Source organism: Sphingomonas benefaciens (assembly GCF_052907485.1).
Genome location: NZ_JBREIC010000010.1, coordinates 1 through 47,458, shown reverse-complemented (window position 1 = coordinate 47,458; position 47,458 = coordinate 1). Strand labels below are relative to the sequence as shown.

Below are 47,458 nucleotides of genomic sequence, written 5' to 3'. Positions count from 1 at the left end.
CGCATTTGCTGCCGGTCTCAAGCAGCAACAGGCGGGATTAACCCCGCCCGTTGCTTCACCTGCGCTCATGCGCGACAACACCAGTCGGTCTCCGGTTGCAGCTGGATGAAAGGCGGGGGTCACGTCAAACAAGATCACAAAGCACACCACCAAGGGCGAGCCGGCGCGAGAGCGCTGGTTTGGCCAAGCTACTACGAATGCAGGCACATGATCGTGTCGTCAGCGCACAGGTCCCGGTGTCATAACCGGTCGGTTCTGACGCAGGGAATCTGCCCCCAGCATCAGGAACGATCGAGGGGAGCGTGATCGTCGAAAATGCTAGCTTCCTGATCAAGGTCCGCCATCCCCTGAAGGGCATCGTGGCGAGCCATATCGGCAGACGCAGCTTGGAGCAGCGCTGCCCAATCATCAGGAGGATTGCCCCTGTCGAGCATCCCCTTGAACACGGCATAAGCGTCGGTTTTAGAGCCGTAGGTTCGCAGCGTGGTGTCGTCGTTCACCCAGGCAAAGATGATGACCTTGGAGCGGCTGTCGAAGCGAAAGAACAGGCGGAAGCGCCCGTTACCGAACTTCGCCCTAAACCAGTGCTTCCGGCTGGAGCCGAGCGTGCTGCCCTGCCGATATTCGGATCGGGTGGGATCGCTGGGAACCGTCTCGAACATCAGGGAGCGCACCGCGGCCAGCACCTTGGCGTTAGCAGTCCGGGACCAGCCTTGCGGGTCTTTTGCCTTCGCCTTTTCGACGGCCGTGGTCAGCTTCTCAAGCTGATCGAGCAGCAACGGGTGTGCATAGATGGTCCAACCACTGACGACAATCATGGGTCAGAGCGCAACCGACCCGTCGATTTCCTCATTCAGATCGACCCGGGCATGCTCGGCTAGTGCAGCCATCCGCTCTGCCAAGCTAGGAGGGAAAGCGACTACATTGTGCGGATTGCGCAGCATATCCTGTTCCAAGAAGCCCAGGAAACCCCCGATTACCGGATCGGCTTCCTCGGCCTCGACACGCCGGACGCTGACGCCGTGCTCATCGACCACAAAGGCGATCTCGCCGCCATAGCTGACCCCCAGCGCCTGGCGCACAGCCTTGGGCACCGTTGTCTGCCCCTTGGCAGTGATCCTGCTGCGCTCTTGAACGATGGTAGCCATCACATCCTCCGTGGAGCGGGAGGTAAGGAATACTCCTTACCTTTTCAACATGAAGTGCGTCTCGGTTTCCGCTTAGCAGGGCAAAAAAAGACCCGCCAAGTGTGCATACCCTTACGGGCAGAGGCCTGGCGGGTTCGATTGCCTCCGGGATAGTAGCCGAAACTCGCCGCAGCAAGGACGTCCTCGCGCCCTTGCCCCACGTTTGGCGAGGACCAGCTTACTACACAGGAGCGTACAGCGATCGACTATCGTCGAGCATGCTGAGCGGGGTGGGTGTGATCCAGTCGGCGCCCAACACGGGATAGGGACCATAGTATAGGTCGCCGAGCGCGCGCCGATAGTGCGCGTTCATCCAGCGTCGGCGCCGATGCTCCGGGCCATCGTGGATCATGTGGCACCGCTGGCACAGTGCCGCCAGCTGATGGAGCGCGCTGTCGCTGGGGTCATGGTTGAGGTGCGCACAGGCCAGCACTACGGGCGTCCAGGCGCCGAGTGCCAGGATGTCCTCTGTCGGCCGTCGCACGCGTCGACCTTGGCCGTTGCGCCAGCAATGCCGCTTGCGGTCCCACCATCGCCCGTCCCGCAGATGGAATACTCTCTGTCCATGAGGCCGCCCGCAATGCTCGCAAGCGCCCCCTGCCCGTACGAAGCGCACATGGTGCGAGAGCTGCGGCCAGTCGATCGGGTATAGGAATACATGCTCGGGGCGGATCGGCATCAGGCCTCCCCCTCCGGCGCGTCGGGCTGCGGAGTGGCCGGCATCACGGAGTCAATGCCGCGGCCGTCAACGCCCGGTAGAGCGTGGCATGGTGACACTTGAGCAGCTTGGCGGCTTCGCGCACCGACGTGCCTTCGCTCACCAACCGCTCGCCTAGCGCGATCTGATCGGGGGTGAGCTTGGGAGGGCGGCCGAACCGGACCCCCCTAGCCTTGGCCGCTACCCGCCCGCTGCTGGTACGCTGGTGGATCAGCTCACGCTCGAACTCGGCGATGCCGGCGAACACGGTAAGCACCATGCGACCGGCTGGCGAAGTCGTATCCGCCCATGGCTCGGCCAGCGAGCGCAGGCCCGCGCCAGCTTCCTTCAGCTTCTCGGCGATGTCGAGCAGGTCGCGGGTGGAGCGCGCCAGTCGGTCGAGCCGGGTCACCACCACCGTGTCATCGTCGCGCAGCTGCTCGATCATCTTGGCCAGCTCGGGCCGGTCACGCTTCGCGCCCGATACCTTCTCCTCGAACGTCCGCTTGCACCCAGCCTCCTTCAACGCGGCGCGTTGTAGCCGGAGATCCTGGTCGTCGGTGGACACACGGGCGTAGCCGATCAACATGTCGCAGAACTGTATCAGAACAGCAAAGTTATGCAATCGACTTTTGCGACACCGGTACACGAGAGAACACGAGCGTCGAGGGCGCTGTCGCGAAAATTAGGATATTTGCGGCACTGCTTAAGCTAACGACACTTAGATTCAGCTCTCTAAGTCGGTAATGACGCTAGGCATCGCAGTGCAAAGGCGGGCGATGCCTATCACCTGTCGGTTCATCGATAAATTCGCGTTCTACGCTTCCGACTCCGCGTCAGTTTTGGAGGGGCGAGTCGAGCGGAAGGTCGTGCCAGGCGTAAAAATGTAAGAGGTTTGACTAGACTTAAAGCCACGGCGCCGCACATCAGGAGCGGTACCTTCTTCCTCGCTTACACCTGAGACGATCTCGCTGATGTCACGCTCCCGGTATGCCTTTTCTGCTTGGCGATTTAGATCGGCGGACGATTGCCAAGCCATGAAGGCAATTACCAAGAAAATGCAGAGCGGTATAATAAAGACCGAAACCATCATCTTTGACCTTCAACGACGACAGGTGGAAGCCGGGGCAACGTGTTGCAGGCTTGCACCGTCTGCTCGATTGCAGTGGCTATACCACCTTTAGGATTTTGACCCAACGCGGGGTTAGGCTTTTCGTCCCCTAAAAGTGCGAATGCGTCTGAGCAGATCGTCTCTCGGTAGTGGAGTAGCGCCTTCTGCTGCTCGACCACGGCTTTCGCCTGCTCCACTTGGGCGCTCATATGGGATGTGGCGGCGCTGGTGATCGAGCCTTGGTAGGTCGTATATCCTACTCCTGCCAAGCTAAGCAGGCTTCCGATGATTGCCGCCCACATCGTTCGCCGGCTCGTCGCAGCAGCCGCAGCTAATTCGTCTGGATCGACTGCCATTGTACCCCCTTATCAGAGCCCCGCTGATCAAAGGCGGTCGTGTAGCACGATATCCGAAGCTGCAGGCCAATTAGTGACATTACCACCTACGGGCATGATAGCGTCGGAAAAGCGCGACACATGAGACACTCGAAACTTAGAATTTTCGTGACACAATTCCTTTCCGTAACGCCGTTACCAAGTGTCAGTCAAAAATTGCAATCTGGAACAGGTCGCGGAGAAATGGTGTCGAGCGCGGGAAAACATCCATCTTACCGTCTGCAATCGCGGCTGATATCTGTTTTGGGGGGGGGTGCTTATCTTAAAGAATTGGCAAGAGAGCGGCGACCGACATGCTTACAACCGATCGCAGCAACGGCGTTCCATCTGCATGTTCAATTCTGACCTCTATCGCAGCGTTCGTCTTGCCTGCGTAAATTTCATCGAGCGCCATAGCAGCAGCGCTTTGGACGGCTGTGGCGAGCGCGTCCTCAGGCTGGTCATATTCGATACCGTCATCGCGCGACCTAAACTCCGAGCTGATGGCGTGAATGTAGAGCTTTGACATAGCGGAGGCCTCATTGGAGGCGCAGACGCTCCGGCCCACAGCCGTCAGCGCCTCTGAAACATCGGCCGACGATGACCTGCTATGCGCAAAGCTTGATCGTAGGACAATGTCTACGGTTAAGGTTTGCCATGTTTATTTCAGGCGCTTGTGCAGGTAGTTGGCATCGAAGCCGGATATATGCGTCAGGGCGGCGGGGTCCTTTATGCGCAATACGCCTCGGCTCAACTCGATCGCACCCGAGCGTCGCAGCTCCTGGAGAATGCGGTTGATGTGGACCGGCGTCATACCAAGAGCATCGGCCAGCACCGCTTGCGGAAGCGGCAACTCCATGGTGGTGCCGTCGCTCAGCCCGATGCGAACCGCCCGCAGGAACAGTTCCAGTATTAAATGGGCGACCCGCTCGACACTGGAGCGACGACCCAGGCTGACGATCCAGGCGCGCAGCGTCCCCTCATCAATAAGCTGTGCGACATACATCGCACACGCAATGCGGGGGTGGGACGTCATCATCTCGTTCATGTCTGCGCGGTTGATCGTCGCGATCGAGGCCTCGGTGACGGTCTGGATGCTATGGTCCATCTCGGCGAGCATGCCGGCATGCAGGTCGCATGCGTCACCAGGCATAAGGAAGGCCATGATCTGGCGGGCGCCGCTCGGGAGAACCTTGTAGCGGAAGGCCCAGCCTTCCAGCACCACCAGTACCGGACCCGGCGGATCACCCTCGCGGATCAAGTCCTTTCGTGCTCTGATGGTTATCGGGTGCGCGGTGACGCGCTCCAACGCACGCACTTCAGGCTCGCCGAGCTCGGCAAGTTCGCACAGCTTTTCGATAAAACGGTTCCCCATCGGGGTAGCCTAGCTATGAGCAAGCACTCTTTATATTGCCATAGAACATTGCATATAATCAATAAGATAATGGTCGTCACATTGATGGCTTTGCCTCATCATGGCGCCTTTCCGGCAATCCGGGTGGCTCTCTCTTGGCACACAGCACATCGACGGGAACGCTCCGGGAAGAGGCGCAAACACTGAGAGACTGTCTGGTACGGCTCGATCAGGAGCAGATCGGCCAACCTGCTGTCTGCTACATCGAACACGCCGCACATCTTCTTGATGAAGAAGCAAGGATGATCGTTGCTCGCAATGCCAACATTTCCTCAAATTCAAATTAGTAAACTAGCTTTGTGGCAATAATATTAATTTGCGATAATACTGGGGGTTATAAAATATAAACGCAGCAAGTGCTATCGACGGTGGTCGCGGTAGAACTATCGGGCAGTGACTAATGTTCTGTTTCGGAGCAGTGTGCTTTCTTACAGGCTTATAGCGGAGATGCTGCCGTGACATTGGAAAGCGACTGGGCCTATTATCAGCGTCGGGCACACCAGCAGCTGTCCATTGCGAGCCGTGCCACCGAACCGGCGATCAAGGCCATTCACCTCAACCTGGCTGCGCGCTACGCGACCCTAAGCGAGCTTGCGGCCCGCGAGGCCTCCGACAAGGGGCCCAATACAACGTCGACTATAGAGATCGCAAATGGCAGCTAAAAGCGCTCACGTTCGCCCGGACGCTTCTACGCCTCGCTCGGCGAGTCAGGTGCCGAGTGACGGTTGTTGCCGGGCGGCGTGGCAGGCCGTGTGCCGTTCGCAAGCCGTGATCGGCATGGATGAGACAAATTTGATCTTCGATCGGTGAGGAATCTTTTGGAGCAACGGCCCTTTCCAATTCCCGGCAATGAGGCCGAACGTCTTGCCGAGTTGGCAGCTTATCAAATTCTCGACACCGCGTCGGAGCGGGTGTTCGATGATGTAGTCAGGCTGGTGCAGAGCCTGTTTGACGTAGCCACCAGCACGGTGTCGCTAATTGATGCCGAACGGCAGTGGTTCAAAGCTCGCGTCGGGCTCGATGCCTGTGAAACCGGCCGGGACGCTGCTTTTTGTGGGCACGCCATTTTAGAGGGCGAGGTCATGGTGGTGCCCGATGCCGCCGCAGACGCGCGCTTTGCCGACAATCCACTGGTCACGGGGCCACCACATATCCGGTTTTACGCCGGAGCACCGTTGACCACCCCGGCTGGTTTTAACATTGGCACCTTGTGCATCTTTGATCCCGCGCCAAGACCCGGTGGGTTTAGCGGGCAGGAGCGCGCCCACCTGTCCATACTTGCCGATATGGTGATGGAGCGCCTGATAGCTCGCCGGCTAAGGCTGGAACGTCAGCAGGAAGCAGAGCAGGTGCGATCGGTAGCCGAACGGCTAAGCGACGCCGCATTGCAGCTTGAACAACAGGCCAAGGAATTATCCGTGCTGGCCGCCGACGGCGAACTGCGCGCCGATGCGGCGGGTCAGGGCGTCGGGCAGCTTGTCCTCATGGGCGGCGAGGTTGAGACGATATTGAACGGAGTTGCCGGCGACATCGAGCATGTCGCCGATGACACTGAAACCATGCGGGTGACTGTCGCGGGTCTCGGATCTCATCTGGAAGGAATCGGTTCAGTTGCCGGTGAGATCTCTGCCATTGCGTCGCAAACCAAGATGCTCGCACTGAATGCGTCGATCGAAGCCGCGAGAGCCGGAGACAGCGGCAAAAGCTTTGCCGTGGTGGCCAACGAGGTTCGCCTGTTGGCAGGAGCGACTGCCGATGCGACGGATCATATTCTGAGTGAACTGCGGGCGATCGAGCAAACGGTCACGCGGGCCGTCGAGCGATGCGATAAACTCGCCGAACGTGTCGTGTCGATGCAAGCGAGCTCTGGCAGGATCAAGGCTACGGCAGGTCTACAAGGCGCGACCCGCGCGCATGTGGGCGAAGAGATCGGCGATGCAGTTTTCACCGTCCGTCAGATCGGTGCCCGTGCCAGGATTGTGGACGAGCACAGCGAGGCTGTACTCGGCGAGGTCGTCGTTTTGCGACGGCATGCCGATAGTCTGATGCAACGCTACCTACAGGCACCAACCCAATAATCTTTGCGTCTCTGGTTCAGCCAAATGTTGCAAAAGTGGTGATATATGTGGCGTCCGAAAGTCAGCACTTCCGCGATAAGGTGGGCAGTCAGCGAACTGACACGGTTGGCGAGCTCTTGGCGAGCTGCGCTGCCCAATACTGCGCGCGGCGCCGGTACCAGACGGTCCATAATCCGAGCGCACCCATGGAGCCGTAGCCAACGAACGGACTGACCATCATGTAGTCGTGGATGCTGAGTGCGAACACAAGCACGCAGGCGAGGGCAGACGAAGCGAGCAGGCCGATACCCCAGACCAGCGTCATGATCGTCATCACGCGCCGGAAATGCGGCTTGTCCCGCTTTGCCTCAAACACGGCGACCTCATCGGGCGACTTGCGGGCAAGCCCTGCACGAGCGAGCTGATAGATCAGCGGCCTGCGAACCGCAGCCGAACCGAGAAACACCAGCCCGATCAGCGCCGACACGAGGTTTTCGCGCAGCTGTAGGAAGCGGGCAGATCCGCCCCCCAGCATGGCGAGTAGCGATAGGGCGATGCCGGCCAGTACCAAGCAAGACAGGGCATCGACGCGGCGCCGGCGGACAAACTCAGCCAGCGACCACAGGAGAGGCGGTAGCGAGGACGCCATCAGCGCAACCACGTCACCCGAATGTGGTGCAACGCGGTCGTAGATCAGGATCGGCAGCCCGAAGTTGATTCCGGCCTCGATGGCGAGGAAGCCGACACGGCTGCCCAGCTGACGGTTCATTGCAGTGCTGTCCTTCATGTCCGTGACGATCGCGTTCACTGTGCCCCTCCCCCATTGATCCAGTTGCCGTGGAAGCCAGGTGGTATGCGGTGAGGCAAGAGCACCGTTGCGACCGGGCTTCCGTCAAAGGTGCCTGCGTCAAGGATCACCAGCTCGGTGGTGTCGCTCGCCTCATCGATGACGAAGCCGATCAGCCATCCCTCATCCTCACCCGCATTCGCGTGCGCCGGCACAAAGACGAACTCGCCCGGATGGCGGCCAGCACCGAAGTCGTGAACCTGCCGAACGCCCTCGACAAGATCATGCTTGTAGAGGCGCCCGGCGCTCTGGAAGCGCCGATCGGCCTGCACAGCCATGGCGTAGGCGTAGAGATAGGTTTGGCCGAACCGGCGCTCGTCGATGCGCGGAAACTCCTGTGGGGCAGCGTCAATGGTTCGGATCGTCGTTGTGCCGGTGGCTGGATCGAGCGTCCAGCGTTCCAGCCCGCGCGAGGTCGCGTCCGGCCCACCGGGCGTGCCGGCGAACATCGTCGGATAGGCACACACGTCGAGCACCACCCGGCCATCGGGCAGGTCATGGGCGTTGGCGACGTGGAAGACGTAAGCCGGATCGACGTCGCACCAGATGATCGCGTGCTGATCGCCGTCCCGCGGCATCAAACCCACGCGGGCACGGTGAGCGGGGTTCCAGGCATAGGGTAGCGGCTGCCCGGCGAGATGTGTCGCCAGCGAGAAGGTCACCGGCAGGTCAAGAATGACGACATAGCGCGCGGTGAGAGCGCAATCGTGGATCATCGGGCCATGCTCGACCGCTACCGCTTCCTCACGGATCACCTTGCCCAAAGAGCCGAGAACGACATGGCGGATCTCGTTGGGGCGCCGCCCTTCGTAGCAGATGCCGTGATACTCACCGGTCAGCGGGTCGCGGTGCGGGTGCGCGGTGAACGATCCGGCGAGCGAACCGCCGAAATCGTCATATCGTTGGACCTCTAGCGTGTCGGACACCTCGACCGGGTAGCTGCCACCCTCGACCAACGCGAAGGTACGGCCGGCGAGATCGACGACGTTGGTGTTCACCGTGTCGGTCAGTCCATGGCGCGGCCCCGGTGCCGGCGCCGTGCCGCGGGCAGCCGCGTTGGCCTGCGACGCAATCCAGCGATTGCGATACCACAGCGCCTTGCCATCGCTGAGCGCCAGGCCATGCACCATGCCGTCGCCGGTGAACCAGTGATAGCTGGCGGGATCGGCATCCACCGGGTTCGGGCCGATCCGCAGGTAGCGGCCACTGAGCGCCGATGGGATCGTACCGCGTACCTCCAGCTGCGTCAGCGTCAGCTCCGTTTCCATGGGACGATGAATACCGGACAGGAAACGAGTGGCCGGACCTGTCTGATTAAGCTCTTCACCATCGATCCGCGCCATAACGCTAGCCATACCCGTCTCCAATGTTTACACCGTGAGCATAGGCGAGAAGGTAACAGTGTCAACATGGAAAAGCGCTACCATCATGGTGACCTGCGCGCGGCCTTGCTGGAGGTCGGATTACGGCTTCTGGCCGAGCGCGACGTCGAGGGCGTGTCGCTACGCGAGATGGCGCGCGAGGTCGGAGTCAGCGCGACTTCGGTTTATCGCCACTTCCCCGACAAGGCGGCGCTGATGCGGGCACTCGCTCGTGAGGGGTTGGATCGGCTCGCCATCGCTCAGCGAGGTGCCGCCAGCGGTAAGGAAGGCGCCGCGTCCTTCGCAGCGACCGGCCGGGCTTATGTGCGGTTCGCGCTTGCCAACCCAGCCCTCTTCCGCCTGATCTTCACCTCGTCTGCGCAGCTACAGGCGACAGGCGAGGTAGAAGCGTTGCGGATGCTGCGGATCAACGCGGCAGAAGCGCTGCCGCGCGGCGTGGCGGTCGACGAAGCCGAGACAAGCGCGTTACGGGCCTGGTCACTCGTTCACGGCCTCGCCATGCTGATGCTCGATGGTCAGCTACCGGCTGACGACCATCTTATTGAGGCCCTCATCAAGGGGTAACGGCAATACCGTTCTGCTTCATTGGACAGCAGTTTGTCGAATAATCGACGACATGCGAGACATCCAAAACTCATTATATTCGCGACACACCAATCTCGACTTCGCCCGATAGCGAGCATTTAAAGGGCCAGCGTGACTGCGGGTCACATGCCGGGTAGATGAGATCGCTAATGGCGATCAGAAGTCGGTCAGCCTGCAGGAGAGTATACGTGCTTTTTCACACCATGGTCGGATCGAACGACATTGAGCGGTCCAAGCGTTTCTACGACACGGTGCTCGGCACCTTGGGTGCAGGAGAAGGGACGCGGAATGTCGCCGACAGCGGCCATACACGGCTGATCTACAACAACGGCAACGGAACCAACTTCATCGTCAGCCAGCCAATTAACGATGAACCGGCAAGTGTCGCCAACGGCAGCACCGTAGCCTTTTCCTGCGATTCGCCCGAGCAGGTGAAGCAGCTTCACGATACCGCCGTTGCCGCTGGCGGAACTTCGATCGAAGCTCCGCCCGGACCGCGCGAAACTGCCTCCATGGGCACCATCGAACTAGCCTACTTTCGTGACCCAGATGGCAACAAACTATGCGGAATTCATTTTCCTGCCTAATCCGTCCGGCACGGGTCCCAGCTATCCCGCTTCTCCGTCGCACCCAGTGAGTTTTGGGAAAGAGCAATCGGGAACACGTTTTGGGAAAGCAGGGGGGGGGCGGCAGTGCTCAATGGCTCACCGCTGCCCTGCCCTGCCCTTCTCGCCTCAGCTTCGTTTGCGGGAAGGCGGAACAGCACGCGCCCCTTCTTTTCCATGGCGTCACGACGGCTCCTTTGTTGAAGCCGCCGTTCGGCCACATGGCTTATTTAGCTTGGCGAACCAGTTCGCCGATCGCCGCGACAACGGCGTCAGGGTCGTCCTTGGGGATGAAGTGCGATGCTTCAGGGATGGTTCGGTGCTGGCCATTTCTCGACAGCTTCGCGACCTGCTCGTGGAGGCCGAACCAAGTGGCGTCGAGCTTGTCTTGATCCGCCTTTGCCAAATCCGGATTGAAGTTGGACTTGCCAGCGGTCATCACGATCAACGGCATTGTGCCGTAGGATCGCTGAGCCGCTTCCACTTCTCGACTTGAGACATCCAGGCTTTGCAGTTCGGAGGCGGCGGTCCGCTGGTAGCCAGCTGTCAGCTGCTGCGCTCGATGTGCTGCATTGATGGCTTCGGGAAGCGACTTGCTTGCGGGGTCGACACAGGGACGGCTTTCGCGAGTATCAGGTTTGATTGTGCCCGCAATGATGCCTTGTGAACATCGCGCGACCGCCCCTGTCAGACCGTCCATGTCGGCTTTGTACGATGTCGATACGGCACCCATCTTTTCGACCTGACCGGGAACGGTTGGGTCGATCAGCAGCATGCCCTTCATCTCGCGCCGGTGGTCGACGGCGAACAGGCGGGCATCGAGGCCGCCCAAAGAATGAGCCACTAGGATGTACGGCCCGTGCTCGCCAGCTGCCTTCAGCAGCAATCCCAAGTCTTTGGCGATCGGGGTGGCGCTACGCGGCAGGACCGCCGCATCGCTGAAACCGTAACCGGCGCGGTCATAGCTGCACACCCGGGTAGTAGCGGCAACTCGGGACTGAATCGTGCGCCACCACATCGTTGTAGTGGTCCATCCCCCTTCTAGGACAACGGTGGGCGTGCCCTTTCCCGTGCAATACAGGTTCATGCGTCGTCCGTCCGGGAGCGTCACGAGCCGTTGGGGCCGGGCATAGATGGCCAAGTCGGCATCAGCTGCCGCCGGGGTGAGTTGGGCCAGGACTGCACCAGCCAAGCCGAAGGCTGACACCGCAGCGAGCGCCGCGAGGTAAATTCTCCTCATTCATTCCCCCTTTTTTGGATGCGCCGACCACCTACCGCAGGAAGGCGGAATTGAAAGCCGAAGAAGGCGGCAGCATCCCGATCAAGGATCGCGTGAGCTGGCCCATCCGTGCCCCGCAAGGGCGGTTAATGGTCGATCGGCTCCCGTTCCTCTCCCTTATTGGCACCTGACAGGAATTCGAGAGCTGCACGGATTCTCAAAAGACCATCCCAAATGGGACGGCCGCGACCGTCCCGCTGACCGTTCGTTTTCGGGAAGGCCGTGAGGGCCGCTTCCACGTCCATAATATCCGCCTGCTTCGCCGAGGATTTCGATCTTGGGTTCTGACACCCGCAAATTCACCGAAACGGAAGCGAATGGACGCGGTGTCAGAACCGGACGGTTATGACACCACCACACTGCGCCTTTCAGCGGGACTGTATTTCAGTGAGACGCTGAGCAGTCATGTAATCAACAACCTCAAAGAAATTTGCGGTCTCGTGTGGCTTCATCGGCGTTCATGCGTTTGAGATCGTAACGACCCGACCTGCAATGCATTCCGGGCGCATCTCCAGCGAAAGAATTCTCATGGCCGACGCGATCTCCCATTCTGCGATCCGCTACACGCCGGCTATCGAAAAGCCGGAGGCCGATGAGGGGGAAACCATCAGGGGCCTGAATGAGCAGTTCCATCTCATTCAGGAGCAGACTGCCAAAGATTATGGTTCGGCCGTGCGCGGTGTCCATGCCAAGGCGCACGCGATCGTGAAGGGCCGGATCGAAGTCCTGCCCGGGTTGGCGGCACCGCTGGCACAAGGGCTTTTCGCCACGTCGGGCTCCTACGATGTGTTGATGCGGTTCTCGACGTTGCCGGGCGATATTCTCGACGACAGCATCAGCGTACCGCGCGGCGTAGCGATCAAACTGTTCGACGTTTCTGGCGACCGCCTGCCGGGTTCCGAGACGGACAGCACGCAGGATTTCGTTCTCGTCAACGGTCCTGCCTTTGCCGCCCCCACACCCAAGGCCTTCCTCGCCAATCTGAAGATGTTGGCCAAGACTACTGATACGGGCGAGGGTCTGAAGAAGGCCCTGTCGGCAACGTTGCAGGTGGTTGACGCCGCACTGGAGACGATCGGGGTCCAGAGCCCTACGGTCCAGACGCTGGGTGGTGCGCCGAACACTCACCCGTTGGGCGAGACCTATTACACGCAGGTGCCGTTTCGCTACGGCGACTATATCGCCAAGCTCTCGCTGGCACCGGTGTCGCCGAACATGACGGCGCTGACGGGTGACAAGGTCGAAACCTCGGGTCGCCCCGATGCACTGCGCGAGGATCTGGGAGAGGTGCTGATCGAGCAGGACAGCGTTTGGGAGCTGCGGGTCCAGCTTTGCACGGACCTGGAAGAGATGCCGATCGAGGATGCTTCGGTCGTCTGGGACGAGAAGAAAAGCCCGTTTGTTCCGATTGCCCGCCTTACCGTTCCTGCGCAGATCAGCTGGGAGCATGGGACCAGCGACGGTCAGGACAAGGCGATTGCGTTCAGCCCATGGCACGGCCTTGCTGCGCATCAGCCGATCGGGGGCATCAATCGGGCGCGCAAGCCGACCTATGAAGCGTCCGCCAAATTTCGCGGCGAATTTAATGGGTGCCCGATGCACGAGCCGCGTTCGCTCGGCGATGTCCCCGCAAAGGCCATGACGATCGATTGAAACGTGCGGGAGAACAGCGCTCCCCCGCCGCCCTCGGCACTTGCCGGCATCTTGTGCCGAGGGCTTCACTCTCCTGTGTTCGCGTGAGGGGGCAATGGCACAAACGTCAGAGCGTTCGTCAGATTGTTTTTCTACACCAAGCGCTACAACGGTCACATCGATGCGATCGATCTCAGCTTCTCCCTCCGACACATCGCTCTCAGCGAAGGCCGCTTTGGTTCTGACGCAATCGGCCGTCAGCGAAGCGCGGCTGCACCTGATCGAGCAGTTGGTCAAAACAGGTCAGGGGGAGCAGGATGCGTTCCGCACTCTGTACGTGCTGACATCGGCCAAGCTGTTTGGCATATGCCTGCGCATTTGCGAGGACTGCACCGCTGCCGAAGACGTGTTGCACGATGTCTACATGATCGTCTGGAAGCGCGCTGGAACGTATGAGCCGTGTCTCGGCAGTCCGATCAGCTGGCTGGCAACCATCGCTCGAAACCGTGCAATCGACTGGCGCCGCAGCCAGAAAAGACAAGCCGTCGTGCCACTCGACGACGCGCCCGACTTGCCTGACCTGACGGTTGACGCCGAAGCGGGAATGCTGCTCGATGAGGCATCGCGGGAGATATTTGCCTGCCTCGCCGCGCTGGAAAGCCGTCAGGGTAACGCGATCCGCAACGCATTCTTCCATGGTTTTACCTATGCGGAGCTTGCCGAACGCCATTGTGTGCCGATTGGCACGATGAAGAGCTGGATACGCCGCGGTCTACGACAGATGCGCCACAATCTCGAAGTAGCGGGTCATTAGGCGACCAGCTTTAATGCAGACGCATAACGCTCCGCTCGCGATGCACAAACCTTAGCGTCCAAACTTAACGGTTGTGACACTGGGCTCGTACAACGATCCTTCTCAGAATACGCAAAACCTCGGTTTCGAGAAACCGTTAGCTTCGCCTCTTCACCATCGCTTTTGAGAGCGTCGGCCGTCGCAATTTCTGTCGGAAAAGCGGGTTAGACATCAGGCCGGTCGATCAGAGCCTTTGTGATTTCGGGTGGCCGCCATACGGCGCATGGCAGCGACCACGTCACCATGATGGATGGGCTTGGAATAGAATTCCGCGCGGACCGGCAGGTCGAGGTCGGCCTTGGCAAAGGTGGCAGCGGTCAGGATGATCTCGATCGGCGGCCATCGATTGCGGATCGCAGCGGCGATCTCGATCCCCTTAACGCCCCGTGGCATGTCGAGATCCATATAGACGATCCGGATGTCCGTGCGGGTTTCGAGAATATCGATCGCCTCATCGACGCTGGTTGCCTCGACGGGAATGAAACCCGCCCGCTCGACCATATCGGCGACCTCGATGCGGAGCACCGGCTGATCCTCGATGATGAGAACAGGCAAAGGCCCGATCGGTTGTGACTGACCCATAACGTGGCTGATCGACTTAACCTTGGATGATCTGGTGAAGCGGCGCGCTCATATCTGCTGTCAGTCCTTCAGTATCATAGTGAAGCTTAACGCCTCCCGACCCGGTAAGACCCATGCGGATGATGCGCGATCCGAAACCACGGTGGGATGGTTCAATCGCCGGTGGACCGCCTCGTTCCGCCCAACGCATGTCGAGGATTTCGACGTCGTCGCTGCGAGATATCGTCCAGCTCAGCGTGACGCGGCCGTCGGGCACGCTTAGCGCACCGTGCTTGGCGGCGTTCGTCGACAGCTCATGCAGCAGCAGCGACAGCGACATGGCGGTCCGCGAGCCGATCCTGACTTCCGGTCCCGAGATGGTGATGCGAGCGGTGTCGAAGGACGCCAGTGCTGCCTCGGCGATCTGTCGGAACCCTGCCGCGGACCAGGATCGTGCCAGCAGTACGTCATGCGCCGATGCCAGCGCCTTCATCCGGTTGCCGAACTCGGTGGCCGCGGCATCGCTGGCGGTGCGCGCCAGCGTCGCATTGGCGATCGCCTGCACCACGCTGAGCGTATTCTTGACCCGGTGCGCCAGCTCGCCGTTGAGCAGCGCCTCCTGCGCCCGTGCCCGGCGCTGTTCGATCGCGACATGGACGCGGTAGGCGACGTCGCGGACGAACTGCACTTCGTCACTGGTCCAGTCACGGGGCGATGCGGTGCTGACATAGAGCATCGCCACGCAGACGCCCTGCTGCATCATGGGAATATTGACGAAGGCGCGCGCGCCGCGCGCCTCCATCGCAGCGGCTTGGTCGCGCGTACGGGCATCGGAGCGACAGTCGCGAACGACAACCGTCTCTCCGGCTTTCAGATCATCGATGAACAAGCCATAGTCGCGAAGGCGTAGCGTTCCGCTGAGGCTGAGGGCAGGTTCCGCTGTCCAATCGCGCTCGACCGTGATCGTTTCGGCAACGGGGTCGATGTCGCCATAACCGACGAGCTCGACACCCAGCGTCTCCCCAAGCACGGCACTCGCCAACGGTCCCAGATCTTCGGTTGGTTCCTCGTCCAGTAAACGGTCACTGAGGCGGATCAGGGCCGCCTGTCGCCGTTCGCGCAGCACACGGTCGGTGACCTCGGTGAAGATGATCGTGAAATGATCGTCGCCGGCGTGCTGCATCACCCCGTCATACCAGCGGCCGAGCGTTCCGACCTGGCGCGTGAAACGGACGGGTTCGCCCGTTTCGACCGCAGTCACAGGTTCGAAAATCCAGGCGTCCTCGATGCCAGGAAAGACCTCCCGGATCGTCCGCCCGACCGCGCAACCCCGCTCGATACCGACAAGGTCGTACCAGGCATTGTTGACCTTATCATATCGCCAGTCGACGACCCGGCCTGCCTCATCGCGGACAAGCTCACCGAGAATAAAGCCCTCGCGCAGCGTCTCGAAGATGGTGCGCCACTTCGCCTCGTTGCGGGCGACAGCGTCCTCGGTTCGGCGACGCTCTGTCGTGTCGGCGATGAGCATCGCGACACGGCCATCTGCGACCGGAAACAGGTGCGCGTCATACCAGCGCCCGAGCGGCTTCGCCTCGCCTTCGAACCGCACCGGCTTACCAGTCCTGGCGACATGTCCATAGGCGTCATGCCAATGCTGTTCGATGCCGGGTGCGATCTCATTGGCCCAGCGTCCAACGGCATCGGTCAGTCCCGTGTGACGCTCGAACGCAGGATTGGCTTCGACGACCCGGTGATCCACCGGTGCGCCGGTCTCATTGTACTTGACCTCGCTGATGCAGAAGCCGGCATCAATGTTCTCGAAGATGGCCCTGTATCGCGCTTCGCTGGCCCGCAGATCGGCTATGGCGGCGTCACGCTGTCGTTCGACCAGCACCCGGCCGGTTGTCTCAAGCGTAACGTTCAGCAGGCCCGCGACACGCCCCTGTTCATCGTGGATCGGCGAATAGGAGAACGACCACCACGTGTCCTCCGCATAGCCGTTGCGGGTCATCAGCAGCGGCAGGTCCTCGAATGTGCATGTCTCGCCCGCAAAGGTACGCTCGACCAGCGGTTCGATCTCGGGCCAGATCTCCGGCCAGACCTCTGCAAAAGGCTTGCCAAGCGCCTGCGGGTGGCGGCTCCCCAGGATCGGCGCATAGGCATCGTTGTAGAGCAGGGTGCGGTCCTTGCCCCATGCGATGCACATCGCGTGGCCGGACCCCAGCATCATGTCGACCGCCGTGCGCAGGCTCTGCGGCCAATGGTCGATGGGCCCAAGCGGTGTCGAGGCCCAGTCGGTGGCTCGGGTAAGGTCTGGCATCAGAGAAGGCGTATCGACGAAGTACGGGCTTTTCGCGTCTGATCCGTGGGTCGTCACGCTGGCCGTTATCCATGCTCGGCATGGCCCAGTGCCATCCTGTTACTTCAGATTAATGGCCATTCCGATCAAAACCAAGGTTTTGGCGTGGCAGATGCAACAGCGTCGTTTGACGACGCTGGCCGAAATGCACCTCGTTATCGCCGGGTCTGCCAGGTAATCGACTTCCGGAACACGCGGGACAGCTGCTCGATCGAATAGGGTTTGTGCAATAGTTCGAAGCCATGGCGGCCGTTCTGCGCCAGCACATGGCTGTAGCCGCTGGTCAAGATCACCGGCAGCCGCGGATAGCGACGGCGCACCTCCTGCGCCAGTTCGAGACCCGACATGCCGGGCATTACCACGTCCGAGAAGACGATGTGGAAACGGCTGCTATCCTTCTCCAGTTCGGCCAGTGCCTCATCGCCGTTGAGCGCCAGGATCGTGTCGTAACCCAGCTCGCGCAGCGCCTGCGTCGCGAACTCGCCGACGCTGCTGTTATCCTCGACGACCAGCACGCATACGCCGTCACCCGTGGCGGCGACGGGTTCGTTCTCCTCCTCCGCCGCTCGACTGCCATCGACCGCGACACGCGGCAGATAAAGGGTGAAGGTGGTGCCGCCGTGCTCGCCGCTTTCGACCCGGATGTCGCCGTCCGACTGCTTGGCAAAACCGATCACCTGGGAAAGACCCAGACCCGTGCCCTTGCCGACGCCCTTGGTGGTGAAAAACGGCTCGAAGATGCGCGCCACGTTCTCGGGCGAAATGCCGCTCCCGGTGTCACTGATCGTCACCGCGACATAGTCGCCGGCAATCGGTGAATGCAGCCGGATCTCCGGGATACCCGACACGGGACCGACGACGATAGTGAGATCTCCCTCGCCGTTCATCGCATCGCGCGCGTTGATGCTCATGTTGACGATGGCGGTGTCGAACTGTCCCTTGTCGGCCAGGACGTAGCAGGGTTCTTCGGGTACGACCGTGTTGATGACGATGCGCGAGCCGGTGAGCGTCCGGACCATCGATACCAGGTCAGCGATACTCTGACCGCAATCGAACGTCTCGGGCTTGAGCGCCTGCCTTCGCGCGAAGGCGAGCAGCTGTCCCGTCAGTTTGGCCGCGCGGTCCGCGGTGTCGCCGATCGCGTCGATGTATTTCGCACGGCGATCGTCGCTGAGGTCGGGGCGGCGAAGGAGATCGACCGAGCCACGGATGACGGTCAGCAGATTGTTGAAGTCGTGCGCGACCCCACCGGTGAGCTGACCAACCGCTTCCATTTTTTGAGCCTGGCGTAAGGAATCTTCCGCCAGCGCCAGTCTGTCCGTCTGGGCGCGCTCACCGGTGATATCGCGGGCGCTGGAGTAAAGCTTTCCCTCGAACGGCACGGCGACCCACGACAGCCAGCGAATTTCACCGTCTTTCGTCCGGTAGCGATTGTCGAACCGCATCACCGGATTGCCGTCGCGCACCTCTTCGAAGGCCGCGGCACTGGCACGCTCGTCGTCCGGCATCAGAAAGTCGGAGAACGGCGATCCTTCCAGCTCCTGTGCGGTCCAACCGAGAGCTATCGTCCAGGCCGGATTGACGCGGTCGAAGCAGCCCGTGCGCAGATCGATCACCGACAGCAGTTCCGACGTGACTGTCCACGTCGTCGCCCGCTCGCGTGCGCGCGCGACGATCTGCGCTTCAAGGTCGCTGTTGAGCGCCCGCAGCTCGGCCTCGCGCGCCGCCAGTTCGCGCTCGTGGACGATCTTCGCGGTGGTTTCGGTCGCGATGTTGAGGAAGCCGGCGATTGCGCCTTGGTCATCGCGCAGCGGACTGTAGGCAAACGTCCACCACGTTTCTTCCGGATGGCCGTGCCGTGTCATGGTGAGGGGCAGGTCTTCATGCCCGACCGGCGTGCCGGCCATCGCCGACGCGACGAGGGGCTCGATGTCAGGCCAGACTTCCGACCAAACCTCGCTCAAGGGCTTCCCCAGAGCAGCGGGGTGCCGCGAACCGAGGAACGGCACATAGGCGTCATTGTAGAAGAGCGTCAGCTCCGGCCCCCAGCCGACGCACATGGCGAACTGCGACGACAGCATCATGTCGAGGATGGTTTCGAGCGAACGCGGCCAATTCGCGCGGGCGCCGAGCGACGTCGCCGACCAGTCACAAGCGTCCGTCAGGCTGCGGAGGTCGCCACGCCTGCCATTATGACTTTGATCGTTCATGCCTACCTTCGGTCCCTACCTGGTCTCAGGACCAAGACGGCCAGTTGCCAAGCAGCCGACATATAAACCACTTTCACTCGCTGAAGGCAGCCCTTCTACAGCGGCTGCGTGGAACGAATGTCGAAGGGCAGGTCGTGCGCTTTCCCGTTTAACCATCCCAATCGGGATGACCGTATGGGACACCCCGTGGCTAGTCAGTCGTTGGCGTAATCCCCTGCCCTGCGCATCAGGCACCCCAATAGCGGTTGTGCCGCCCTGCCATTCTGCATATTATCAAATCAGAACTTTTGAAGGTGTGCACACTTGCATATTATCACGCTTGCAGCGCAAAAAGGGGGTGTCGGTAAAACGACGCTGGCGGTGAATCTGGCGGTTGCCGCGGAAGCGGCCGGGATAAAGACCGCTCTTTTCGACCTCGATCCGCAGGAGAGCGCGACTGCTTGGAGCGAGCGACGGACAGCCGAATTACCCCACGTCGAACCGATCAGCGCGCGCCGCCTCGATCAGGCGATCGACGCCGCAGAGGCCAGCGGCTTTGCGCTTACGATCATCGACACACCGCCCGCAGCGGGCGCGGAAGCCGCAGCAGCGGCGCAGCGTGCTGATCTGGTCGTCATCCCTTGTCGTCCGTCGTTGATTGACCTCGATGCGATCAAACGAACGGCGCAGCTTATCACCAGTACCGGGCGAATGGGCGTAGTCGTGCTAAATGCAGCACCCCCTACCGCAACCACATTGCTGGACGATGCCAGAACGCTTGCCGAGGCGACCGGCTTACGGGTGTCGCGTGCCGTATTGCGGGAGCGCAGCGCATACCGAGCGGCATGGCCTTACGGCTTGGGCGTCATCGAGCATGAGCCGAAAGGTAAAGCTGCCTTGGAGATTGCAGCCTTGCAGAAACACATATTTGCTGATGTGATGAATTGCACACCTGCAAATGTGAAGGCTTGATTATGGCGAAACGGACTTCCTTGTTGGGGCCGGCAGTAGCGTCCCCCTCCCCTCGCGACCCAGAGCCGGACCATCAGCCGGCTTCGCCGACCTCACCGTCGAGTGCAGCACGGTCTAGTGGCAAGCGACCGGGAAAGTATCACCTTGGCGCATATTTCGATCCGGCCGATCCTACGGCGGAGGCGTTTCGCGTCTTGGCAGCGCGGACACGGCGGAGTCACCAAGACCTACTTGCCGAGGCTATCAGCGAGCTGGTCGCCAAGTATGATGCCGACAAGCAATTCGGCCGTGCGTGATAATGTGCACATCTGCAAATATGCAGGACGGCAGGATTGAAGCGTCATGACCAAGCGCCAGAATCCCAATCCCGAGTTTGATCTATTCATCCCGTTGATGGGCGACCTCCCGCTGAAGGATCAGCGGGAGACGATGGAGAGGCCGTTTTTCTCACTCCAGAAGCGCAAGCGGGTGAAGCCGATCGAGTATAGTAGCCCGGACGGCGAGACGTGGGTGAAGATCGAGGCGATCCCTGCCTACGGCATGGCGACGATCTGGGACGCCGATATCCTGATATGGGCGGCGTCCACGCTCAATCGAATGCGGGAGCAGGGGGTTAACGACCTTCCCCGGACGCTCAAAACGACGTCCTACGACCTATTGCGGGCGATCAAGCGCGACACCAGCGGCCGAGCCTATCAGGAGTTGCAGGCCGCACTCCAGCGGCTTCAGACGACTTCCATATCAACCTCGATCCGCGCGCCCAAGCGGCGGACCAAGGCAGGTTTCAACTGGCTCGATAAATGGACGCTGGAGGTGGACCCGGACACCGACCAACCGCGTGGGATGACCATCACGCTGTCGGATTGGGTATATGAGGGAATTATGGGGGAGCGGTCGCTGCTCACCATGCACCAAGATTATTTCCTGCTGACCGGCGGGCTGGAACGCGCCCTGTATCGTATCGCGCGCAAGCACGCCGGCAACCAGAAGGGCGGGTGGACGTGTCGCGTGGAGGTGCTGCGCGACAAGACCGGCAGCGACAGCAAACCCAAAGAGTTCAACCGGATGCTCCGTAAGGTGGTGGAGGCTGACCAGCTCCCTGATTATGCGATGCAGATGACCGCAACAGCCGATGGTAGTCCTGCCGTGCTGTTCCGGCTTCGGGGAGAAGCGGAGGCATTGGCGCTGACAGCCAGGTTGGAGGCTGAGCAGGAACGGCGGAACAGGTTCGATGCCGATCGCCGCCGCGCCGCCGAGGTGGACGACCTGATGGACAAGCTTACCGGCGAACGCTGACTATCGTGGTATCACACACCGCAAGGCTTGTCCGTATCAGAGGCGGAGGTGGGCAGCAGGCGTTGAGAGCGCGGATCAAGCAATAATCAATCCGCAGAACGGCAAGCGATCATCGTGGGATCACACACCGAGCAGTCGTGGGATCACACACCGCGCTATCGTGGGATCACACACCGAATCACGTGGGATCACACACCAGCCACCTTCCCAACTCATTGGGAAAAGGTGGCTTTTTGCTTTCTTTTCGGCACTTAACCTTCTTAACAATTCCTATTTAACAGAATCACTTAACCCCACCGCGCTGGAAAAGACCGAAGAAAGGGGCACTGCGGAATTGCCCCTTCGGGCCAATACACCTTCGCTGCGTGCTGGCTCTCGCCGTCACAAGGGCGGCCTACGGCCGCAGGCTTCCGAGAGAAGCCAAGCCGATCCGGCGGTGTGTATCTGTCAGCGTCGAGCGGGTTGAGAGGGCAGGAGAGAGAGTGGTCCCGCCGGTGTGCGATCACGCCGGATCGTAGAGACCAGCGAACTCGCGTTCGGCATAGTAACGGATCTTGCCGACGACCAGCGGGTGCTGGCCTTGCCGCAGCAGCAAGATGTCATCGGCATTCATCCGCATGATTTCATCGGGCGTCGCCAACCGGCGCGCGGCGACATGGCCGCTGCAGCTTTCCGATCGGGTGCCGTCGCTGAATATGCTCGCCAGACCGGACGTGCCGAAGGTCTGATATTCGATGGTGGTGTCGCCGATCGTGCGCGAGAGCATGTCGGCGGTGGCAAGATCGTTGACCCCGAAGGTCTGGATCACGTCGGCGTTGGATATGAACGTGCCGGCGCGCTCGCCATAGGTGGCTTTCAGCTGGTGCATGTCCTGAAGGATCGGCCAGAGCTGCATTCCGTAGCCCGCCATCAGCCCCATCGCACGTTCCACCGGGTCGAGGCGGCCGAGCGCGGCGAACTCATCGAGCAGGAACAGGACCGGGCGTTCCGGCCGGGCAGGGGAACGTGCCATATCGGTGACGGCTTGGGCGACCAACAGCCGGAGCCAGCGGGCATAGGTATCGAGTCGATCGGGCGGCAGGCACAGGAACACCGTGCCAGGCCGTTCCTTGAGGTCCGCGAACCGGAAGTCGGATGCCGACGTGCTTTCCACGATACGCGGGCTGTCGAGGAAATGGGTGTGGCGCTGAGCGGACGACAGCACGCCAGCCGCCTCGCGATCGGACTTGCCGAGCTGGCGATTGGCGGCGCGCGCGATCAGGCCATGTGCCCCGGCGCTGGCCTGCATGTCGGCGAGCAGCGCGGTGAAGCCGGCAGGATCGCGGGTGAGCTTGTCGCGGACGGTGGCGAGCGTGGCGAGGGCAGGGGGCTCATGGACGACGGTGTGCAGGATGATGCCGGCGATCAGCGCCTTGGCTTCCTCGTTCCAGTGCGCCTCGCCCGATTGCCCCGGTGCGTCGTGGACCAGCGCGTCGGCGATCGTCTGTGCGTCCTCCGCGAGGTCCGGGCTGGCGGCATCGAGCCACGCCAAGGGGTTGTAGCGGGCCGCTGGACGCCCGGAGACGCCGAATGGGTCCAGGCACCACACATCTCCCTTCCTGGCCCGCGTACGGGCCGTGACGCGGGCATTCTCGCCCTTGGGGTCGATGCAGATCACCGAGCGGTCGAGCAGCAGCAGGTTGGGGGATGATCGTGCCGACGCCCTTGCCCGAGCGGGTGGGTGCCATCGTCAGCAGATGCGCCGAGCCGTCGTAGCGCAGCAGCCTGTTGTTCCGGCCCGATCGGCCGATGGCGAGATCGCCCGAGCCTTCCAGTTTCGCCAGGTCGCGCCGATCGCCGAAGCGGGCCGAGCCCAGCAACGTGCTGTTCCGGCCACCGCCGCGGCGGTTGAACTTCCAGATTGCGAACAGGACCAGGCCTGTCAGCAGGAACGGCACGTCGGTCGCGATCTCACCGACGCCGAAGATCCCTTGATCCAGCTATTGCTCGCCATCAGGACGATGAAGCCGATCAGCAGCGCCCATAGCGGCCCGATCCGCGCCGGCATCAGCAGCTCGCGCCGGCGGGCGTGATTGCCAGCGCGGGATCGGCATCGGGATGGCCGAGCAGCCTGAGAAGGATTTGCGTGGCGAGGGTAGGGGGCACGCGTTCGTCGCGCATCATGTCGAACAGCGCGTCATCCTCGGGCGTCAGGGCCATGCCTTCGATCGCAAGGTTGGCGCGGGCGTCCTCGTCGTCCTCGCGCCACATCCTGTCCTCGGCCGGGCTGCCGCGGACATAGTCGAGCGCGCGGACCTCGCGCCGCAGCGTGTCGAGATCGATCGTCATCATTCGCCCGTCTCCCGTTTCCCTTCTTCCGCGTCGAATGCCCGCCGGCCGCGCCGCTTCCAGAGCGCCAGCGCGTCGCCGGCATCGCCCTCCCGCGCACGCCCGACCAACTCCAGCAGCGCACCGTAGATCGTCGCGCGATCGTCGTCGGCGAGATCGGCCAGTCCGGCCTTTTGGACGAGGCCGCCCAGCTCGATCAGGTGACGGGCTCGCTCGCGACGTTGCACGACCCAGCCCCGGCTATCCGTTCGTAGCTGGGTCGCTTCCGCGCGCAGCGTCGCCGCCCGGTTGAGCGCCAGCATCCGCGCCGTCGATCGTAGGAGTGCCGCGACCTTTGCGCCCGCGCCGCTGAAAGAAGGCAGCCCCCTTCGCCCGCCACGCCTCCTTCGCTCCGGCATCCTTGGACGCGACCGCATCGAGCAGAACGCCGGCCAGCGTCTCCGCGTCGAGCGCATCGGCCCCGGTCGCGGTGACAAGCGCGCCGAGCTGTTCGACCCGCTTCGCCTTGAGTTGGCGCGCTTTATCGCCGAGCGCCTTCAGCTCCGCGTCATAATCCCGCACCTTTCGCATCGGCGAGCCTCCTAACGGCAGTATCCTAGCGCACGGGCAGGCAGGAGCAAGCCGAACCGAACAGGAAGTGGCACCAAGTCAATCAGGAGGAGCGAAGCGAAGGATGAGTGCGCGCTTATACGTCGTTGCCGACGTGCGCTCAGAAGTGCATGATGGCGGATGCGATGGCGATCTACCATTTCAGCGCCAAGGTCATCAGCCGTGCGAATGGCTCCAGCGCCGTTGCGTCCGCCGCTTATCGTTCGGCGTCGGAGCTGCACGACGACCGGCTTGGACGTAACCACGATTTCTCGAACAAGGCGGGCGTCATCCACTCAGAGGTGATGATGCCGCAGGGTGCGCCGGAGCGTTTAAACGACCGCACTGTGCTCTGGAACGAGGTGGAGGCCGGCGAGAAGCGCAAGGATGCGCAGCTTGCTCGCGAGGTGGAGTTCTCGATCCCGCGCGAGATGAACGAGAAGCAGGGCGTCGCGCTCGCCCGCGATTTCGTCGCCGAGCAGTTTGTGAAGCGCGGCATGGTCGCGGACCTCAACGTGCATTGGGACAAGGCGAAGGATGGCAGCCCGAAGCCGCACGCACACGTCATGCTGTCGATGCGCGACGTGGGGCCGGAAGGTTTCGGCAAGAAGAACCGCGACTGGAACGGCACGGAGCTGTTGAAGGGGTGGCGCGAGGCGTGGAGCGCGCACGTCAACGAGCGGATGGCCGAGCTAGGGCTGGAAGGCCGGATCGACCATCGTAGCTACAAGGCGCAGGGCATCGAGCTGGAGCCGCAGCACAAGATCGGGCCGATGGGGAAGCGGCACGAGCTGGAGGGCCAGCCCCACCGCAACGCCGAGGATCATGTCCGGATCGCGCGCGAGAACGGCGAGCGGATCATCGCCGATCCGCGTCACGCGCTCGACGGCATTACCCGGCAGCAGGCGACCTTCACCACCCGCGACCTCGCCGTGTTCGCGTTTCGGCACAGCGACGGCAAGGAGCAGTTCGACCGGGTGATGGCGGCAGTGCGCGCCAGCCCCGAGTTGGTCGCGCTGGGGCGGGACGGGCGGGACCAGGAACGGTTCACGTCGCGCGACATGATCGCGACCGAGGCGCGACTGGAGAAGGCCGGCGAAGAGCTGGCGCGGCGGGGCGATCATGGTGTGTCCGACCGGCAGCGCGCCGGCGCGTTGGAGTTGGCGGAGGGGCGGGGGCTCACGCTGTCTGACGAGCAGCGCGACGCCTTCGACCATATCACCGGGCGCGACGGGCTGGCGTCGGTCGTCGGCTATGCCGGCACCGGCAAGTCGGCGATGCTGGGCGTCGCGCGCGAGGCTTGGGAGCGCGAGGGCTATCAGGTGCGCGGTGCGGCGCTGTCGGGGATCGCGGCCGAGAACCTTGAGGGCGGATCGGGGATCGCGTCGCGCACCATCGCCAGCCTGGAGCATGGCTGGGCGCAGGGCCGCGACCAGCTCGGGCCGAAGGACGTGCTGGTCGTCGACGAGGCGGGCATGATCGGCACCCGCCAGATGGAGCGGGTGCTATCCCATGCCCGCGACGCCGGCGCCAAGGTGGTGCTGGTGGGCGATCCCGAGCAGTTGCAGGCGATCGAGGCGGGCGCGGCGTTCCGGTCGATCACCGAGCGGCACGGCGCAGCCGAGATCACCGAGATACGCCGGCAGCGCGAAGACTGGCAGAAGGAGGCGACACGGGCCTTCGCCACCGGCCTGACGGCCGAGGCACTGGACGCCTATGCCGCGCACGGCATGGTCCATGCGGCCGACACGCGCGAGGCGGCCCGGGCCGCGCTGGTCGATCGCTGGGACCGGGATCGTCAGGCCGAGCCGGACAAGACCCGCATCATGTTCACCCACACCAACGCCGAGGTGCGCGAACTCAACCAGGAGGCGCGCGAACGGGTGCGGGCGAGCGGCGAGTTGGGCGAGGACCGGACCGTCGCGGCCGATCGGGGCGAGCGTGACTTTGCGGCCGGGGACCGGATCATGTTCCTGCGCAACGAGCGGTCGCTGGGCGTGAAGAACGGCACGCTGGGCACGTTGGAGCGGATCGAGGACGGGCGCATGGGCGTCCGGCTCGACGGCGGGCGCAGCGTCGCCTTCGATCTTAAGGATTATGCCGCGGTCGATCACGGCTATGCGGCGACATTCGGCAAGTCACAGGGCGTGTCCGTCGATCGCGGGCACGTGCTGGCGACGCCGGGCATGGACCGGCACAGCAGCTATGTCGGGATGACGCGGCATCGCGACGACGTGCAGCTCCACTACGGCCGCGACGACTTCGCGGACCAGGGCAAGCTCGCGCGTGTGCTGTCGCGCGACCGGTCGAAGGACATGGCCGGCGACTATGCGCCCGATCGTAGCGAGCAGGATCATGTCCGCGCCTTCGCCGATCGGCGCGAGATCCGGTTCCCGGAACTCGCGCGCCAGGTGGTGGAAAAGGTCCGTGACAAGGCGCGCGGCATGTTCGCCGGGTTCAGGCCGAAGGCCGCGCCGGAGAAAACGATATCGCCGGCGATCGGCGCGGGATCGCGCGATGCCCGTCCCGAACAAGCCAAGGCGATCCGCGACTATGCCCGCGCTGCGGCTGACGTGCGGCGGATGAAGGCGCAGGGATTGCCGGTGCTACCGCATCAGGAGACGGCCGCCCGGCGCGCGATCGAGGCGTTGGACGCGACCCGGCCCGACGCTGCGCGCGACCTCGCATCCGCGATGCAGCGCAATCCCAAGTTGATCGAGCAGGCGGCGAGCGGCGACACGGGCGGCGCGGCGCGGGCGATGGCGGAGGAACAGCGTGTCCGGCTCGATCCGGACGCGCGCGCCGATCGGTTCGTGACGGGCTGGCAGGCGATGCAGCGTCAGCGTGTCGGGCTGGAGCGCGCCGGCGACACCGCCGGCGCCGAAAAGATGCGTGGGCGCATGGCGCAGGCCGCGGGCGGGCTCGCGCGCGATCCGCAGCTCGAATCCGCGCTGCGTCGTCGCGCGCCCGAGCTGGAGCTGAAGCTGGAGAAGGACCGGGCGATCGGTGACGCGCTGGCGCGCTTGATCGGGCTGGGGCGTGAGCGCGATAGAGGATTGAGCCGCTAGTTGTTCGTGCTTTCGGCATTGTGAAGGTGCCGCTAAGCGGTCGCAGGTTCGATCCCTTCAAGCACCCAGGCTCGTCCCTCCGCCGGGGTAGCGGTGATGCGAGCATAGGGTTGTTTGAACAGACGACGTACCTGCATCCGGGCCAGCGAGCTTCCCGTAACGATCGCCAATGCCCGTGCCTTCGGCATGGTCGCCATGTGCTGGCCCATGGCCTGGATCATGTCCTGCGACTGGATAGGACAGTCGGTCACATCGATGACCATCGCATAGCTTCGCAGCTTATGAGCAACGAAGAGGCGCTTTAGCTCATCAATGTACGAGGCGACTTCATCCAGAGGCATCATCCCGCCAAGTCGAACTTCGATCAACTCGTTGGGTCTGTCGATTTTGATGTCGTACATTGCGCGATTCCGGGCAGTCTGTCCTTAAGCCCATGATTGATGACACATTTCAGGGATGTGCGGATAGCTTGCAATGATGGTCGTTGGTGAAGGAGGCGGGATGGACGAAGGGGATCACGAGCCGGACGCCGCAGCCGAGGCGTTCGAGGGCGTGCGCGGTGAACTGGCGCTGCTCCGGCGCGCGATCGAGGGGATCGCCGCAGCGCGCGAGGACCGGCCCGAGCCACCCGACTATGGCGAGACGTTGGGCCAGATCACCAAGCTGGCGAACGCCACCCTCCAGCGCGCCGAATATCTGCGCAAGGCGATAGAGGAGGAGGCGGTCGCCCGCCAGGTCGCCAATCGTATCACGGGCGCGGTCGCTGAGGACCGGCAGGCGGTGAAGACTGCGGCCGGCGAGCTGCGCGACGCGATGCGCGCACTGCAGGGCGTCACCGTGTCGGCGCGGCGTAGTGACGAACAGAACAAGTGGCTGGGCGTGGCGGCGATCGGCGGGACCGTCGTCGGCATGATCCTGTGGGCGGTATTCGCCGGCATTGTCGCACGTGCCGTGCCGGCGACCTGGCAATGGCCCGAGCGGATGGCCGCGCGCACGCTTGCCATGCCGATGTGGGAGGGCGGCCAGCGCATGATGCGGGCCGGTGACGCGCAGGCGTTCGCTAACGTCAGCGCCGCGGACCGGCTGGTGATCGCCAATCGTTCCGCGCTGGCGGGATGCGCGAAGCGCGCCGACCGAACCGGCAAGCCGGTGCAGTGCCCGATCGCAGTCGAGCCGGCACGAAAGTCCGGCCGCTGACGCGAGGCGCGTTTCCAAACGCATGATTGGGGTCGGTTCCGGCTGAGGGCGAAATGACACCCTAAGCGTTGGTATCCTCGGGCCAAAGATATTCGCCGGTGAGCAGGATGTGCGCCCACCCCAGCGGAGAGACGTGGGCGAGAAGATGGTCAGGCGTATCCAGCCCTTCGCGTCTCCGGGCCTCGACAGCATGGCCGAGGTGCAGGGTGTTCCAATAGACGATGATGGCGGTGAGCAGGTTCAGGCCGGCGATCCGATAGTGCTGGCCCTCGGTGGTGCGGTCGCGGATCTCACCCTGGCGACCGATGCGCAGGGCGTTCTTCAGCGCGTGATGGGCTTCGCCCTTGTTGAGGCCGACCTGGGCACGCCGCTGCATTCCGGTGTCGAGAATCCATTCGATGATGAACAGCGTGCGCTCGATCCTGCCGACCTCGCGCAGGGCTGCGGCCAGGTCGTTCTGGCGCGGATAGGCGGCGAGCTTGCGCAGGATGCGGCTCGGCGCGACCTGTCCAGCGCTCATGGTGGCGGCGCAGCGGAACAGGTCGGGCCAGTTGGAGACGATCAGCGCCTCGCGCGCCTTGCCGCCCACCAGCGGGCGCAATTCGGTCGGCGTGGCAGCGGGATCGAAGACGTACAGCCGCTTGGACGGCAGGTCGCGGATACGCAGTACGAGGCGGTAGCCCAGCATGGCGCTGATCCCGAACAGATGGTCGGTGAACCCGCCGGTGTCGGCGTACTGTTCCTCGATCCGCTGCCCGGCCTCGTTCATCGTCAGCCCGTCGAGCAGATAGGGTGCCTCGCTGACGGTCGCGGGGATGGACTGCGACGCGAACGGCGCAAAGCGGTCGTTGACGTGGGTATAGGCCTTGATGCCGGGGTCGTTGCCGTAACGGGCGTTGACCGTGTTCATCGCCTCGCCCTGTCGTGCGGCAGGATAGAACTGGCCATCGGCGGACGCGGTGGTGCCCATGCCCCAGACCCGCGCCATCGGCAGATCGCCCTGCGCGGCGACCAAGGCGGCCAGCGCTTGGTCGATCGCCTCGCTCTCGACATGCCAGCGCGCGAGGCGGGAGAGTTGCCAGTAATCATGGGTGTTACACGCCTCGGCCATCTTGCGCAGCCCGAGGTTCAGCCCCTCGGCGAGCAGGGCGTTGAGCAAGCCGATCCGGTCGCCGCACGGCACGCCGGTGCGCAGATGGGTGAAGGCATCGGTGAAGCCGAGCACGGCATCGACTTCAAGCAGCAGATCGGTGATGCGGACGAGCGGCAGACGACGGTACAGGTCGAGCACCAGTTCCTCGATCCCGTCCGGCGGGTCCGCTCCGGCCTCGCCGCTGCGCGGGCGCGGGGACGCAAATTGGGGAGGCAGACCGGTGACCGCCCCAAGTCCGACCGGCTCGCCCCCAAGGTGCTGACGCTCGTCGCCGAGGGTCGCAGCTATCGCTGGATCGCGCGCGACCTCGGACTCAGCAAGAACACCGTTGCTGCGATCGTCGGGCGGGCGCGAACGGATAACACTCAATCAGCGATCGTCATCCAAGCGCCATCGCCAGCTTGCATAAGCAGTGGGGGTCGTAGTCAAGATCGTCATCAGAAGGAACAACAGGATAAAGATTGACTTGGCCGACAAGGAGTTCGGCTCGAAAGCGAAAGCCCATAACATTGCGAACAGCCCTACAAAGACAGTCGCCGCAAAAACACCGAAGGTCACAAGGTAGGCTTGTGTTCGTGCAGATTTGTCCCACTCATCGACACGTTCGACAAGCGATGCAGGGGGTTTTAACGGCCCAAAGATATTGGTGAAGTTACCGATCGCGAACCCCGCCATCAGGGCGGCATAACCGATCCAATAACCGTTGCCGGTAACACCCTGCACCGTGGCGATGGTGGCGCCCCCGAAGGCCAGAGCGAGTGCAATCGTCGCTGGCCAGCGTAATGGCCGGCGACGAGGTGGTTGTTGGCTGAGTGCAGGTATACCCGTCCAACCGACCAGATCGTCGAGCCGTTCGAGCAGGGTCTTGCGGGTCATAGAAGCTGATCTTCCGGGTCGGGCATCGGCACCATGAACTCGGCGAAGATGATGGGCAGTGCCAGCATCGTCATAACCGTGGCGTAGCCGATGGTACCCCACTGGCTGCTGGTGGAGGGACTAGGCCAGTTCGCCCTGCTCGCCGCCATCAACCATACGAACATCGCGCCAACTGCGATGACGTCGATCAGGTAAGCCCGGCGCATCGCAGCCGACAGTGCGTTGCGTTCGAACTCGTCATAGGTCGCAAAACCGCGCGGACTGAGCCATGCTTCCCTGGTAAAAGGAGAGCAAAGCGAACTGATGAACAACAACATGCTCATCGGCATGACAATGCTCCGATCGGCCGTACCGACCATTGCGAGAACGGGAATAGCCAAAACAAAAGCAAGGCCGATGATTAGTCCCCACCGCACCCAATAGAGGCGTGGGCGCTTTCGCATGCTGCCCGCATACCATTTGCGAAAATCATAGCCGTCGCGATAGCTCATGCGACATCCTCTGGATCGAGAGAACCCCGCAGCGTTTCGGTGAGCGAGGGAAAGGGAGCCAGCGAGAAAACGAGATCGACCGGGACCCCGAAATAGCCGGCGATTTTTAGCCCTAATTCGAGGCTGGGATTATAGTCGCCACGTTCCAGATAACCGATGGTTTGAGGGTTGACGCCCACTGCCTCCGCCAGCTCTCGGCGTGACACCGAGCGGTCGCTACGAAACAAGGCGATTCGGTTATTCACTGCACAGGAATACACGTTCGTTGTGTTTACACAACATATCTGAGGCGCAAAATCGACCCGTGGTGATACGGCCACGTGATGCGGGCAGATAATCGTGAGGCAACGGTATTCGAATGGCCCTGGGGAATGACCCGTAAGGCTGGGGTTGGATCTGTCCGCGCTTAGGGTGTCATTCCGCCCTCAGCCGGAACCGACCCCATGATTGCTTGGGAAACGGTGGGATCAGACATGCCCAGCTCATGTGCCGCACGCTTGCCGAAACTTGGTTGTCAGGTTTCCCGCAGGCCGGTGTCAGGCAGCATGAGCAAGTTCGCTTGAGCTGACTTTCCACGCCGGCAGTCTTTCGAATGCGGGCTTGGCGAACAGAAAACCCTGAATGTAGCGCACGCCCAACTCTTTGAGGGCGGCAAGCTCGGCTGTCGTTTCTATGCCTTCGGCGATGACGGTAACGCCGAGCGCACCACACATTTTGATGACGCCATCAACGATCATGCGACGAGGAAGGCTGGCGTCCAGGTTCCGGATCAACTCCATATCGAGCTTGATGATATCCGGTTGAAAGCGCGCCAGCAGATTAAGGCCGGCGTGGCCTGCGCCGAAATCGTCGAGCGCAGTCGCAAAGCCCATTCTCTGGTAGGTGGCAATGATATCGGCGACATGTGCTGGATCGACCATCTGCTCGTTCTCGGTGAACTCGAAGATCAGCCGATCGGTCGGAAAGTTCGTGGCAGCGGCAGTCTTAAGCGTCAGCTGGATGCAAGCCGCCGGCGAGTAGACGGCATTCGGCAGAAAATTGATCGATAGCCTTGCCGGCGTGTCCAAAATACCTGCCGCAGCAGCAGCTTCGATGGCCTTGACACGGCACCGCTGATCAAAGGCATAGCGGTTTGCTTCAGTTACCTGCGAGAGCACGCTGTAAGCGGATTCATTATCAGGGCCTCGGATCAGCGCCTCATAGGCGAATGGCGTGTTCGTCTCGATGTCCACGATAGGTTGAAAGGCCATCGAAAAATCGAAGCTGAGTGCTTCGCCATCGCGACATCCAAAACACGCCTTGCCCGCCATATGCTACCTGTCGTCGCATCCCATGGTAGGTGAGCACGGTATAGAACGTTGGTTAACAAGTGTTGCCTGGTCGCGACTGATTCAATTCGGGAGCGTCAGGGCGTGATCGTGACGCAGGATAACGGGGCGGCGATCGAACGATGCCGGCGCCCGCGATCAAGGGGCGCGAAGCTATGCCTTGCACGGTGCGGATTGGACTTGGTGAACGGTAAAGGCGATCAGGAGGTTGAGGTACGTTACTTGTGAGTTCGTCCGAAAGGAGTTTCAGGCGACCAGACTGATTTCCGCTCCTTCGCCTGTAGCCTTTCGCACGGTCGATCGCACGAGGGCGGGATCGACCAGCTCACGGGACGGCTTGCCGATCAGATATCCCTGAATGGCCGAGCAGCCTTCCTGAGCCGCGATACGGAGCTGTACCGGCTCCTCGATGCCTTCCGCCAGCACGGGAATATCGAGGGTCGTGCCGAGCGCCACTACCGAGCGGAGCAGGGCGACGGCCTGCTTGTTGCTGTCCACGTCGGCGACGAATGAGGCATCGAGCTTGATTCGGTCGAACGAGAAGGAGCGCAGCACGTCGAGTGACGAGTAGCCGACGCCGAAATCATCGAGCGCCAGCCCGCAGCCCATCGCCTTGAGTGCGCCGAGCTGATCGAGCGCATAATGCCGATCATGGATGATGGCGCTTTCGGTCAGTTCAAGCGTCAGGCGTTCGGGTGCTAGTCCGCTCGCAGCCAGCGCCTGCCGGACGGTGCCGACCAGTTCGGGGTCGGACAGGTGCAGCGGAGACAGGTTGACCGCAATCGGATGGCGGTTGGGCCATAGCGCCGCCTCGAAACAGGCTTGGCGGATGATCCACTCGCTCAGCGGGATAATTCCGCCGATATCTTCCGCAAGGGGAATAAACAGATTGGGCGGGATCAGACCACGAGTGGGATGGCGCCAGCGGACCAGCACCTCATAGCCCGTCACTTCGCCCGTCCCGATCGAAGCCTGTACCTGATAGTGCAGTTCGAAAGCTTCACGGTCGATCGCTTCCCGCAGCTCATTCGCCAGTTCGCGCTGATCGCGCACCGCTTCGTCCATGGTCGCGTCGTAGAAGCAGGGTTGCGAGGAACGCTCGCTCTTGGCGCGGTACATGGCGAGGTCTGCACGGGCGAGCAGCGTATCGGCGTCGGCGCCGTCGCGTGGTGCCAGCGCCAGCCCTATGTTTGCGCCGATCGATGCCGAGAAGCGCTCGAACGTGAACCGATCGGCGAAGATGCCGGAGAGGCGATCGAGGAAGGCGGTGAGCTCGCCGGCATCGCTGTAGGATATTAGCGCTCCGAACTCGTCGCCGCCCAGGCGAGCGATGCACTCGCCGGGTTGCAGGATGTCGCGCATCCGCGCTGCGAGCGCGATCAGCACCTGATCGCCGGCTTGGTGGCCGTAGGTGTCGTTGACGGCCTTGAACCGGGACAGGTCCAGCATGACGACCGCCATGAGCGGCGTGCCGGCCCGTCTCTGGAGGCGGGCCGACAAGTCCTCTCCGAAGCACATCCGGTTCGGGAGATCGGTCAGACCGTCGTGCAGGGCCATGCGCCGCATTCGGCCATAGGCGTCGCTCTGTGTCTGTCCGTCGATGAGCGCGCTGATCGCGGCGCAACCGATGAACAGCAGGCTCGCGCAGGTGGTAGCCGCTGCAAGTGCGGTCATGGTCGCGTCGGAGAGCCCTTGTTCGGGATGAAGCGCCAGAGCGTGGATCAGCATGGCGGCCATGCCGGTGAAGTGCAGCGTCGCCACTGCGACCCCGAGCAACAGTCCGCCGATCGCCCGAGGCATGAGGCCGGGCTTCCGCGCTGTTCTGAACGCCAAAGCCGAGAGCGTGACGGACAGCAATACCGAGGCGGCGACGTAGCCCCAGCGCCATTCTACGATCCCATCGACGCGGTAGGCCGCCATGCCGGTGTAATGCATGAGGGAGATCGCGCAGCCGATGATCGCACCGCCCCATGGTGCAAACCGGCGTCGGACGGAGGCCGCCACGGCGAGGCCCGGTGCTGCAAACAGGATGGCGATGCCGAGCGACACGAGGGTCAGGGTGGTGTCGAGCCTTACCGGCGCACCGGCACGGAAGGCCATCATGGCGACGAAGTGCGTGCACCAGACCATGGTGCCGGTGCCGACCGACCCGAGAGCAATCCAGCCTAGTAGGCTCCCACCTCTCGCGCCGATGATGCGCGCGTAGAGCTGCATGGTCGCCGCCGAGCCCAGGACGGCGACGAGCACGGCAACGGCGACCAGTCGCAGATCATGCTCGCGCACCAGACAGGTCGCGACCTCCATCATGCCGCGAGAACACCCTTGATATCGGCTTGGCGCTCGATGGCGGAAGCTGCCTGTCGTGCGATGCCGGCGAGATAGGCGCGCTGATCGCGCGATGCCGGCGCGCGCGGCGCGGTGTCGAGCACGCACAACATACCCACGTCCATGTCGCTCGTCATCGTGAGCGGCGCGCCCAGATAGTAGCGGACAAAGGGTTCGCCGCTGACGCAGGGCAGGGTCCGAAAGAACGGATCATCCAGCGCATCGCAGACTTCCAGCATGTCGTCGCGATCGACCGCGTAGTGGCAGAAACCGTCTTTGCGCGGCAGGCATGTCACATCGAGGCCGGTGCTCGCCCGGACCCACAAATCCTGATCGTGCAGAATGGTCAGAAGGGAGATCGGCGCCGCGAACGCGCTCGCTGCCTGTTCCGTAAAGCGGTTTAGCGAAGGCTCTATCGGCGTACCGAGGACGCCCAGGTGACGGACAGCGCGGGCGCGCGACCGCTCACGGAAAATCTTCCACAGCATGGGTGCTTTTCGCACGAGGTTCTTAACGATTTCACCATTGCGGGACGATCCATTCTACCCGAGGCGTCGCTAACCCGGTTGAGTTACCAATGTCACAGCCGTTCGTTCGACCCAGTGCGCCTCGAATTTCCGGCTAATTTGCCTGCTTCAACCAGTCAGCTCCAAGTCTCGGCATAACGATCGATCCGATCAGCCGGCGGACGTCGCCCTTGCCATTGTCCCCTTTTGCCAGCCGATCGCTTTATGGAGAACGCGTGACAGCTGCTCGACTGAATAGGGCTTGTGCAACAATTCGAAGCCGTGCTTGCCATTCCTCGCCAGCACGTGACTGTATCCGCTGGTGAGAACAATTGGTACACCGGGATACGAACGCCGTATTTCATTTCCGAGATCGATGCCGTTCATGCCTGGCATCACCACATCGGAAAACACGATGTGGAATCGGTCGCAGCCCTCCTCCAATGCCGCTAGCGCTTTTTCGGCGTCTGTTGCGAGGATACTGTCGTATCCCAGCTCTTTGAGCGCCTGGGTCGCAAATTCGCCAACCTGCGGATTGTCCTCTACGACGAGGACGCAGTACCCTTCCCCGCTGATCGGGGCCTGAGCCGCCGCCTGATCCTCCATCCCCGCTTCGTCGGTATAAGCGCGGGGCAGATAGAGGGTGAAGGTCGTGCCCTGTCCGACGACGCTCTCGACGCTGATATCTCCGCCCGATTGCTTCGCGAAGCCGATGACCTGCGAAAGGCCAAGGCCTGTGCCCTCGCCGACACCCTTGGTTGTAAAAAAGGGCTCGTAGATACGGTCGATCTGCGCGGGGTCGATGCCGGTGCCGGTATCGGTGACGGTAACCGCGATGAAATCGCCGACGACCGGCACGTGGGACCGGATGGCGGGTATGCCCGATACAGCACCGGCCGCGATCGTCAGCATTCCCTCACCGTCCATTGCGTCGCGCGCATTCACGGCAAGGTTGACGATCGCATTCTCAAACTGTGTCCGATCCGCCAGGGCATGAATGGTCTGGTCGGGGATGTGCGTTTCCAGAACAATGCGTGATCCAATGAGCGTGCCGATCATATCGCACACGTTGTCGATGCAGGCACCAAGGTCGAACAGTTCGGGTGTCAGCGCTTGTCGGCGTGAGAAGGCAAGGAGTTGGCCAGTCAGCTTGGCGGCGCGGTCGGCGGTGTCGCCGATCGCGTCGATGTAGCGTGCGCGCTTGTCCTCGGCGATACCGGGCCTACGCAACAGATCGACAGACCCGCGGATGACGGTCAGCAGATTGTTAAAGTCGTGTGCGACACCGCCTGTTAATCGACCGATCGCTTCGAGCTTCTGTGCCTGTCGCAGTTGTTCTTCAGCACGCGCCAGCTCCTCGCGCCGCTCGATGACTTCCGCGGCTAGGGTCTGATGGCGCTCCTCCATCTGGACCCGGTTGGTCTGCTCGTTAGTGACGCAGAACAGACCTGCTACCTGTCCCGCATCATCGTAAGCTGGTGAGTAGGTGAAGGTCCACCAGCTCCGTTCAGGCACGCCCTCACGGCTCAGGTCGAGGGGCATGTCCGTCATCTTGCGGCTCTCGCCGGCGAGCGTTGTAATAACCAACGGCTCGATATCGCTCCAGATGCTCGCCCAGACCGCCTTGAAGGGCGTGCCCAGCGCGGTGGCGAGACGGTAGCCGAGGATCGGCCGATAGGCGTCGTTGTAAAAGCATAGGAGATCGTCGCCCCACGCCAGGAACATCGGCGTTGGACAGGCGAGCATTATTGCCAGCGTCGTCTTCAGCGACGCAGGCCAGGTGTTAACCGGCCCGAGCGACGTGCCCGTCCAATCCTTCGAAAGGATTTCCGCACCTGTGATGCTCTCTGCGCCGATATGGGGATCGATCGATGGAACGGCGTTCGTCATGGGTTCCGCTTATACAAGGGCGAGCGGTCATGATCGCCGTGCCAGCATCAGCCTAGCCGGTTCCATCGTGGGGCGACAACTCGCTTCACCGAGCGAGGACTGCGAACCAAAACGGCGGCAATGCTGATCGTTGTGCCGGCTTGGCAATAGCAGCTTGGTGTCACAATGTTTTGGTTATGACACCTCCTGCGACATGGCCTCTGGCCCCTGCGAGCATCCGTAATCGGCTCTATGTCTCTGCCAACCACAAAGCCTGCACACCGGGATCGTAGACCCATTCCCGTTGCGGCCCAGTTGCAACAGGCGATAGGAATCAGCTGGTACGAACGGACGATGCGGAACAGGGCGGTTCTTAATTACCATGACCAAGGAAGAGCTTGAGGCGGAGGTGTTGCGCCTTCGCGCCGCGCTGGCGGATGCGAGGCTCCATGCGCAGCGCGTCGCCACTAGCGAAGCCCGGCAGCGCGCGATTTTCGAGAACGCAGCCGACATTGCGATGATCGTCACCGATCCGGGCGGCATCATCACCGACTGGAACCCTGGCGCGGAGAATGTGCTGGGCTGGACCGCCGAGCAGATGCGAGGTCAGAACGCCGAGCGGTTCTTTACCCCGGAGGACCAGGCGAACGACCGCGTCGAACACGAAATGGCGGGGGCGCTTCAGGACGGCCGCGCCTCTGACGAGCGTTGGCATCTGCGTGAGGGCGGCGAGCGTTTCTGGGCGTCCGGCGAGATGCTGCCGCTGTTCGATGACGATGACCGGCATCTCGGTTTTGTGAAGATATTACGTGATCGCACGCGCGAGCATCTGGACGGCGTGGCGCTCCGGCACGCGCAGGATCGTTTCCAGACGATCATTGAAACCATCGATGCCGCCTTTGCCATTGTGGAGGTCAAGTTCGACGGCGACGATCGGCCGATCAACTATCGCTTCCTGGAAGCCAATCCTGCGTTCGAGCAGCAGGCCGGCGTCGATCTGCACGGCAAGTGGGTAACCGAGTTCGCGCCCGACCTGGAGCGTTTCTGGTTCGAGACCTACGGCCACGTCGCCAAAACGGGTGAGCCCGCCAACTTCGAGAGCTATGCCGAAGCGTTCGGACGCTGGTTCGACGTGCGGGCTGTGCGTGTAGGCGATCCGGACGACCGGCAAATCGCCATCCTGTTTAACGACGTGACTGCGCGCCACGAAGCGCAGGATCGTTTGCGGGCGAGCGAAGCGGTCGCCCGCGAGAACATCGAGCGAGTCCAGCTCGCGCTGGAGGCAGGCGCGATTATCGGCACCTGGCATTGGGACATTCCGACCGACCGTTTTACCATCGATGACGCATTCGCCCGGGCTTTTGGTCTCGACCCTGCGCTCGGGCGCGAGGGCATTCCGCTCGCGCAGATCGTGGAGACGGTCCATCCCGACGATCAGGCGGGACTGGCGGATGCGATCAATGATGCGATCGAGAGGTGCGGTCCCTATGCGCATCAATATCGCGTGCTCCGGGCGGATGGGCACTATTACTGGATTGAGGCGAACGGCCGTGTCGATCGCGGATCGGACGGTACGCCGCAGAGTTTTCCGGGCGTCCTCATCGACGTGGAAGAGCGCCGCAAGGTCGAGGGAGAGCGCGATCGCGCGACTGCCGAGTTGCGCACGCTGAACGAGACTCTCGAGCAACGCGTCGCCGAGCGCACTGCCGACCTGATGCAGGCCGAAGAGCGGTTGCGCCAGAGCCAGAAAATGGAGGCGATTGGCCAGCTTACCGGGGGGGTCGCACACGACTTCAACAATCTGCTGACCGTGATCCGCGGTTCGGTCGATCTACTCCGGCGAGAGAATGTCGCACCGGAGAAGCGGCAACGCTATCTCGACGCGATCGGCGACACCGCCGACCGCGCCGCCAAGCTGACGGGTCAGCTCCTCGCCTTCGCCAGGCGCCAGACGCTGGAGCCGGAGGTGTTCGAGGTCGCGCAGCGTCTCGACGCCATCGCCGACATGCTCGACAGCATCACGGGCACCCGCGTGCTGGTCCGGTTCGAGGTGCCTGAAGCCGTCTGCCGTGTCCGTGCCGATGTCAGCCAGTTTGAGACTGCGATGGTCAACCTTGCGGTCAACGCGCGCGATGCGATGGATGGCGAGGGCACGGTGACGATCCGCCTCCGCTGCGATGCCGAGATGCCTTCAATTCGGGGACATGGCCCCGGAACCGGCAAATTCGTCGCCGTTTCGCTTGCCGACACCGGCACCGGTATCGCCGCCGATGATCTGGAGCGCATCTTCGAACCGTTCTTTACCACCAAGGATATCGGCAAGGGGACCGGGCTTGGCCTCAGCCAGGTATTCGGCTTCGCCAAGCAGTCAGGTGGCGACGTCGATGTCGAGAGCGTGCAGGGCAAGGGCTCGACCTTCACGCTCTACCTTCCGCAGGCCGATCAGACCTCGGCCAAGGATGCAAAGCCGGCCGACCAGCAGCAGAGCATGGACGGCGAGGGGCGATGCGTGCTGGTCGTCGAGGACAACATCAGCGTCGGACAGTTCGCCACCCAGCTTCTCGACGATCTCGGCTACCGTACCGCGTGGGTGACGAGCGCGGAGGAAGCGCTGGAACGGTTGGGGCCGGACGGTGACGGGTTCGACATCGTCTTCTCGGACGTGGTGATGCCCGGCATGGGGGGCGTTGAGTTGGCAAAACGGCTTGCACACGAACTGCCATTCCTGCCCGTGATCCTCGCCAGCGGGTACAGCCACGTGCTCGCCCAGGAAGGCGTCGAGGGTCTGGAGCTGCTGCGCAAACCGTATTCCGCCAACCAGCTTTCGGCTGCCTTGCAGCGCCGGATTGTATGGGCGGCCGAGCAGAAGGAATAGGCGTCAGGCGCTGAGACGGTCGATTTCGCTCAGAACGAATCTGGGATCGAACGGTTTGGCGAGGAACATGGTGTGCGCCGGCAGATCGGCTGCGGTGAGCTTCACCGCGCCCGACGCCACGACGAGCAGCGTCGGCGGGAAGCGGTTGCGGACGTAATGGGCGAGTTTCACCCCGTCCATCGAGCCCGGCATTTGTACGTCGGTCAGCACGACCTGGATCGAGGGATTGGCATCCAGAATGCCGATCGCTTCGTCCGCGTCACCAGCCTCGAAAACCTGAAAGCCTTCGTCCTCGAAGAAGACCGCCAGGTTGATGCGGATGAGAGCTTCGTCGTCCACCACGAGGATGGATCGTTCGATCGCCGCCATATCGTCCGTCATTACGCACTGTCACTCGCTTGCGCACCGGCAAGCGGAGCGTCGATCCTGAATACCAATCCTTCGGCCTCAAAGCTCATCAGGGTCTGCCCGCGAAAGTACGATCGGAGCGATCGTTCGATCATGAGCGACCCGAAACCGCGATGCGCCGGAGGCTGCACGGCAGGGCCGCCAAGCTCCTGCCAAGTCAGACAAAAACGAGGCTCGGCTGGATTAGGTCCGGGCTCGATCGACCATTTCAGATCGACGCGGCCGCTGTCGTTCGATAGCGCGCCGTATTTGATCGCGTTCGTCGCCAGCTCGTGGAAGGCCAGCGCTAGGGCGAGCGCCACTTGAGACTGGAAATAAATGACTGGTCCCGACAGGTGGAAGCGGGTCTCGATGCTGTCGTGAGGGGCGAGCGCCGCATGAGCCAACGCATGGATGTCGGCCGTCTCCCAGCTCGAAGCCGTCAGAACGTCCGCCGCCCGCCCGAATGCCGCCAGTCGGAAGGCCAGCGCCTCGCCGGCGGTTGCCAGGTCAGGCGACTGCCGAACGGTCTGACTGACGATCGCCTGTACGATCGTCAGCAGGTTCTTCAGCCGATGGCCCAGTTCGTGGTTGAGGAGCTGGCTCTGCTCCTCCTTCTCCACCAATCGAGCATTCGCTTCCTCGCGCTCGGCGACCAGATGTCGCGCACGGACGAAGGAGGCGCGCAGCTCCGCCGCGACGATGACCTGGCTGGCGGCAATGATGATGAACAGGGCGCTTGCGATCCATTGCGGACCGGTTAGCCACAAAGATGCTCCCGAACGCGCGATCGTGACTGCCGCCAGAACGGCCGATAGGACCACCGCATAGAAGCCGGTCCGTTTGCCCATCGTCAGCCCGATCAGCAGCACGACGGGCATGAAGATCAGCCATGGCAGAAGATTGGTGATGAGCAGCACTCTGATAGCCGCGGCAAGCGCCACCAACAACGTCGCGGCGAGATATCGCGGTACGGGCGGCAGGGTTCGCTTGAGCGACCAGGTGAGAAGATGATCGACAGCAGGCAATGCTTTGGCGTGCTCCATAGGTGTGTCGGGGCAGATTGAACGCGAGCCCCCGGCACTTTCCGTTCGAGTATCATGACAATGGGCTAATGCCATCACGCCATGTCGAACCAACCGATGGTGTCAGAACCGTCGGTTTCGACCGGGCGGCGCGACCGCGCATTTCCGCCGGCTTGCAGGTGTCAGAACCGCGTGTTGATAACGGCGACGTTCGACAAGCCGAGGTGGAAAGGTCTACCTTTCTGCTCGCGAGCGGGCACGATGCGCCAAGTTTGCGACGCCATTCGCGCGAGCTAATAGGCCGGATGCTTCAACGGAGAACGAATGACATGAATATCGGCGAGCTAGCCAAGGGCGTTGCGGCCACCACCGGTTCCAGCGAGGCAGAGGCGAAGACGGCTATCACCGCCGTATTCTGTTGTTGCCCCCTAAATGGCTGACAGGGCCTCGCGTGTTGTCGCGATGAACTCGCGGGGTGACCTGTAGCCGAGGGCGCGGTGTGGATGCACCTCATTATAGTGGTCGAGCCAAGCTGGTAGCTGCGCGATGACGGTCTGCGCGTCGGGCTTGGGGTTCACGCGGACGTAATCGCGCTTGAGGGTGCGGACGAACGCCTCGGCCATGCCGTTGGACTGCGGGCTGCTGACCGGGGTGGTGCGCGGCACCAGCCCGATGTCGCGGGCAAAGGTGCGGGTGTCGCGGGCGGTATAGCAGCTGCCGTTATCCGTCAGCCACTCGATTGGCTGGGGTACGCGGTTCACCCGACCGTAGCGGTGCTCGACGGTGGCGACCATCAGGTCCTGCACATCCTCAGCGGTGATGCCGCTCGTGGTTGCCACATGCCCCATTGCCTCGCGGTCGCAGCAGTCGAGCGCGAACGCGACGCGTACCTTCTCGCCGTTGTCACAGGCGATCTCCAGCCCGTCGGAGCACCAGCGAGTGTTGCGCTGGTCGACGGCGACACGGCCGTCGTGACGGCGCTCCTCGTGCCGTCCGCCGCCTCTTTGGAGCAGCAGTCCATGCACCTTCATGACGCGGTAGACGCGCTTGGGATTGGGGGCAGCGCGACCGGTCTGCTCGGCTTGGCGGCGCAGTAGGGCATGGACGCGGCGATAACCGTAGGTGGGCAGATCGGCGACAAGCGCCCGGATGTCGGCGACCAGGTCGGCATCCGGCAATGGTGGCCGTCCGCGCGGTCGTGGCGGTGGTCGGTTGCGCATCGCAGACAGATGCGGGCGGGCGACGCCGAGCGCATCGGCTACCGCGGTCACAGAATGTCCCCGGGCAGCGAGGTCGAGCGCAAGAGCAGTTTTTTTGGGCCTGCGGCCCGGGACACGGCCTCACGCAGCAGCTCGTTCTCCATGGCCTTCTTGCCGAGCAGCCTCTGCAGTTCGCGCACCTGCGCCTCCAGCGCCCGGTATTCGGACGCTGGCACCACCTCCTCGCCGGCTGCCGCGGCGGTCAGCGCCCCCTGGTTCATCAGGCGCCGCCAGGTGAAGACCTGGCTGCCGCTGATGCCGTGCTGGCGGGCGACGAGCGACACGCTCATTCCCGGAAGATACGTTTCCTCGACGATCCGGACCTTCTCCTCCGGTGTCCACCGCCTCCGGCGCTGGACACCGGAGAGGACCTCGCCGTCATTGTAACGCCTGGTCGTACCGTCAGTCATATGCCTCACTCTTATCCAAAAGCGAGGTCCTGTCAGGTCATTTGAGGGGCCACCTCATATTCGATCAGATCGCCGGTGCGGCTGCGAAAGGCGAAGAAATATCTATTCCTGGCTTTGGCAAGTTTGCCGTCAAGGATCGCCCGGAGCGTCAGGGACGTAACCCTGCGACCGGTGAGGCGATGACGATCGCAGCCTCGAAGAAGGTGTCGTTCACGGCAGCTAAGGGCTTAAAGGACAAGCTCTGACATTGAACACCGGCGGCTTGGCCGCCGGTGTCACAACCGCTCGGTTATGACACCGTGGCTCCTTCATCGTGTTAGAAGAAGGACTTGCGGCCGTGGGTAGTTGGAGAGTGGTAAGCTGACCGGATCGTCACCGCCAACAGGGAGACGTTGGAGGCGTGCCGGAAGCGGGCTAACGAGAGGCGTAAGGTGGTGGAGTGCACCATCAACGTCGAGGTGATTACGGCAGGATAAGGACCACTGCGTCGCTAGCCGAGGCGACCAGAGTCGCTTACAGAATCATAACGAGAACGGAGGGGCATGGTTGATGGATATCTCGAACCTCGGCATCGTCGCGCTGGCAGTCATTGCAGCGGGCGGAGCGCTTTTTGCTTTTCGGTACAATAAATCAAAGTCTAGAGCTGATACTAACCGCGTAACCATTCGTGACGTCACGACTAACGGCGATGTGGCCGGACGGGATATCCACAAACGTAAATGAGTAAAGGCCTTATTACTAACAATAAGGCTGACGTTATTCAGCAAGGCGTCACGGCCAACGTCGTGGCGGCGGGTTCGGCTTACGTCTTAAACGTAGAAGGGCCAAAGGTTAATCCCGGTCTGCAAAAACTTGTTGCGAAGTGTCTAGCTGAAATTGAGACTGGCGAGGTGCAGGATACGTTTATCGCACAGCTCGCTCACTTTAATCGAGCCCCCAGCGACAGAAATCTCAAAACAAAGCTATCGGACGCTGGGCAAACAAGCGATTACTACGACTTTGCAATTGAGGCTAAGGAATCATTTGCGAAGTTTTTTGAGGTGACCGCGCGGCACCCGTCCGGACAGGCCATTCTGGTCGCAGGATTCAAGCACGCGTATAGCACTTTTCAAGAGAGTATACGCCCGAGCCTCGGCAGCATGACGTTTTCTCAACAGTCTGCTATATTTAACGATAGCGTTGTTGAATATCTTAGCCATAATTTGACCGGGCTTCCAGAGTTCTATGGAAAGATGGAGGCTCTTGGATTGATATTTTTCCTGGCAGATAGCTGCTTTATTGAGTATGCTAAATGCTAGGGCTTAACTTCTATCCGCATCAAGACGTTTATCACTCAGCGTTTAGAGCTTTGGCGTTGGCTGAGCCGGCCGCCGGTATTGCAGATGATGCATACCGCATACTAGATTACTTTATGCTCTTCCCATTTGACCTGCCAATTATTCGCCACAAAGGCGCTCAGAAAAAGCGGATTGCTAGTCAATTTGAAGGCTTACGACCATACAAGTGGCATGCCAGTCCGTCATCCACATTTCTGCAACTTGCGGAGTATCAAAGTATCGCGCTTGAGATGCTTAGAAAGCGTGAGTTGATCGATTTAAAATGTCTAAAGCTCACCGATAAGGCGAAGCTCGATAGTCGCCTTTCTGCCGAGCGGAATAGGTTCGTCTCCTCCATGAGGCCAGTTATTGATTACCTCTTATCATTATTGGGCGAGTTTGGACTGTATGGAGAGGGTGGCTTGAAAGACCGGAGTACACTCATGACATTCAAATATGATGTGAAGAGTCACGCCGTTGTTAATTGAGCGATTCCGCGTCACCTCTGGTGGAAAAGTCATCTTCGATGAAGGCTTTAAAGAAGGTGTGAACGTCGTAGAAGGCGAGAACTCCTCGGGAAAATCAACTCTCTTTAAGTTGATATATTTTGGTCTTGGCGGTGCGCTGACTCCAAAGCAGTGGACCAAGGCAGCTTTGAAATGTGACCGCGTGTACCTACAGGCGAGGATAGGTAAAAGCTCTATAACGATCAGCCGTAAAATTGCGGAAACCGGGCTTCCACCTGCATTAATATATGATGGGCCGATAGAAGAAGCGCTGAGTTCCCCAATTGAGAGCTGGCAAGAATACTCTTATTCACGATCTAGTGACAAGCAAAGCTATAGTCAGCTTATGTTTCTAGCATTGGGAATGCCGGAGGCGTTCTCGCAAACCGGCGACTTCATAACATTCAATCAATTCCTCAGAGTGCACTATGCCGACCAGGATAGTCCAAATTCGTCCCTGCTCCGATTCGAGGACCAGTTCGATAAGCCGGCAACGCGCGAGTCTGTTGGGAACTTCGTTCTTGGAGGCACCGATCAGAATCTCGCAGAGTATGAACGTGTACTGCGTGAGGCCCAGAACAAGTATGCAGAGTCGTTGTCCTCAGTTTCTGCGGGAAATATCCTCCTAGGGAGCGATTACAACGAACTGAGTGAATCAGGCATCTCCGCAGCCGAGGACCGAGTCAAAAACGAAATAATCCAAGCTCAAGGAAAAGTTGAGACGATAGCAAAGGAAGTCCTAAAACCCCTATCGGCCTCCGCGATAGACCAGAAGCACATAACCAGTTTGTCTGAGCAACTCACATCAGCCAAAGCCAATCTTAGCGACTTGGTAGAAGCTCGCGGCGAGCTTAGCCTAGAAGCCCGTGACTCGGAAATGTTTCTTGCGACTCTGAATCAAAGAGTTGAGTATCTGACACAAAGCCTAGCGGTGGCTGACTATGTAGGGGAGGTGGCGCTTTCCTCATGTCCAGCATGCGGATCAGTCGTCGAACCAGGATCGGATCATCATCACTGCTACCTGTGTAAGACAGACGCCCCTCGCGAGAAACCAACTGCGCGATATCTGTCGCTATTGAACGCGACGCGGTCGCAGATTGAGCAGTCTACCCGCATTCAGAAAACCCGTATCCAGCATCTCTCCGAGCTGGATAACCAAACTAGGAATGCTCGCGTCGAGATCGAGCGATTAGCACGCGACCTTCAACGACAGAAGGTAACTGTATCAACTGAAGCGCAGGCAGAGCTCTCAACCTTGCAGAACCAACTCGGCTATCTTCAAGCCGACCTTGAAAGAATTCGCCGGGATAAACGAGTTGTGGAGCGCCTGGAGGCTTTACGGCGGGATCGGGATCGGCTGGCGGGGGAGATCGCGCGAGCGAAGGAAGACATCGAAAGGGTTAGAAACGGCGCTACGCTTCGTCTAGGCGGTGCTCTATCAGCCGTTTCACGCGAGACGCAGTCGTTCTTGAAGGCCGACCTCAATCGGCAAGCCGAGTTTCATGACGATCCTCATGTGGAAATCGATTTTCGAGGAAACTCATTTGGTGTGAACGGGCAGAAGTCGTTTTCGGCCAGCTCAGTAAGCTATTTAAAGAACTCGATTTTTCTCGGCATCCTGTTTGCTGCCGATAAGATATCAACCATGCGTCACCTTCACGTACTACTACTAGAAAACCTTGAAGACAAAGGGATGGAACCAGCTCGCTACCATAGAATGCACATCACTATCGTGGAGAAAGCGAAGTCTCTAAACAAGCCGTTCCAAATCGTTATTGGAACGGCAGATTTGGCGCCTGACGTAAAGGGCGATGTGCATCTTGTTGGTCAGCGATATACGCATGACAGTAAAACGTTAAACATGGTAATAGAAGACAACGAAGGCGAGGCTGGAGAGGGAGAATAGGGTGCAGTCCTTAGTTCCAAGCCCGTCCGAGAACATCACGGAGCTGTCGGATTGAGCCTGCGACCCGAGGCACAACGTACTTATAGGCCGGCGTATTATAGCGCCTTTGAACGATCCTCTCGAAGGCGGCAGCTAGACCGTCTAACTCGTCAAAGTTGCCAGAATTCAGTATAAGGATGATGCCGTTATTATCTGCCTTGGCGTCATGTTTGGTGAACCACGCGCCTACCTCCAGGCCCTCAGGCGTGCCCCCACGAAAAACAAGCTCGACCTCGCTTTTTGACCGCACAGTCGCGAACATCTGGGTAAACCAGAGGAATAGCTGCTTACGTGCATCATAGTCGCCTTGGCCTCGGTCATCTACGATGAAAGGCTCGTCGCGGTTTATATCGCGAACGCGCTTATCTGCGAACCCTCCGTAAGCCTCAAAGAGGTATTGCTTTAGCTGGGTCGCTGTTTCTACCGGCATAAGGCTGAAGCTCTGGCTGATGGATCATCGGCGACTATACGCAACATGGCGTGACCCCCGTTTCTTCATCCACGTGTACCTAGAGACCGGCCCCTCGAAGGGACGGACGGAATGAAGCGGAAGCAGTTTTCGGAAGAGCAGATAATCGGCATCCTGAAGGAGGCCGAGGCGGG

General features: G+C 61.5%; 46 protein-coding genes and 2 pseudogenes. 18 read left to right on the top strand and 30 right to left on the bottom strand.

The features are described from left to right. Nucleotides 1-281 precede the first annotated feature (281 nt). The 8 genes from ACU5AX_RS20340 to ACU5AX_RS20305 all read right to left on the bottom strand — a co-directional run bounded on the left by ACU5AX_RS20340 (nucleotide 282) and on the right by ACU5AX_RS20305 (nucleotide 4,744). Nucleotides 282-818, bottom strand: coding sequence for a type II toxin-antitoxin system YhaV family toxin (locus ACU5AX_RS20340; RefSeq protein WP_446692339.1), 537 nt, complete (start codon nucleotides 816-818; stop codon nucleotides 282-284). A 3-nt stretch (nucleotides 819-821) separates the two neighbouring features. After that, the gene (locus ACU5AX_RS20335) at nucleotides 822-1,148 is read right to left on the bottom strand and encodes a type II toxin-antitoxin system PrlF family antitoxin (protein ID WP_446692338.1); all 327 of its coding nucleotides are present in this window, start codon (nucleotides 1,146-1,148) and stop codon (nucleotides 822-824) included. A gap of 220 nt (nucleotides 1,149-1,368) precedes the next feature. Beyond that, complete coding sequence (locus ACU5AX_RS20330; RefSeq protein ID WP_446692337.1) at nucleotides 1,369-1,671, bottom strand: hypothetical protein; 303 nt, start codon at nucleotides 1,669-1,671, stop codon at nucleotides 1,369-1,371. Nucleotides 1,672-1,909: 238 nt separating this feature from the next. Then, on the bottom strand, nucleotides 1,910-2,473 hold the full coding sequence (locus tag ACU5AX_RS20325; protein WP_446692336.1) for a recombinase family protein: 564 nt from the start codon (nucleotides 2,471-2,473) through the stop codon (nucleotides 1,910-1,912). Nucleotides 2,474-2,701: 228 nt separating this feature from the next. Continuing rightward, the gene (locus ACU5AX_RS20320) at nucleotides 2,702-2,977 is read right to left on the bottom strand and encodes a hypothetical protein (RefSeq protein ID WP_446692335.1); all 276 of its coding nucleotides are present in this window, start codon (nucleotides 2,975-2,977) and stop codon (nucleotides 2,702-2,704) included. Next, on the bottom strand, nucleotides 2,974-3,351 hold the full coding sequence (locus tag ACU5AX_RS20315) for a hypothetical protein (protein ID WP_446692334.1): 378 nt from the start codon (nucleotides 3,349-3,351) through the stop codon (nucleotides 2,974-2,976). The genes ACU5AX_RS20320 and ACU5AX_RS20315 overlap by 4 nt, the downstream gene beginning before the upstream one ends. Before the next feature lie 301 nt (nucleotides 3,352-3,652). After that, nucleotides 3,653-3,898 (bottom strand): DUF6894 family protein, encoded by a 246-nt coding sequence (locus ACU5AX_RS20310; RefSeq protein WP_446692333.1) that lies wholly within the window; start codon nucleotides 3,896-3,898, stop codon nucleotides 3,653-3,655. Nucleotides 3,899-4,030: 132 nt separating this feature from the next. After that, a complete protein-coding gene (locus ACU5AX_RS20305) occupies nucleotides 4,031-4,744 on the bottom strand; it encodes a Crp/Fnr family transcriptional regulator (RefSeq protein WP_446692332.1) in 714 nt (237 codons plus the stop codon). A 494-nt stretch (nucleotides 4,745-5,238) separates the two neighbouring features. Between ACU5AX_RS20305 and ACU5AX_RS20300 the strand changes: the two genes are divergently transcribed. Continuing rightward, entirely contained in the window at nucleotides 5,239-5,445 is a 207-nt protein-coding gene (locus tag ACU5AX_RS20300; protein ID WP_446692331.1) for a hypothetical protein, read from the top strand. A gap of 144 nt (nucleotides 5,446-5,589) precedes the next feature. Further along, nucleotides 5,590-6,861, top strand: coding sequence for a methyl-accepting chemotaxis protein (locus ACU5AX_RS20295; protein ID WP_446692330.1), 1,272 nt, complete (start codon nucleotides 5,590-5,592; stop codon nucleotides 6,859-6,861). Between the two features lie 88 nt (nucleotides 6,862-6,949). On the opposite strand, the gene ACU5AX_RS20290 is transcribed toward ACU5AX_RS20295, so the two are convergent. Then, nucleotides 6,950-7,648 carry a VC0807 family protein gene (locus ACU5AX_RS20290; protein WP_446692329.1) on the bottom strand — a complete coding sequence of 233 codons (699 nt, stop codon included), beginning with the start codon at nucleotides 7,646-7,648 and terminating at the stop codon, nucleotides 6,950-6,952. Then, the gene (locus ACU5AX_RS20285) at nucleotides 7,645-9,030 is read right to left on the bottom strand and encodes an 8'-apo-carotenoid 13,14-cleaving dioxygenase (RefSeq protein ID WP_446692328.1); all 1,386 of its coding nucleotides are present in this window, start codon (nucleotides 9,028-9,030) and stop codon (nucleotides 7,645-7,647) included. The genes ACU5AX_RS20290 and ACU5AX_RS20285 overlap by 4 nt, the downstream gene beginning before the upstream one ends. 66 nt (nucleotides 9,031-9,096) lie before the next feature. On the opposite strand from ACU5AX_RS20285, the gene ACU5AX_RS20280 reads away from it, so the two are divergent. Then, complete coding sequence (locus ACU5AX_RS20280) at nucleotides 9,097-9,633, top strand: TetR/AcrR family transcriptional regulator (protein WP_446692327.1); 537 nt, start codon at nucleotides 9,097-9,099, stop codon at nucleotides 9,631-9,633. A gap of 209 nt (nucleotides 9,634-9,842) precedes the next feature. After that, a complete protein-coding gene (locus tag ACU5AX_RS20275; protein WP_446692326.1) occupies nucleotides 9,843-10,241 on the top strand; it encodes a VOC family protein in 399 nt (132 codons plus the stop codon). Nucleotides 10,242-10,485: 244 nt separating this feature from the next. Here ACU5AX_RS20275 and ACU5AX_RS20270 read toward each other — a convergent pair whose 3' ends face one another. Further along, nucleotides 10,486-11,499: an alpha/beta fold hydrolase gene (locus tag ACU5AX_RS20270; protein WP_446692325.1), complete on the bottom strand. Its 1,014-nt coding sequence runs from the start codon at nucleotides 11,497-11,499 to the stop codon at nucleotides 10,486-10,488. Nucleotides 11,500-12,066: 567 nt separating this feature from the next. Between ACU5AX_RS20270 and ACU5AX_RS20265 the strand changes: the two genes are divergently transcribed. After that, nucleotides 12,067-13,191, top strand: coding sequence for a catalase family protein (locus ACU5AX_RS20265; RefSeq protein WP_446692324.1), 1,125 nt, complete (start codon nucleotides 12,067-12,069; stop codon nucleotides 13,189-13,191). Between the two features lie 160 nt (nucleotides 13,192-13,351). Continuing rightward, on the top strand, nucleotides 13,352-13,984 hold the full coding sequence (locus ACU5AX_RS20260) for a sigma-70 family RNA polymerase sigma factor (protein WP_446692323.1): 633 nt from the start codon (nucleotides 13,352-13,354) through the stop codon (nucleotides 13,982-13,984). A gap of 210 nt (nucleotides 13,985-14,194) precedes the next feature. On the opposite strand, the gene ACU5AX_RS20255 is transcribed toward ACU5AX_RS20260, so the two are convergent. The 3 genes from ACU5AX_RS20255 to ACU5AX_RS20245 form a co-directional block, all read right to left on the bottom strand. Further along, nucleotides 14,195-14,605, bottom strand: coding sequence for a response regulator (locus ACU5AX_RS20255; RefSeq protein ID WP_446692322.1), 411 nt, complete (start codon nucleotides 14,603-14,605; stop codon nucleotides 14,195-14,197). Between the two features lie 16 nt (nucleotides 14,606-14,621). Beyond that, entirely contained in the window at nucleotides 14,622-16,907 is a 2,286-nt protein-coding gene (locus tag ACU5AX_RS20250) for a PAS domain-containing protein (protein WP_446692321.1), read from the bottom strand. Between the two features lie 194 nt (nucleotides 16,908-17,101). Next, nucleotides 17,102-19,156 carry a hybrid sensor histidine kinase/response regulator gene (locus tag ACU5AX_RS20245; protein WP_446692320.1) on the bottom strand — a complete coding sequence of 685 codons (2,055 nt, stop codon included), beginning with the start codon at nucleotides 19,154-19,156 and terminating at the stop codon, nucleotides 17,102-17,104. A 303-nt stretch (nucleotides 19,157-19,459) separates the two neighbouring features. Between ACU5AX_RS20245 and ACU5AX_RS20240 the strand changes: the two genes are divergently transcribed. From ACU5AX_RS20240 to ACU5AX_RS20230, 3 genes are read left to right on the top strand one after another with little or no spacing between them, the layout of a single operon-like run. Then, nucleotides 19,460-20,107 carry a nucleotide-binding protein gene (locus tag ACU5AX_RS20240; protein WP_446692319.1) on the top strand — a complete coding sequence of 216 codons (648 nt, stop codon included), beginning with the start codon at nucleotides 19,460-19,462 and terminating at the stop codon, nucleotides 20,105-20,107. 2 nt (nucleotides 20,108-20,109) lie between these two features. After that, the gene (locus ACU5AX_RS20235; protein WP_354296885.1) at nucleotides 20,110-20,403 is read left to right on the top strand and encodes a ribbon-helix-helix domain-containing protein; all 294 of its coding nucleotides are present in this window, start codon (nucleotides 20,110-20,112) and stop codon (nucleotides 20,401-20,403) included. Between the two features lie 46 nt (nucleotides 20,404-20,449). Beyond that, nucleotides 20,450-21,403 (top strand): replication initiator protein A, encoded by a 954-nt coding sequence (locus tag ACU5AX_RS20230; protein WP_446692318.1) that lies wholly within the window; start codon nucleotides 20,450-20,452, stop codon nucleotides 21,401-21,403. A gap of 502 nt (nucleotides 21,404-21,905) precedes the next feature. On the opposite strand, the gene ACU5AX_RS20225 is transcribed toward ACU5AX_RS20230, so the two are convergent. Further along, nucleotides 21,906-23,060: a type IV secretory system conjugative DNA transfer family protein gene (locus ACU5AX_RS20225; protein WP_446692317.1), complete on the bottom strand. Its 1,155-nt coding sequence runs from the start codon at nucleotides 23,058-23,060 to the stop codon at nucleotides 21,906-21,908. On the opposite strand from ACU5AX_RS20225, the gene ACU5AX_RS20220 reads away from it, so the two are divergent. Beyond that, nucleotides 23,050-23,475, top strand: a complete 426-nt coding sequence (locus tag ACU5AX_RS20220; RefSeq protein WP_446692316.1) for a hypothetical protein — start codon at nucleotides 23,050-23,052, stop codon at nucleotides 23,473-23,475. The genes ACU5AX_RS20225 and ACU5AX_RS20220 overlap by 11 nt on opposite strands. Here the strand turns inward: ACU5AX_RS20220 and ACU5AX_RS20215 are convergent. The 3 genes from ACU5AX_RS20215 to ACU5AX_RS20205 are packed head-to-tail and all read right to left on the bottom strand — an operon-like array spanning nucleotide 23,450 to nucleotide 24,301. Next, a complete protein-coding gene (locus tag ACU5AX_RS20215) occupies nucleotides 23,450-23,731 on the bottom strand; it encodes a hypothetical protein (RefSeq protein WP_446692341.1) in 282 nt (93 codons plus the stop codon). The two genes, ACU5AX_RS20220 and ACU5AX_RS20215, sit on opposite strands and share 26 nt — an antisense overlap. Further along, nucleotides 23,731-23,958 carry a conjugal transfer protein TraD gene (locus ACU5AX_RS20210; protein WP_446692315.1) on the bottom strand — a complete coding sequence of 76 codons (228 nt, stop codon included), beginning with the start codon at nucleotides 23,956-23,958 and terminating at the stop codon, nucleotides 23,731-23,733. Before ACU5AX_RS20210 ends, ACU5AX_RS20215 begins: the two co-directional genes overlap by 1 nt. Nucleotides 23,959-23,971: 13 nt before the next feature. Next, nucleotides 23,972-24,301 (bottom strand): conjugal transfer protein TraD, encoded by a 330-nt coding sequence (locus ACU5AX_RS20205; RefSeq protein ID WP_446692314.1) that lies wholly within the window; start codon nucleotides 24,299-24,301, stop codon nucleotides 23,972-23,974. 164 nt (nucleotides 24,302-24,465) lie between these two features. Between ACU5AX_RS20205 and traA the strand changes: the two genes are divergently transcribed. After that, nucleotides 24,466-27,387 (top strand): Ti-type conjugative transfer relaxase TraA, encoded by a 2,922-nt coding sequence (traA, locus tag ACU5AX_RS20200; protein ID WP_446692340.1) that lies wholly within the window; start codon nucleotides 24,466-24,468, stop codon nucleotides 27,385-27,387. 32 nt (nucleotides 27,388-27,419) lie between these two features. Here traA and ACU5AX_RS20195 read toward each other — a convergent pair whose 3' ends face one another. Beyond that, entirely contained in the window at nucleotides 27,420-27,788 is a 369-nt protein-coding gene (locus tag ACU5AX_RS20195) for a hypothetical protein (RefSeq protein WP_446692313.1), read from the bottom strand. A gap of 100 nt (nucleotides 27,789-27,888) precedes the next feature. Here ACU5AX_RS20195 and ACU5AX_RS20190 point away from each other — a divergent pair, with 100 nt between their 5' ends. Next, on the top strand, nucleotides 27,889-28,584 hold the full coding sequence (locus ACU5AX_RS20190; RefSeq protein WP_446692312.1) for a DUF6118 family protein: 696 nt from the start codon (nucleotides 27,889-27,891) through the stop codon (nucleotides 28,582-28,584). A 61-nt stretch (nucleotides 28,585-28,645) separates the two neighbouring features. On the opposite strand, the pseudogene ACU5AX_RS20185 reads toward ACU5AX_RS20190, so the two are convergent. The 8 genes and pseudogenes from ACU5AX_RS20185 to ACU5AX_RS20150 form a co-directional block, all read right to left on the bottom strand. Continuing rightward, nucleotides 28,646-29,881, bottom strand: a pseudogene (locus tag ACU5AX_RS20185) (Tn3 family transposase); the annotation flags it as partial. 225 nt (nucleotides 29,882-30,106) lie between these two features. Continuing rightward, complete coding sequence (locus ACU5AX_RS20180; protein ID WP_446692311.1) at nucleotides 30,107-30,613, bottom strand: hypothetical protein; 507 nt, start codon at nucleotides 30,611-30,613, stop codon at nucleotides 30,107-30,109. Then, nucleotides 30,610-31,104 carry a hypothetical protein gene (locus ACU5AX_RS20175; protein ID WP_446692310.1) on the bottom strand — a complete coding sequence of 165 codons (495 nt, stop codon included), beginning with the start codon at nucleotides 31,102-31,104 and terminating at the stop codon, nucleotides 30,610-30,612. Before ACU5AX_RS20175 ends, ACU5AX_RS20180 begins: the two co-directional genes overlap by 4 nt. Continuing rightward, entirely contained in the window at nucleotides 31,101-31,349 is a 249-nt protein-coding gene (locus tag ACU5AX_RS20170) for a helix-turn-helix transcriptional regulator (protein WP_446692309.1), read from the bottom strand. Before ACU5AX_RS20170 ends, ACU5AX_RS20175 begins: the two co-directional genes overlap by 4 nt. Nucleotides 31,350-31,640: 291 nt before the next feature. Further along, nucleotides 31,641-32,414 carry an EAL domain-containing protein gene (locus ACU5AX_RS20165; RefSeq protein WP_446692308.1) on the bottom strand — a complete coding sequence of 258 codons (774 nt, stop codon included), beginning with the start codon at nucleotides 32,412-32,414 and terminating at the stop codon, nucleotides 31,641-31,643. Nucleotides 32,415-32,678: 264 nt separating this feature from the next. Beyond that, entirely contained in the window at nucleotides 32,679-34,739 is a 2,061-nt protein-coding gene (locus ACU5AX_RS20160; protein ID WP_446692307.1) for a putative bifunctional diguanylate cyclase/phosphodiesterase, read from the bottom strand. Next, complete coding sequence (locus tag ACU5AX_RS20155; RefSeq protein ID WP_446692306.1) at nucleotides 34,736-35,245, bottom strand: GAF domain-containing protein; 510 nt, start codon at nucleotides 35,243-35,245, stop codon at nucleotides 34,736-34,738. Before ACU5AX_RS20155 ends, ACU5AX_RS20160 begins: the two co-directional genes overlap by 4 nt. A gap of 189 nt (nucleotides 35,246-35,434) precedes the next feature. After that, nucleotides 35,435-37,153 (bottom strand): ATP-binding protein, encoded by a 1,719-nt coding sequence (locus ACU5AX_RS20150; RefSeq protein ID WP_446692305.1) that lies wholly within the window; start codon nucleotides 37,151-37,153, stop codon nucleotides 35,435-35,437. Between the two features lie 361 nt (nucleotides 37,154-37,514). Between ACU5AX_RS20150 and ACU5AX_RS20145 the strand changes: the two genes are divergently transcribed. Next, a complete protein-coding gene (locus ACU5AX_RS20145) occupies nucleotides 37,515-40,007 on the top strand; it encodes a PAS domain-containing hybrid sensor histidine kinase/response regulator (protein ID WP_446692304.1) in 2,493 nt (830 codons plus the stop codon). A 3-nt stretch (nucleotides 40,008-40,010) separates the two neighbouring features. Here ACU5AX_RS20145 and ACU5AX_RS20140 read toward each other — a convergent pair whose 3' ends face one another. The 3 genes from ACU5AX_RS20140 to ACU5AX_RS20130 form a co-directional block, all read right to left on the bottom strand. Continuing rightward, entirely contained in the window at nucleotides 40,011-40,376 is a 366-nt protein-coding gene (locus tag ACU5AX_RS20140; protein WP_446692303.1) for a response regulator, read from the bottom strand. Nucleotides 40,377-40,387: 11 nt separating this feature from the next. Continuing rightward, nucleotides 40,388-41,440 carry an HWE histidine kinase domain-containing protein gene (locus ACU5AX_RS20135; protein ID WP_446692302.1) on the bottom strand — a complete coding sequence of 351 codons (1,053 nt, stop codon included), beginning with the start codon at nucleotides 41,438-41,440 and terminating at the stop codon, nucleotides 40,388-40,390. A 407-nt stretch (nucleotides 41,441-41,847) separates the two neighbouring features. Next, nucleotides 41,848-43,088, bottom strand: a protein-coding gene (locus tag ACU5AX_RS20130; RefSeq protein ID WP_446692301.1) for an IS3 family transposase whose coding sequence is annotated in 2 segments (ribosomal slippage) — nucleotides 41,848-42,741 and nucleotides 42,744-43,088 — 1,239 coding nt in all. Because the reading frame shifts where the segments join, the coding sequence is not laid out codon by codon here. 56 nt (nucleotides 43,089-43,144) lie between these two features. Here ACU5AX_RS20130 and ACU5AX_RS20125 point away from each other — a divergent pair. The 5 genes and pseudogenes from ACU5AX_RS20125 to ACU5AX_RS20105 all read left to right on the top strand — a co-directional run. Beyond that, nucleotides 43,145-43,333: pseudogene (locus ACU5AX_RS20125) on the top strand (HU family DNA-binding protein); the annotation flags it as partial. A 304-nt stretch (nucleotides 43,334-43,637) separates the two neighbouring features. Next, complete coding sequence (locus tag ACU5AX_RS20120; RefSeq protein WP_446692300.1) at nucleotides 43,638-43,811, top strand: hypothetical protein; 174 nt, start codon at nucleotides 43,638-43,640, stop codon at nucleotides 43,809-43,811. Beyond that, complete coding sequence (locus ACU5AX_RS20115) at nucleotides 43,808-44,386, top strand: ABC-three component system protein (protein ID WP_446692299.1); 579 nt, start codon at nucleotides 43,808-43,810, stop codon at nucleotides 44,384-44,386. Before ACU5AX_RS20120 ends, ACU5AX_RS20115 begins: the two co-directional genes overlap by 4 nt. Next, complete coding sequence (locus tag ACU5AX_RS20110; protein WP_446692298.1) at nucleotides 44,380-44,892, top strand: ABC-three component system middle component 5; 513 nt, start codon at nucleotides 44,380-44,382, stop codon at nucleotides 44,890-44,892. Before ACU5AX_RS20115 ends, ACU5AX_RS20110 begins: the two co-directional genes overlap by 7 nt. Further along, nucleotides 44,882-46,816: a hypothetical protein gene (locus tag ACU5AX_RS20105; RefSeq protein ID WP_446692296.1), complete on the top strand. Its 1,935-nt coding sequence runs from the start codon at nucleotides 44,882-44,884 to the stop codon at nucleotides 46,814-46,816. The genes ACU5AX_RS20110 and ACU5AX_RS20105 overlap by 11 nt, the downstream gene beginning before the upstream one ends. Nucleotides 46,817-47,458: the final 642 nt, after the last annotated feature.

Coding starts and splice junctions, on each gene's coding strand:
- ACU5AX_RS20340 (WP_446692339.1), bottom strand. CDS start 818: ATGATTGTCGTCAGTGGTTGGACCATCTATGCACACCCGTTGCTGCTC.
- ACU5AX_RS20335 (WP_446692338.1), bottom strand. CDS start 1,148: ATGGCTACCATCGTTCAAGAGCGCAGCAGGATCACTGCCAAGGGGCAG.
- ACU5AX_RS20325 (WP_446692336.1), bottom strand. CDS start 2,473: ATGTTGATCGGCTACGCCCGTGTGTCCACCGACGACCAGGATCTCCGG.
- ACU5AX_RS20320 (WP_446692335.1), bottom strand. CDS start 2,977: ATGATGGTTTCGGTCTTTATTATACCGCTCTGCATTTTCTTGGTAATT.
- ACU5AX_RS20315 (WP_446692334.1), bottom strand. CDS start 3,351: ATGGCAGTCGATCCAGACGAATTAGCTGCGGCTGCTGCGACGAGCCGG.
- ACU5AX_RS20310 (WP_446692333.1), bottom strand. CDS start 3,898: ATGTCAAAGCTCTACATTCACGCCATCAGCTCGGAGTTTAGGTCGCGC.
- ACU5AX_RS20305 (WP_446692332.1), bottom strand. CDS start 4,744: ATGGGGAACCGTTTTATCGAAAAGCTGTGCGAACTTGCCGAGCTCGGC.
- ACU5AX_RS20285 (WP_446692328.1), bottom strand. CDS start 9,030: ATGGCGCGGATCGATGGTGAAGAGCTTAATCAGACAGGTCCGGCCACT.
- ACU5AX_RS20280 (WP_446692327.1), top strand. CDS start 9,097: ATGGAAAAGCGCTACCATCATGGTGACCTGCGCGCGGCCTTGCTGGAG.
- ACU5AX_RS20270 (WP_446692325.1), bottom strand. CDS start 11,499: ATGAGGAGAATTTACCTCGCGGCGCTCGCTGCGGTGTCAGCCTTCGGC.
- ACU5AX_RS20265 (WP_446692324.1), top strand. CDS start 12,067: ATGGCCGACGCGATCTCCCATTCTGCGATCCGCTACACGCCGGCTATC.
- ACU5AX_RS20260 (WP_446692323.1), top strand. CDS start 13,352: ATGCGATCGATCTCAGCTTCTCCCTCCGACACATCGCTCTCAGCGAAG.
- ACU5AX_RS20255 (WP_446692322.1), bottom strand. CDS start 14,605: ATGGGTCAGTCACAACCGATCGGGCCTTTGCCTGTTCTCATCATCGAG.
- ACU5AX_RS20250 (WP_446692321.1), bottom strand. CDS start 16,907: ATGCCAGACCTTACCCGAGCCACCGACTGGGCCTCGACACCGCTTGGG.
- ACU5AX_RS20245 (WP_446692320.1), bottom strand. CDS start 19,156: ATGAACGATCAAAGTCATAATGGCAGGCGTGGCGACCTCCGCAGCCTG.
- ACU5AX_RS20235 (WP_354296885.1), top strand. CDS start 20,110: ATGGCGAAACGGACTTCCTTGTTGGGGCCGGCAGTAGCGTCCCCCTCC.
- ACU5AX_RS20230 (WP_446692318.1), top strand. CDS start 20,450: ATGACCAAGCGCCAGAATCCCAATCCCGAGTTTGATCTATTCATCCCG.
- ACU5AX_RS20220 (WP_446692316.1), top strand. CDS start 23,050: ATGCAGATCACCGAGCGGTCGAGCAGCAGCAGGTTGGGGGATGATCGT.
- ACU5AX_RS20215 (WP_446692341.1), bottom strand. CDS start 23,731: ATGACGATCGATCTCGACACGCTGCGGCGCGAGGTCCGCGCGCTCGAC.
- ACU5AX_RS20205 (WP_446692314.1), bottom strand. CDS start 24,301: ATGCGAAAGGTGCGGGATTATGACGCGGAGCTGAAGGCGCTCGGCGAT.
- traA (WP_446692340.1), top strand. CDS start 24,466: ATGGCGATCTACCATTTCAGCGCCAAGGTCATCAGCCGTGCGAATGGC.
- ACU5AX_RS20195 (WP_446692313.1), bottom strand. CDS start 27,788: ATGTACGACATCAAAATCGACAGACCCAACGAGTTGATCGAAGTTCGA.
- ACU5AX_RS20190 (WP_446692312.1), top strand. CDS start 27,889: ATGGACGAAGGGGATCACGAGCCGGACGCCGCAGCCGAGGCGTTCGAG.
- ACU5AX_RS20180 (WP_446692311.1), bottom strand. CDS start 30,613: ATGACCCGCAAGACCCTGCTCGAACGGCTCGACGATCTGGTCGGTTGG.
- ACU5AX_RS20175 (WP_446692310.1), bottom strand. CDS start 31,104: ATGAGCTATCGCGACGGCTATGATTTTCGCAAATGGTATGCGGGCAGC.
- ACU5AX_RS20165 (WP_446692308.1), bottom strand. CDS start 32,414: ATGGCGGGCAAGGCGTGTTTTGGATGTCGCGATGGCGAAGCACTCAGC.
- ACU5AX_RS20160 (WP_446692307.1), bottom strand. CDS start 34,739: ATGATGGAGGTCGCGACCTGTCTGGTGCGCGAGCATGATCTGCGACTG.
- ACU5AX_RS20155 (WP_446692306.1), bottom strand. CDS start 35,245: ATGCTGTGGAAGATTTTCCGTGAGCGGTCGCGCGCCCGCGCTGTCCGT.
- ACU5AX_RS20150 (WP_446692305.1), bottom strand. CDS start 37,153: ATGACGAACGCCGTTCCATCGATCGATCCCCATATCGGCGCAGAGAGC.
- ACU5AX_RS20145 (WP_446692304.1), top strand. CDS start 37,515: ATGACCAAGGAAGAGCTTGAGGCGGAGGTGTTGCGCCTTCGCGCCGCG.
- ACU5AX_RS20140 (WP_446692303.1), bottom strand. CDS start 40,376: ATGGCGGCGATCGAACGATCCATCCTCGTGGTGGACGACGAAGCTCTC.
- ACU5AX_RS20135 (WP_446692302.1), bottom strand. CDS start 41,440: ATGGAGCACGCCAAAGCATTGCCTGCTGTCGATCATCTTCTCACCTGG.
- ACU5AX_RS20120 (WP_446692300.1), top strand. CDS start 43,638: ATGGATATCTCGAACCTCGGCATCGTCGCGCTGGCAGTCATTGCAGCG.
- ACU5AX_RS20115 (WP_446692299.1), top strand. CDS start 43,808: ATGAGTAAAGGCCTTATTACTAACAATAAGGCTGACGTTATTCAGCAA.
- ACU5AX_RS20110 (WP_446692298.1), top strand. CDS start 44,380: ATGCTAGGGCTTAACTTCTATCCGCATCAAGACGTTTATCACTCAGCG.